Origin of the sequence: Lysobacter sp. CA196 (assembly GCF_052078695.1) — a bacterium.
Classification (GTDB): Bacteria; Pseudomonadota; Gammaproteobacteria; order Xanthomonadales; family Xanthomonadaceae; genus Lysobacter.
Window position 1 is genome coordinate 1 of sequence record NZ_JBQJIN010000024.1, and the last position, 57,671, is coordinate 57,671.

Genomic DNA, 57,671 nt, shown 5'->3' on the forward strand with positions numbered 1-57,671 from the left:
TCGTATACCGGTACCTTGGGCCACCAACGACATGATCGCGCCGCGTTCTTCAGCGCTCAGCTGACTGTAGTTTCTTCCCATTCACGACGTCTCACCTCAGGTGTTGCACTTGAGCTTAGAGACCGCCCCTTCGCTAATGCGAGGCTGCGCACAGCAATAGCAACAGCTGGTTGTCGCGTTTTTCAGTGCATCAGCCGCCGCCGTGCGCGACGGAACCGCAGCCGAACGGGCCAGACGTGTGGTCGGCGTTGAGCGCTACGCCGCCGGGCCCATGCGTTCGAGCACCAGCTCGACGAAACGGCTGAGCTTCGGCAAGGGCTGGCGGTCGCGCGGGTACAACAGGTGCACCGGCCGCGGGGGCGGCAGTTGCTCGGCGAACAGCGGCAGCAGTCGGCCGGCGGCGAGGTCGTCGGCCAGCAGCACCTCGGGTTGCAGGACGATGCCGCAGCCGGCCACCGCCGCGCGTCGCAACGCCTCGCCGTTATTGGAGGCGAAGCGCCCGCGCAGGCGCAGCGGTTCGGTGGCGATATGCTCGAAACGCCAGCCGGCGTCGTGATTCCACAGCAAATGATTGAGGCAGCTGTGGCCGACCAGTTCGCGCGGGTCGCTCGGCGTGCCGTGCCTGCTTAGATATTCGGGCGAGGCGCAGACGATCATCCGGTACGGCCGCAGCGGCCGTGCGACCAAGTGGTCCGAGTCCGGTAACGGCCCGATCCGGATCGCGACGTCGAAGGCCTCGGCGATCAGGTCGGACATGTGGTCGCTCAACACCAGTTCGACCGAGACCTCGGGGTGGAGTTGCAGAAACTCCGTTACCACCGTCGCGACTGCATTGCCGCCCAGCGTGACTGGCGCGGTGACCCGCAGTCGCCCGCTCGGCTGGCCGTCGTGACGCAGGCGTTCGGCGACGGACTCGGCGTGGCGGACCTGATCGAGGATGCGCCGGCAGTCTTCGAGAAAGCTTGCGCCGACCTCGGTCAGGCGCTGCTTACGGGTATCGCGCTGCAGCAGGCGCGCGCCGAGGTGCGTCTCCAGCTGGCGGATGTGCTTGCCGACCATCACCGCCGACAGGTTCTGGGCCTGGGCCGCGGCGGCGAAACTGCCGGTGTCGGCGACCGCGACGAACACGGCCATGCTGCGCAGCTTGTCCAAGGGGCTAACCCAGGGTTAGGGGAGCCCGAAATCCTAGCGCATTCACCGTCGATGCCGCAGCGAGCAGACTGGCCGCCTGTCTCTCCATACGGATTCCCCATGAAGATCCTCATCGTCGGCGCCAGTGGCACCCTGGGCCGCGCCGTGTCCGAACGCCTCGCCCCGCAGCACGACATCCTCGCCGCCGGCCGCAGCAGCGCCGACTATCCGGTCGACATCACCGACGACGCCAGCGTCGAAGCCCTGTTCCGCCGCACCGGCAAACTCGACGCCATCGTTTCCACCGCTGGCGTGCTGCACTTCGGCCCGCTCGAATCGATGCGCCCGGCCGACTTCGCCCTGGGCCTCAACGACAAACTGCTCGGCCAGGTGCGCCTGGCCCTGCTGGGCCAGCATCACCTCAACGACGGCGGCTCGATCACCTTGACCACCGGCATTGTCGCCGAAGAACCGATCCGCGCCGGTGCGAACGCCAGCGCCGTCAACAACGCCATCGAAGGCTTCGTGCGCGGCGCGGCCTTCGAGTTGCAGCGCGGCCTGCGCATCAATGCGGTCAGCCCGAACGTACTGAGCGAATCCTGGGAAGCCTACGGCGCGTTCTTCCCCGGCTTCGAACCGGTTACCGCCGCCCGCGCGGCGCTGGCGTATCAGCGCAGTGTGGAGGGGATACAGAGTGGGCGGGTGTTCAAGGTGTGGTGAGGGATGGTTTGGATGGCGATCATATGAGTTGCAAGGTCGATGAGGCATCTTGCGGTTGCTAGTCGCCACAGCCAGGGACACTGCCGTTGCCGTAAAGATTCTTCTGTTGCTGTTGCTGTTGCTGTGCGTAGCCGAGCACTAGCGAAGGCAATCGAAGACCCAGAGGGCGGCCCGCATGGATGCGGGCCGTTTTTCATCGGGACAAGGATGTCCCGTATGTAGATCCCCGCGTCGGCATCGCTCGCGCGGGCCTTTGACTCAAAGAAAAGCATTTTTCTTTGGTTACCTTTCTTTTGTTGCTTTAGACAAAAGAAAGTAACCCGCCGCTTTAGTGGCGGAAGCTCTTATCGTTTGATCTGGATCTGGATCTGGATCTGGATCTTGATCTTGATCTTGATCTTGCTGGTTAGATGCGCCGCAAGACCGCCGCAGCGCGGTCGCGGCTTGCGCCGCTCCTACCCTGGCTCCAGCCGGGAGCGGCACGAGATTGAGGCATCGTGGTCGCCGCTTCTAGGGTAGGAGCGACGCAAGTCGCGACCACGCCCTGTCGGCCTCCGGCGTTTCGATCAATCAGGTGCAAAGCTTCCGCCCGCTAACGCGGCCGGGTTACTTTCTTTTGCTAAGCCCAAAAGAAAGGTAACCAAAGAAAAGGGCTCTCCTTGCAAGGGCACAAGCCCGCACGATCGATGCCGACGCAGGGATGCTCCAGACAGGCCATCCATGGCCTGCTTGCGCACGGCCCGCATCCCTGCGGGCCGCCCTACGGGTCTTCAATTGACCGGCAAAGCAACAAAGCAAAGCAGATCAAAATCTCGGCAACGGCAACGGCAACGGCAACGGCAACGGCAACGGCAACGGCAACGGCCGCGCACCCATCACAAATGCCGCGGCACCCGCGCCTGCAACAGCGCCACCAATTCCGGCGCCATGTACTCGTACTCGTCCGGAATATCCAGGCAGACCACGCGCTTGCCGCGTAGCTGCGCCCGGAACTTGTGCTGCAGCTTGCTGCGTTGCGCCTTCTCCATCACGAAGATCAGCTCGGCCCATTCGACCAACTCGGCACCGAGCGGTTGCTCGGCGTCGTGGTTGAGGCCGGCCGAGGCGACCTCGAGATCGTCGCGCGCGGCGAAGACTTGTTCGGCAGTCGGGCTGCGTAGTTTGTTCTGGCTGCAGACGAACAGGATGCGCCGCACGCTGCGCTCAGGCCGCTTCCGCGAAGCCGTCGCGGGTCAGGTTGATCGGCGCGGCCTCGGTGCAGACCATGTCGTCTTCGATGCGGATGCCGCCGAAGGGACGGAATTGTTCGATCCGGTGCCAGTCGACGCTGCCGGCGTGTTCGCCCTGCTTGAGGCCTTCGAGCAGCAGGTCGACGAAGTACAGGCCGGGTTCGATCGTCACCGCCATGCCGGGTTCGAGTACGCGGGTCATGCGCAGGTAGGGATGGCCGGCGGGCTTGTCGATGCGGCCGCCGCGGTCGGAGGCGGCGAAGCCGGCCACTTCATGCACCTGCAGGCCGATGCCGTGGCCGATGCCGTGCGGGAAGAACACGCCGCTGACACCGGTCTCGACCGCGGCCTCCGGTGAGATCTTGAGTACACCGACGTCCTTGAGAATGCCGGCCAGGGCCAGGTGGGCGTCGAGGTGGATGCGCTTGTAGTCGGTGCCGGCGCGGACCTGGTCGCACATTTTCCGCTGCGCGGTATCGACGGCGTCGATCAGGGCCTGGAACTCGCCGCCGCCGTCGGCAGCGTAGGTGCGGGTGATGTCGCAGGCGTAGCCGTGGTGGCTGGCGCCGGCATCGATCAGGAAGCTGCGCGATTGCGCCGGCGCTTCGCGGTCGAGTTCCATGTAGTGCAGCACCGCGCCGTTCTGGTTGAGGGCGACGATGTTGCCGTAAGGCAGTTCGTTGGCGTCCTGGCGCGCGGCGCCGCAGTAAGCCAGGTGGATGTCGAATTCGCTCTTGCCGGCACGGAACGCGGCTTCGGCGGCGCGGTGCGCGCGTACGCCCTTGCGGGTGGCTTCGCGCATCATCGCCACTTCGTACGGGGTCTTGTAGGCGCGGTGGTACTCGAGATAGTCGACGACCGCCGCCGGGTTGTTCGGCACGAAGGCGCGGTCGCCGCCGACGCCGAGCGCGCTCTGCGCTTCGCCGAGGATGGCGCAACGCGCCGGGTCCTTGGGCAGGTGCGCGAGCGCTTCCTCGGGCTGGCGGATCACGACGACGTCGAAGTGTTCGACCCACCAACCGCTCGGCGCCTGCGGCACGACATGCCAATAATCGAACGGCTGCAGATAGATCAGCTTGGGCTTGTGGCCGGGCGTCGCCACCAGCCAACTGCCGGGGTTGCGGGTCAGCGGTACCCAGGCCTTGAACTGCGGGTTCACTGCATAGGGGTAATCGCGGTCGTCGAAGACTTGGTAGTGCAGGTTGCCGCTCGGTACCACCAGGTGATCGAACCCGCCGCGTTCCAGCGCCTGCTCGCAGCGGCGCTGCAGTTCGGCGAAGTGCTGCCGGTACAGGGCATGGGTGTCGAGCGAGGACGGATCGGCGGTGCGGGCGGAAGCGTTCATTGCGGGCCTGGCCTGGTGGAAACCGGTCCATTTTGCCGCAATTCGGCAGGGGCGGCTGTGCGCCAGCGGGGTTCGGGGCTGGGCTGGGGCGCTTGGCTAGGGAGCTTGGCTAGATGGTTGGCTTCGGGGTTTACCGCGGCGCCCAGGCGGCCTTCGGAAGGCCCCTGAACCGGAGGCGCGACCCAGTCCTCGCGTTTACTCGTAGCTGCCGCCCGGCAGGTCCAGCCACTGACGCAGGTGCTGCATGCCGTCTTCGGGCATGGCGATGAACCGGAAGCCGGTCCAGGTCTGGCCGGGCACGCTGGCGCGGTCCTGCCACAGCAGGTGCGCGCCGACTTCGATCGGCGAGGTGTGTTGCGGCGCGTCGCGCAGGTTGAAGCGCAGTTGGTACAGCGCATCGTCGACCAGCGGCGTGTTGGCGATCAGCATCATCCCAGTCTCGGACAGGTTGCCGAGGTGGCCGATCACGGTCTCGGTCATGGTGTCGACGACCTGCACCGTTTCGGCGATGCGGCGGCGTCGGGTGCGGCGGAATTCTTCGTTCATGCGTCCGATCTCATGCGCCGGCCGGATCGGCCGGGCGTTTGCCGCCGAAACCGCGCAGCACGTCGAGCGTGGCGTGCCAGGCGCGATCGACCAGGCGGCTGCGTTCCTCGACCACCACCCGCGCCTGGCCGCGCGCCATCATCCGGGCGAGGCTGTCGAGCGATTGTTCGCCGACGCGCTGGCCGCGTTGATTGACGAACAAGGCGTTGTCGGTGATCGGACTGAACCAGGACAAGCGCCGGCGCACCGCGTCGCCTTGTTGGTTCTGCACGAACTCGAACCAGGTGCCGAACGGCAGGTTGCGGATTTGTTCCCAGCAATGTTGCTCGTCGTCGTTGCGCGCGGGCAGGGTCGAACGGGCCGGGCCGGCGTCTTCGCCGAGGCGGCTGCGCGAACGCAGTTTCATCGCCAGTTCGGTGCGCGAGGCGGCGTCGTCTTCGAGCGCGGGGCCGACCGTGAGCTGGCGCGAAATCGCCCGGGCGTCGTCGCTGTGGTAGCCGACCTGGGTCAGCGCGTGTTCGATGTCGGCGTCCAGCCCGCACGGCATCGGCGCATCGGCGCCGGCGCGGTTGGCCGAGACGATCTGTCGCGTCGTTTCCAACTGCCGCTGCCAGGCTTCGGACTCTTCGCCGTGACGCAGCAGGGTCAGGGTGAGCACGTCGGCCCAGGCCTGGTTGAGCAGGGCCTGGACGAAACGCGGCAGGCGCTGTTCGGTGGTGTGCTGCTCGATCGCTTCGCTGGCCAGGCGTTTGGCCATTTCGAGCTTTTCCTTGCCGCGCGCGGCCTCGACGTGGCGCCGTTCGGAGACTTCGGCCTTGCGCGCGAGGTTCTGCAGTTGCTCCTGCAGGCGCAGGTTGGCGGTGTCGAACACCTCGGCGCCGGCGTCGTAGTGTTCGACCACGTGATCCACTGCCTGGCGCAGCGGCTCGTGCAGTTGCGGGTCGACGTCTTCGCTCGGGGTCCAGCGCGCGCCGGCTTCGGCGACGGTGTTGAGCAACTGCAGCGCCGGATGCTCGGTTTGCTCGAGCAGGCTGCGGTCCTGCAGCGCGGCGTGCAGCAGCGGCGCCTGCAGGCGGTTGAGCAGGGTCGAGATCGTCGCGTCGCCGCGCAGGCGTTGCTCGATCTCGTCGTACAACATGTCGAGCAGATCGAACACGTCGCCGTCGTCGCGCGACAGCGTGGCGACCGTGCCCGGCGGGGGCTCGCTGCGTTCCAGCAGCGACTGGCGCAGCTCGGCGATCTTGCGCAGCGGTTGCGGGCCGCGCGGCAGTTCGTCCTTGAGCCGGTTCAGCACCGACAACACCTCGGCGGTGTCCATGGCCGCGCCCGGCACGGCCATGCCGCCGCGCGGACGCAGTTTGTCGACCAACTCGCGGCGCTCGCCGAGCCATTGCTGCAGGGTCGCGAAATCGGTCGCGTCCGGCGCCCGTGCCACCGCTTGCTGGCCCGGCCAGGCGGTGTGCGGACGCTCGTCGCTGGCGCGCGCCGATGGCGAGGCACCCGCTTGCGGGCCGCGGTTCTTTTCCTGCACCGGTTCGCGACGCGCGGCGTCGGCGGCCGCGGCTTCGGACTGCGGTGTGGCGTTGGGACGCGCGCGCAACGGCACGAACGACAGGCTCGGCAGCACGTTCTCGCGCGCGAGCAGGGCGTTCATGGCCTCGACCATCTGCGCATAGCCCAGCATCACCTGCTGGTCGAACACGCGGAACAGGTCCAGACGCGAATCCTGGCCGATCTGCAACGGCAGGCAGACGTCGGCGAAGATCCGGATCAGGCGATGCGGCCCGACCGGCAGGCGTTCGGCATCGAAGGCCGGGGCGCCGGCGAGCACGCCGAAGCGTTGGCCGAGCAGCAACAGGCCGAGGCCGGCGCGCGACTCGTGGCGGCTGGCGATGCTGCGCAGCACGGTGTTCTCGTCGATCTCGCTGTCGTCGACCAGGCGCAGGTCGCTGAAATTCGGTTGGATCGAAGCCTGCGAGCGCGGCGTGGCCGGCTCGCGCAGACGGGTCAACGCGGTTTCCAGCGCGACGAGATAGCGTGGGATCAGGTCGGCGCGACGCAACCGCACCAGGCGCAGGGTTTCCAGGTAACCCGATTGCAGGCTCGGATTGCGCGCCTGGTCGGCCTGGCGGAACAGCTGCTGCTCGAACTCGGCGAGCATCCGTTCCAGTTGCGGCGCGGTTTCGTCGGAGATCAGGGCGTACAGCTGCTCCAGCAAGCGGCGCACGCGACGGGGCAGCGCGGCCGTGGCCAGGGTGGCCCGCGGCGGCGAGGCGTCCAGAGGATCAAACGTGGCGGACATGTGGATTCGGTACTGACGACCTCAAGATATAACCACGCCTCCCCGGCGCTCGCCAACTCGAAACGGTCCGACAGCGACCGCGCGTGAGCGTGCAGCCGACAGGAGGCGGCCTATGGCAGTAACGCAGACGGCCCGTGCGGGCGGCCAAACGCGAGTCTCCACCGGGACCGGTCGCGGGCTTGTGAGGCTCGGCGCCGGTCGGCCGCTGCCCTTGGCCACGGGATCGTTCAAGCGCAGCCGCTCGGCCGGCTATCGAACGGCTTTCAATCGGGCAGGAACAGCGCCACCACGTCGTTGGTGAAGCGACGTCCCAGCTCGGTCGGGCGGACCCGGTCGCCGCTTTGTTCCAGCCAGCCGGCGTCGAAGCCGGCCTGCAACTGCGCGGCGATGCCGGCGCGGGCGAGGCCGGTCCGGGCCTCGTAGTCGGCCAGCGAGAAGCCTTCGACCAGGCGCAGCACGTTGAGCATGTACTCGAACGGCCGCCGCTCCGGCGCGATCCGGTCGTCGCCGCCGATACCGGCTTCGCTGCCGGCCTTGGCCAGGTACTCGGTCGGGTGCTTGTGCTTCCAGCGCCGCAGGATGGTCTGCTCGGCGCCGAGGGTGATCTTGCCGTGGGCGCCGGCGCCGATGCCCAGGTAATCGCCGTAGCGCCAGTAGTTGAGGTTGTGCGCACAGCGCCGTTGCGGCCGCGCATAGGCGCTGACTTCGTAGTGCTCATAGCCGCGCGCGGCGATCAGGGCCTGGCAGTGCTCCTGGATGTCCCAGGCGCTGTCCTCGTCGGGGATGCCCTGCGGCGGCCGCGCGGCGAACACGGTATTGGGTTCCAGAGTCAGCTGGTAATGCGAGAGGTGGGCCGGGTCGAGCGCGAACGCCCGCTCCAGGTCGCGCTCGGCCATCGCCAGGGTCTGGCCGGGCAGGGCATACATCAGGTCGAGGTTGAGGTTGTCGAAGCCGGCGTCCTGGGCCAGTTTGACCGCGGCTTCGGCCTCGCGGCTGTCGTGGATGCGGCCCAGGCGCTGCAGGCAGCCGTCGTCGAAGCTCTGGATGCCGAAGCTGAGCCGGTTCACGCCGGCGCCGCGGTAGAGCTCGAAACGGCCGTGCTCGGCGGTACCGGGGTTGGTTTCCAGGGTGATTTCGCAGCCCGGCGCGAAGCGCAGGCGGGCGCTGGCGCCCTGCAGGAAGCGGTCGATGAACTCGGGCGGGAACAGGCTCGGGGTGCCGCCGCCGAAGAACACGCTGTGCACCGGCCGGCCCCAGACCAGCGGCAGGTCGTGCTCCAGGTCGGCCAGCAGGGCGTCGACGTAGGCGTCGTAGGGCAGGGCGCTGCCCTTGCCGCCCTTGTATTCGTGCGAGTTGAAATCGCAGTACGGGCATTTGCGCACGCACCAGGGCAGGTGGACGTACAGCGACAGCGGCGGGGTGGTCAGGGTATCGCTCAAACAGCGCTCGACCGGACCCGAGGGCCCGGAAACAGTCGGAAGGGGCCGACAGCTTACCGGTCGCGCGTCGCGCCGTAGCGGGTGACGGCGAGCAGGGCGCGCAGATTGGCGTCGATGGCCACCTCCGGGCGGGCCTGGACGACCAGCCGCATGATCGTGGCCAGGGGCTCGGCGCTGCCGTCGCCGGAGGTTTCGCCGTCGAAGATGGTGGCGGTGTTCCAGCGCCGGTGCGGGGCCGGGGACAGGCGCAGCTCCAGGGTGGAGGTCAGGCGCAGGCGCCCGTCCTTGGCCCGGTGCAGGGACATGCCCACCACCTCGCCCGGGGCGAACCGGCGGGTGCGATGGGCGGTGGTGATATTGGCGTAGCCGATGGTGTGGCCGGGGCTGGCTTGCAGACTGACCCGCTGGATCGCGGCCAGGGCGACCAGGCCGACCAGGGTCGCCAGCAGCCACAACGCCAGCTCGATCTCCGAGCTGAAGCTGTTGCTTTGGTGGGTGCCGGCGCCGAGGCCGTCCTGGCGGATCCAGATCGCGATCGGCATCGCCAGCAGGTACAGCACGGCCACCGACAGCACGGTGTGGCCGCCGGTGCGGAAGGCGCGTCGGGGCGGAACGGCGGCGCGCAGCATCCGGTTCACCTGGCGACCTCCGGTAGGCGCTCGCGCAGCGCCGCCAGGGCGCGGGCGCGGTGGCTGACGCGGTTCTTGAGGGCGTCGTCGATTTCGCCGGCGGAGACGTTGTACTCGGTGTCGTAGAACACCGGCTGGTAGCCGAAGCCGCGTTCGCCCTGGCGCTGGTGCAGGATGCGGCCGTGCCAGATGCCCTCGGCGATGACCGGGCGCGGGTCGCCGGCATGGCGCAGCAGCACGATCACCGCATAGAAATGCGCGCCGCGTTGAGCGTCCGGCACGTCCTTGAGGGCGGCAAGCAGTTTGTCGATATTGGCCTGGGCGTCGCCGTGCTGGCCGGCGTAGCGGGCCGAGTACAGGCCGGGGGCGCCGCCGAGCGCGTCGACGCAGATACCGGAATCGTCGGCCAGGGCGGGCAGCCCGGTGACCGCGGCCGCATGACGGGCCTTGAGCAGCGCATTCTCGACGAACGTGCCGCCGGTTTCCTCGATGTCCTCGACCCCCAGATCCGTTTGCGCCACCAGTTCGATGCCGGTGTCGCCGAGCAGGTCGCGCAGTTCCGCCAGCTTCCCGGCGTTGCTGCTGGCCAGCACTAATCTCATGCTTTCAGTTCCAGCAAATCCCAGCGATTACCGTACAGGTCTTCGAACACGGCGACCGTGCCGTAGGTCTCGACGCGCGGAGTTTCCATGAAGCGCACGCCGCGTCCGAGCATCGCCGCGTGGTCGCGCCGGAAGTCGTCGGTATGCAGGAAAAAGCCGACCCGGCCGCCGGTCTGGTTGCCGATGCGCGAGGCTTGTTCATCGCCGACTGCCTGAGCCAGCAGCAAGGCGGTCTGGGCGCCGTCGGCGGGCGCGACCCGGACCCAGCGTTTGCCGCCGCCCTGGTCGATGTCTTCGAGCAGGACGAAGCCCAGGGCCTGGGTGTAATACGCGATGGCCTCGTCGTAGTCGGCGACGACGAGGGCGATGCTGCCGATGCTGCGATTCATGGCGGAGCCTGGTGAGGGGCCGTCGCCATCGCCTTCGACAGGAGGGCAACGGGCCGGCCGATGGATGGAAAGGCTGCGACTGCCCGGCAGAAAGCACACTTCACCGGTGTCGTGAAGGTATGCGTGTAGTGCAGGCGGTCGTTCCCAGTGCGATGGCAGGTTCGCACGCCGCTGCCGATATCCGAAGTCTCGCTTCGTGTATCTGTGCAACGTTTCGTGATTCGCGCATGGCGAGGTGCGCGGCGATGGGATGCGCATCAAGCGTATGCGCTGCGTCTGTTCCACCGCTGCGCTTGTGTTGCGCGTTGACGCGTCGCGCAGCGATCAGGCGCTGGGCAGTTGATGTGTCGTGGGCAGCGCAGAACGCTCAGCGCGTTTGCAGCGGCAGGGTCATGCGAAAAGCCAGGAAAAACCCAGGGAAAACGCAGAGGATCTCGGCTTTGCGCCGAAGTGGCGGAGCGAATACTGCAAGGCACGGCCGATGCGGCGAATGGTGCAGGCAGGACTCGCAATGCGGCAGATGACGCCGCAACGAGCGGCGCGCCGTAACGAGTCGGACGATCGAACGGACCAGCGCGACGAATCCGCAGCGGCTTCGAGCCCTTATCCGGACTCGAAGCTGTTCGCGGCGATCAGACCGCCAGCGCCTCGCGCTGCTTGAGGATCAGCTCGGCGATGCCGGCTTCGGCCAGGGCCAGCAGGCCGTCGAGTTCTTCGCGGCGGAAGGCGTGGCCTTCGGCGGTGCCCTGCAGCTCGATGAAACCGCCGCCGTCGTTCATGACCACGTTCATGTCGGTGTCGCAATCGCTGTCTTCGGCGTAGTCCAGATCGAGCACCGGCACGCCGCGGTAGACGCCGACCGAGACCGCGGCGACCGCGCCGAAGATCGGGTCGCGGGCGATTTCGCGGCGCGACTGCAGCCAGCGCACCGCGTCGACCAGGGCCACGTAGGCGCCGGTGATGGCCGCGGTGCGGGTGCCGCCGTCGGCCTGCAGGACGTCGCAATCCAGGGTGATGGTGCGCTCGCCGAGCGCCTTGCGGTCGATGCAGGCGCGCAGGGCGCGGCCGATCAGGCGCTGGATTTCCAGGGTGCGGCCGCCTTGCTTGCCGCGCGCGGCCTCGCGGTCGCTGCGGGTGTGGGTCGCGCGCGGCAACATGCCGTACTCGGCGGTAACCCAGCCTTCGCCCTTGCCGCGCAGGAACGAGGGCACCTTGTTTTCGACGCTGGCGGTGCACAGCACCCGGGTCTCGCCGAAGCTGACCAGCACCGAACCCTCGGCGTGGCGGGTGAAGCTGCGTTCGATGCGGACTTCGCGCATCTGGCCCGCGGTACGGCCGCTGGGACGGACGAGGGGGCCGGTCGGGGCCTCGGTGGGGGCGGCGTTGGGACCGGTCATGGGCGCGAAGTTACCGTTTTGATGGCCGGCGAGTTTACCATTCGCTCCCTGTAGGCTTGGGATTCGCGAATGATTCGCAGCATGACTGCCTTCGCCAGCGGCGAACGCGTGACACCCTGGGGCACGCTCGGCTGCGAGTTGCGCTCGGTCAACCATCGTTTCCTCGAACTCGGGGTACGCCTGGCCGACGAGCTGCGCGTGCTCGAGCCGGCCCTGCGCGAGCGCATTTCCGGACGCATCAGCCGCGGCAAGCTCGACCTGACCCTGCGCCTGCGCGCGCCCGAAGGCGGCGACGCGCTGCAGCTCAACCCGACCCGGCTGCGCGAACTCAGCGACCTGGCGATCGACTTGTCGGCGCGGTTCCCGGCGCTACGCACCGATTTCACCGATTTGCTGCAGTTCCCCGGCGTGCTGCAGGCGCCGAGCACCGATCCGGCCGAATTGCAGGCCGCGGCGCTGGCCCTGCTGGACAGCGTGCTCGACGAATTCGTCGCTGCGCGCGAACGCGAAGGCGGCAAGCTCGCGACCGTCATCAGCGAACGCGTCGACGGCATCGCCGCGATCGCCGCCGAGGTGCGCACGCTGATGCCGGCGATCCGTGCCGGCCAGCGCACCAAGCTCGAAACGCGGCTCGCCGACCTGGCCCAGCCGGCCGACAACGGCCGCGTCGAGCAAGAATTGGTGCTGTGGTTGCAGAAGCTCGACGTCGACGAAGAGCTCGACCGCCTCGACTCGCACGTGGTCGAAGCGCGGCGCGTGCTCAAGCTGCGCGAAGCGGTCGGCCGCCGTCTCGACTTCCTGCTGCAGGAATTCAATCGCGAAGCCAACACCCTGGGTTCCAAGTCGGTCGACGCGCGCAGCTCGGCGGCCGCGGTCGAACTCAAGGTGCTGATCGACCAGGTCCGCGAGCAGATCCAGAACATCGAGTAACGAGCGGGGAGGAACGAGGAACGAGTAACGAGTGCCTCTACTCGTTTCTGTTTCCTCGCTGCTCGTTACTGTATCCCCGTTTTTATCGTTTCAAGCCGGACCTTACCGACACATGCGCGGAACCCTTTACATCGTCGCCGCCCCGTCCGGGGCCGGAAAATCCAGCATCGTCAACGCCGTGCTGGCGCGCGATCCGAACATCCGCCTGTCGATCTCGTTCACTTCGCGCCAGCCGCGTCCGGGCGAGCGCCATGCCGAGCACTACCACTTCGTCAGCGCGCAGGAATTCGAGGCGATGGTCGAGGCCGGCGATTTCTTCGAATACGCCCGCGTCCACGGCGACTGGAAAGGCTCGGCGCGGCAGTCGGTCGAACCCTTCCTGGCGGCCGGCAAGGACGTATTGCTGGAAATCGACTGGCAGGGCGCGCGCCAGGTCCGGTCCAAGGTGCCGGATGCGGTCAGCGTGTTCATCCTGCCGCCGTCGCGGCAGGCGCTGGAGTCGCGCATGCGCACCCGCGGCCAGGACAGCGAGGCGACGATCCGCCAGCGCCTGGACGCCGCGCGCGAAGAAATGTCGCATTACGGCGAGTTCGACTACGTCATCGTCAACGAAGTGTTCGACACCGCGGTCGAGGAAATGTGCGCGATCTTCCTGGCCAGCCGCCTGCGCCGCGAACCGCAAGTCGCCCGCCACGCCCGCCTGATCACCGCGCTGCTGGCCGACGGGGGCTAGGCTCTTCGGGACTACTCGGGACTCGGGACTCGGGACTCGGGATTCGGGATTCGGGAGTTCCGAGCCCGCCGCCTCTGCCTTTCCCCCTTTTGAGAAAGTGGGGTAGGGGGGGATTTGCTCCTCGCCGCCCTGAGCGGCGCCAAGCTGCCGCCACGCTAGCCTGCCGCCCGCATCCAATTGATTCACAAGGCATTTAGCCCGAAAACTTGCTCCGGCGAGGGACTCGGTCTAAACTCCCCGGTCCCCAACCGCTTGTAAAGACGGCCTTCCGGCCGCCAGGAGCCCCATGGCCCGCATTACCGTCGAAGATTGCCTGGAAGTGGTCGACAACCGCTTCGAACTCGTCATGTTGGCCGCCAAGCGTGCGCGTCAGCTGGCCAACGGCGTCGAGCCGCAGCTGGACAACAGCGAAGCCAACGACAAGCCGACCGTGCTGGCACTGCGCGAAATCGCCGCGCGCCAGATCAACCCCGAATACATCGATGCGGTCGAGAAGGCCGAGCGCGAGCGTAAAGAGCGCGAAGCCCTGGAATGGGCCGCCGCCGAAGTGGTCGCCGACGACGATCTGTCGAAGAGCGACGACTGAGTCTCCGGCCCCGCGCCCCGGCGCGGGAGTCGATCGCGGCCCCGCCTTGGCGGGGCCGTTTTGTTTACAGCCCCCCGCCTTGGGGGGCCGCTACGTTTGCGCGTCCGCCCGGCCAGCGCGTCGAGGTCGCCCGGCAGGAAACAAGGGCGCGGCGCGCAGGGCGCTAAATCATCGAGTCTGACGCCGGGATTTCGGCGCATTCCTGAACGGATGTCTCGTCCCCGGGCCTTGATCGCGGCGCGCCGCTTGCCTGCGCTGCTTGCGTGCCGCACCCAATATCAATGGATGCGTTGCACCTTGAGCCATCGCCCGCGTAAATTTCCGTTATGACCCCTGCCGAGCCCGCGCTGAGCACCTATCCCGCCGTTCTGGACGACACGGAGCTGCCGGACTATGTGCGCGAGCTCGAATTGGCCGCGCACTACCTGCCCGAAGCGCAGCGCCTGCAACTGCGTCGCGCCTGGTCGGTCGGCGCTGCGGCGCACGTGGGCCAGACCCGCAAGTCGGGCGAGCCCTACATCACCCATCCGGTCGCGGTCGCCAAGGTGCTGGCCGAGCAGGGGTTGGACGTCGAGACCCTGGTCGCGGCGATCCTGCACGACACCATCGAAGACACCCCGCTGACCCGCGAATGCCTGGCGACCGAATTCGGCCCGACCGTGGCCGAACTGGTCGACGGCGTCACCAAGCTCGACAAGCTGCAGTTCCGCGATCGCCAGGAAGCGGCGGCCGAGAGCTTCCGCAAGATGCTGCTGGCGATGGCGCGCGACCTGCGCGTGATCCTGATCAAGCTCGCCGACCGCTTGCACAACATGCGTACCCTCGGCGCGCAGAGCGCCGAGGCGCGCGAGCGCATCGCCCGCGAGACGCTGGAGATCTACGCCCCCATCGCCCAGCGCCTGGGCATGAACCTGATCAAGGCCGAACTGCAGGACCTGGGCTTCCGCGCCCTGCACCCGTGGCGCCACGCGGTCATCGAAAAACGCATCCGCACCCAGCCGGTGGTGCGGCGCGAGTCGCTGGTGCAGATCGAAGCGCACCTGGCCCAGCGCCTGGCGAAGGAGAAGCTTCAACACCGCTTGATCAGCCGGGTGAAATCGCCGTGGAGCATCTACATGAAGATGCATCACGAGCATAAGAGCTTCAACCAGGTCATGGATGTGTTCGGCTTCCGCGTCGTCGTGCGCAGCGTGCCGGACTGTTACCACGCCCTCGGCGTGGTGCATTCGGCCTACAAACCGCTGGATGCGCGCTTCCGCGATTTCATCGCCATCCCCAAGGCCAACGGTTACCAGTCGCTGCACACGGTGTTGTTCGGCCCCTACGGCTCGCCCGTGGAAGTGCAGATCCGCACCGAGGACATGGACCTGATCGCCGAACGCGGCATCGCCGCGCACTGGTCGTACAAACACGGCGGCGAAGGCCCGAACAGCGCGCAGTCGCGCGCGCACAGCTGGATCGCCAGCCTGGTCGAGTCGCAGCGTTCGACCGGCTCGTCGCTGGAGTTCCTCGAAAACGTCAAGGTCGACCTGTTCCCGGACGAGGTCTACCTGTTCACGCCGAAGGGCGACATCATGTCGCTGCCGCGCAATTCGACCGCGCTGGATTTCGCCTATGCGGTGCACACCGACGTCGGCAACCGCGCGGTCGCCGCGCGCGTCGACGGCAAGCTGGTGCCGCTGCGCACCAAGCTGGCGAGCGGCCAGCGCGTGGAAATCATCACCGCCAAGTCGTCGACGCCGAAGCCGCAGTGGCTGGAGTTCGTCGTCTCCGGCAAGGCGCGCACCTCGATCCGCCAGCAGCTCAAGCAGCTCGAACACGAGGACGCGGTGCAACTCGGCCACCGCATGCTCGACCGCGCGCTGGAAGTGCTGGAAACCTCGCTGGACCGCACCCCGGCGCTGCGCCTGGAAAGCTATCTCGCCGAGTACCGCTATCCGCGCCTGGAGGCCTTGCTGGCCGACATCGCGCTGGGCAACCGCATGCCGAACCAGGTCGCCCTGGCGCTGGCGCGCGAAGTGCCGGGCAAGACCCGCGGCCGCGCCATCGACCGCCCGCGCCTGCCCGAGGACAAGATCCTGATCACCGGCGCCGAGCGCGGCGTGATCAGTTTCGCCAACTGTTGCCTGCCGTTGCCGGGCGACGAAATCATGGGCTACCACACCGCCGGCAAGGGCATCGTGGTGCATCGCCTGGACTGCCCGAACGTCGCCGACTACCGCAAGTCGCCCGACCGCTGGGTGGCGATCGGTTGGGACCGGCAGGTCTCCGGCGACTTCGCCGCCGCCTTGCGCATCGAAGTCGACAACCGCCCCGGTTCGCTGGCCCAGGTCGCCGCGGCGATCGCCGAAGCCGAATCCAACATCGACCGCGTCGAATATCTGGAACGCGACGCCAACATCGCGATCATGCGTTTCGCCATCGAAGTCAGCGACCGCCGCCACCTCGCCGACGTCATGCGCCGCGTGCGCCGGCTGGCGGTGGTGTTGGGCGTGCAGCGGATGTAGGTGCGGCGGCTTTGCCGCCGCTGGGACTCGGGACTTGGGACTCGGGACTCGGGACTCGGGACTCGCATTCGGGAGGACTCGGCATTCGGGATGGGCGAAGCGGGGTCCTCCCCGTGGCCGGCGTTTGCTCTTAGGATGAGCGCTCTCTAATCCCCACTCCTCAATCCCGGCACCCAACATGTCTCGCGAAATCATCCACACCGACCAAGCTCCGGCCGCCATCGGCCCGTACTCGCAGGCCGTGCGCGTCGGCGATACGGTCTATCTCTCGGGCCAGATCCCGCTCGACCCGGCCAGCGGGCTGGTCATCGAGGGTGACATCGAAGCCCAGGCGCATCGCGCGTTCCGCAATCTGCAGGCGGTCTGCGAAGCCGCCGGCGGCTCGCTCGCCGACATCGCCCGGCTCGGCCTGTTCCTCACCGATCTCGGCGCCTTCGGCAAGGTCAACGCGGTGATGGGCGAGTACTTCAACCCGCCGTATCCGGCGCGCTCGACCGTCGAAGTGTCGGCGTTGCCGCGCGGCGTGGCGTTCGAAGTCGACGCGGTGATGGTGCTGCGCTAAACCGCGAAACCCGGTGTTTCCAGCAACGGCCGCCCCGTCACGAGGCGGCCGTTTGCGTTTGCGTCGGCATCGTCAGAGTGGGAGCTGCGCAAGCTGCGACCGCGAATCCGCAATAACGATGAGCCCCTGACCGGGCGACCCAGGCCGCAGATCATCGAGTCCCGAGTCCCGAGTCCCAAGTCCCAAGTCCCAAGTCCCGAACCCTCTACCTGCGCTCCCGCGCGATCTCGGCCAACAAACGTTCGCGCAGCGCGCGCGGGGTTTCGCCGGTCAGGCGCTTGAAGGCGCGGCGAAAATCGCGCGGGTCCTTGTAGCCGATGGCGGCGCCGACGCTGGCGATGGTCAGATGGCGTTCGCGCAGCAACGCATAGGCGTGGTCGATGCGCAGGCGGTCGTGGATTTCGTGGAAGCTGGTGCCTTCGCCGGTCAGTTGCCGGCGCAGGGTGCGCTCGCTGACGTGCAATTGCGCGGCGATGCCGGCGAGCTTGGGGTCCTGCGGCAGTTGCGCGCGCAGCAGGCGTTCGACCGCGGCGGTGACCTCGCCGGGCACCGCGCCTTCCGGCATCTGCGCCTCGCACAGGGCCAGCACCTGGCGCGAGGCGATCGGGTTATGGGTCGGCAGCGGCGCGGCCAGCCATTGCGCGTCGAGCACCAGCCGGTTCTGCGGTTGTTCGAACGCGACCGGGCAGTCGAACACGTCGCGATAGTGCGAGGCGTAGTCCGGCGCCGGGTAACTGAATTCGATGCGCAGAGGCCGCAGGCTCTCGCCGACCAGGCCGCGGGCGAGGGCGAGGCAACTGCTGAAGAATTCCTCGCAGACGAAGCGGTGGATCGAGGGATAGGTCAAGGTCATCTGCCCGGCCAGGGCGACCGTGCCGGATTCGGAGGCGCTTTCGACGAAACGCATCAGGCTGCCGACCACCGGGGTGAAGCGCAGGCCGATCTGCAAGGCTTCGCCGAAGGTCGCCGCAGTCGTCATCGCCAGGCCAAGCAAACCGAAATTGCCGACATGCTGGTTGCGGCCGATGTCCAGGCCGATGGTCTCCGGCAGCACCCGCAGGGCGCGGTCGATCACGATCGCGGTGGGCCGGTTGGGCAGGCGCACGCCCGGGTCGGCGACCTGGGCGCGGCTCAGGCCGGTGCCGGCGAACCAGTCGTCGCTGGGCGCGCCGATCCGGTCCGCGGTCTCGAGCAAGCCCCACAGCAGGTTCGGCGACATCAAGGCGATGTCGGATTTGGCGCTGTCCTGGTCGGATGGCTGACGCATCGCCCCTCACGATCGTGGCCGCACGGTTGACCGCTAATGCCCCCTTAGTGTGCCGCATTCGCCCTCACGCGCGCTCACATCGGCGGCGGAGACTCGTCGCATAGCCACGAGGGACGCCGGGCGCGAGCATTCGCACCGCCGCCCCGGTCGCCAATCACGGGGAGATTCATGAGCAAGCAGATTCCGGCGTTCGCCCTTGCCGCCGCCGCGGCCCTGACCGCCGGTTGCGGTCCCGAGCAGCCCCGGCACACCGCGACCGCGCAGGTCGCTGCCGGCGACGCCGCCTTCGCCGACAGCTTCCGCACCCGCTTGCTCGATGCCAAGCCGGGCGAGGTGATCGAGGTGCCTGCCGGGCGCTACACCTTCGACCGCAGCCTGACCCTGCGGGTGGACGGTGTGACCATCCGCGGCGCCGGGCCGGACAAGTCGGTGCTGAGCTTCAAGGGCCAGAAGGCCGGTGCCGAGGGGCTGCTGGTCAACGCCAGCCAGTTCACCATCGAGAATCTGGCGATCGAGGACAGCAAGGGCGACGGCCTCAAGATCAACGAGGCGCAGGACATCACCATCCGCAACGTGCGGGTCGAGTGGACCGGCGGGCCGAGCACCAAGAACGGCGCCTACGGTCTGTACCCGGTCAAGACCCGCAACGTGCTGATCGAGAACTCGGTGGCGATCGGCGCCTCCGACGCTGGCATCTACGTCGGCCAGTCGCGCGACGTGATCGTGCGCAACAGCCGCGCCGAGTTCAACGTCGCCGGCATCGAGATCGAAAACACGATCAACGCCGACGTCTACGACAACGTCGCCACCAACAACACCGGCGGCATCCTGGTGTTCAACATGCCGGCGCTGTCGCAGCAGGGCGGAGCGATCCGGGTGTTCAAGAACAAGGTGTTCAAGAACAACACCGCCAACTTCGGCGCCAAGGGCACGCCGGTGGCCAGCGTGCCGGCCGGCAGCGGCATGGTGGTGAACTCCAACGACGACGTCGAGATCTTCGACAACGACATCAGCGACAACGCCACCACCAACATCATCGTCTCCAGCGTGTACTCGACCGGTTATAAGGACGACAAGGCGGCGAAAGACTTCGACCCCTATCCGGAGCGGATCTCGATCTACGGCAACCGCCTCTCCGGCGGCGGCGAGTCTCCCGACGGTTTCGACCTCAAGGCTCTGAAGACGGCGATCTACGGCCTCAACGGCCGCTTCCCCGACGTGCTCTGGGACGGCTACGCCAACAAGGCGCTCAAGGACGGCCCGCAGATCTGCATCCGCGACGTGTCCGGCGTGATCAACGCCGACGGCCCCGGCGGCTACAAGAATCCGAGTCAGGACCTGACGTCCCACGCCTGCACCCTGCCGAAGTTGCCGGCGATCGACCTCAAGCGCGGTTGATCGATGCGCAAGACGATGCTGCGTTCCGTCGTTGCCGTATTGCTGTCGATGCTGCTGGTCGGATGCGCGCGCGAATCCGCGCCGGCGCCGGTGCGTTTCTTCGCCGAGGGCCAGCCGCCGACCCTGGCCGAATGGAACCTGCTACGCGTCGCCGACGGCCGCCTGAAACTCAACGCCGGGGTCGTGCCCTACGACTTGAACACCCCGCTGTTCTCCGACTACGCGCACAAGCTGCGCACGGTGTGGATGCCGAAGGGCCAGGCCGCGCGGTACCGCGCCGACGAGGCCTTCGATTTCCCGGTCGGCACCATTTTCAGCAAGACCTTCTACTACCCGCGCAGTCAGGCCGGCGGCGATGCGGTGCTGCGCAGCGCCGACGAAGGCCCGGACCTGCGCGGCGGCGGCTTGGAACTGGCCAAGGTCCGGCTGGTCGAGACGCGCTTGTTGCTGCGGCGCCAGGACGGTTGGATCGCGCTGCCCTATGTATGGAACGCCGAACAGACCGAGGCGCGCCTGATGCGCGGCGGCGCCTTGATTTCGCTGAGCCTGGTCGCGGCCGACGGCCAGCGTGAGCCGGCCGAATACCAAGTGCCGGATCAGAACCAATGCGCCGGCTGCCACGGCGTCGACATGAAGAGCAAGGCGCTGCAGCCGATCGGGCCGAAGGCGCGGCATCTCAACCGCGACTTCGCTTACGACGATGGGTTGAGCAATCAGATCGAGCGCTGGACCCGGATCGGCTTTCTGCACGGCGCGCCCGCCGCGACCGCCGCGCCGCGCGTTGCGAACTGGCGCGACCCGAAAGCGGGCCTGGATGCACGTGCGCGCGCCTATCTCGACATCAACTGCGGTCATTGCCACAGCCCGAAAGGGCCGGGCAACACCTCGGGCTTGTGGCTGGACGCGGCGACCCGGGAACCCATGCGCCTGGGCCGCTGCAAGATGCCGATCGCCGCCGGCAAGGGCACCGGCGATTTCCGCCACGACATCGTGCCGGGCAAGCCCGAGCAATCGATCCTGCTCTATCGCATGCGCAGCGACGACCCTTCGGTGATGATGCCGGAACTGGGTCGCAGCGTCGTGCACACCGAAGGGGTAAGACTGATCCGCGACTGGATCGCCGCGCAACAGGGGCAGTGCGGCTGATACCTGCGGGTCGGGGAAGGCAGGGAGGGGAACGCGCCGCCGTGCGCGTTCGTGTCTACGACGAACGAGAGGGGAGCTGTCCGATGCCGTTGCGCAAACACCGTTTGGTCACCGCGACCACCACCGCGCTCGCCGCGCTCTGCGGCGGCGTCTTCGCCCTGGCCGCGCCGATCGCCTACGCCCAGGACGCGGCGCCGAAGGAGTTGGAGAAGATCACCGTCACCGCGCAGAGCCGCGAGCAGGAACTGCAGGACGTGCCGATCGCCCTACAGGTGGTGACCGACGAGCTCATCGACGACATCGCCGCGCAGGACATGGGCGATCTCGACAGTTTCGTCCCCGGCCTGGTGGTCGACAGCCAGCAACCGACCCAGCCGGGCTTCCAGTTGCGCGGCATCAGCACCGACGACTTCGGCATCGGCACCGACCCGGCGGTCGGCGTCTACGTCGACGGCGTGTATGCGGGGCGTGGCGGCGGCGTGCTGTTGCCGTTTACCGACGTCGAGCGCATCGAAGTGTTGAAGGGTCCGCAAGGCACCTTATTCGGCCGCAACACTGCCGCCGGCGCGGTCTCGATCATCACCCGCAAGCCCGATTTCAGCGCCACGCAGGTCAAGGCGCGGCTGCGCCTGGGCAACGACGGCAAGCAATACGTCGACGGCATGTTGAACCTGCCGACCGGCGAGCACTCGGCGTTCCGCTTCAATGCCCTGATCAATCACGCCGATGGTTGGATCAAGGACGCGGCGACCGGTGAAGACCTCGGCCCGGAGAACAACTGGGCCACGCGCGCGGCCTTCAAGGCCCGCTTCGGCGAGCGCACCAGCGCCTTGCTGAGTTGGGACCACGAAAGCCTGGACCAGAACGGCCAGGTCACTACCGGCATCGTCGCCTTGCCACCGGCGCCAGGCCTGCCGACCTTGCCGGTCGACGAGCCGGCCTACCTCGACCCGCGCAAGATCCCGACCGCGGTCGACATCGAAGGCAATGAGGAATCGCGGCGTTTCGACGGTGTGACCCTGATCGTCGACCACGGCTTCGACTGGGGCGGCTTCACCTCGACCACCTCGTGGCGCGACTACGACTCGGTCAACCGGGTCGAGGAAGACGGCACCAATCGCAAGTATCTGTACGTCGACTCGACCAACACCGAGAGCAACCGCAGCTTCTACCAGGAGTTCAAATTCAGCGGCAGCACCGACACGCTGGACTGGATCGCAGGCGCCAGCTATTTCGACGAGAAGGCGCGGCAGACCAGCGAGGTCAACGCACTGACCGATTCGGTCGACACCATCGTGCGCAACCTCGGCCTGGCGCCGACCCCGGACGGACGTTTGTTCGGCTTCTTCGACGACCTGCTGCAGGCCAACGGCATTCCGCTGACCCTGCTCGGCCATCGCTGGAACGAAACCTTCCACAACACCCTCGACACCAAGGCCTATGCGGTGTTCGGCGACGTGATCTGGCACGCGACCGACAAGCTCAACCTGACCGTCGGCCTGCGCTACACCCGCGACGAGAAGAAGTTCTCGTGGTTGAACACGCCGCGTACCGCGCCGAGCCTCGATGCGACCTTGAACCAATTGCAGGCCTTCGGCTTCTTCGACATGGTCGGCCTGCCGCGCGAGGCCTTCGTGTTCGACGTCGCCTTCATCGACCCGCCGGCGATGCTCAACAAGGGCGTGCTCAACCGCACCTCCAACAGCTGGAGCGATTTCAGCCCGCGCTTCGTCGCCGACTATCACTTCAGCGACGACACCATGGTGTTCGCCTCGCTGGCCAAGGGCTACAAGGCCGGCGGCTTCAACTCGCTGCAGATCGGCAGCAGCTTCGAGAACGAGGACGTGTGGAACTTCGAGGCCGGCATCAAGCAGGTCTTCCCGGCGCAGCGCGTGCAACTCAATGCCTCGGCGTATTACTACGTCTACGACAATCGTCAGGCGGTGCGGCTGGACAGCAGCACCGACATTCCGCGCTTCGTCGTCGACACCTCGGACCTGGAAGCCTACGGCCTCGACCTCGACCTGCGCTGGCAGGCCACGGACAACTTCGGCCTCGACTTCAACGCCGGTTTCATCGATTCGACCTACAAGAACTACGTGACCTCCGACGGCATCGACGCCAGCGGCGACCCCACGGGTCTGCCGTACTGGTCGATGGCCGGCGGCGCGCATTACGTGTGGAACCTCGGCGAGCACGGCGACCTGCGTTTCTCCCTGCGTCATGCTTATCGCGGTAAGGTCCGTTGCAGCGAGGAGTCGCAGGCGCAGAACCGCTGCGGCGTCAGCCCCGCCTTGAACCTCGGCGAGGCGCAGAACCGCACCGACCTGCGGCTGGGCTGGACTTCGCCGCAGGGGCGTTGGGGCCTGGCCGCCTACGGCAATAATCTGTTCGACCACCAGTACATCAATGCGCTTGGCACCTACGGCAAGAACGTGCTCGGCACCGTCGGCGCGCGGGTCAGCGAACCGCGCAGCTACGGGGTGGAGTTCAGTGCGAGGTTCTGAGGCGACGGCCGATCGGTTGTGACCGGTCCGTCGCTCTCGCCGCGGCGCATCGCCCCGGTGTGTAGGGATTCACGCTTAGACCCGGCACAGGGACGCGCCGGGGTTTAGCTTTGCCGCCGTTCCCGGCATCCTTATGCGATGCCGAGCCGTCAGGACGGGCCCTCCGTCGATCTCCACACACAGCCGTTGCCGCGGATGCCCGGGGTGGGGCCGCGCGTGGCCGAGAAGCTCGCCGCACGCGGCCTGACCACGCTGCAGGATTTCTGGCTGCAACTGCCGCGGCAATACGAAGACCGCACCCAGATCACCCCGATCCGCTTGCTTCAGCCCGGCGTCGCCGCCCAGGTCGAAGGCCGGGTCGAGTCGGTCGAGCGCGGCTTCCGTTATCGGCCGATGTTGCGCGTGGCCATCGGCGACGATTCGCGCTCGGTATTGGTGCTGCGCTTCTTCCATTTTCGCGCCGCCCAGGTCGCGCAGTTCCGCATCGGCGCGCGCGTGCGCCTGTACGGCACGCCCAAGCCGGGCCAGCACGGGCTCGAAATCGTCCATCCGAGCTATCGCGTGCTCGACGACGACGGCGAAGTCGCGCTCGGCGACCAGCTCGATCCGGTCTATCCGGCGATCGAGGGCATCGGCCCGGCGACCTTGCGCCGCCTGATCGGCTACGCCCTGGACCGCCTGCCCGACGATGCTTCGCTGGAGTTGCTGCCGCGCGAGCTGCGCGAACGCCTGCAACTGCCGACCTTGCGCGAAGCGCTGCTGACCGTGCACCGGCCGGCGGTCGACGCCGATGTGGCCGCCTTGATCGCCGGCCGCCACCCCGCGCAGCGCCGGCTCGCACTCGAAGAACTGCTCGCCCATCACCTCAGCCTGCGCCGCCAACGCATCAGCCAGCAGGCGCATAAATCGCGCCCGCTAAAACAGATGCCGTTGGCCGAGAAGCTGCGCAAAGCGTTGCCGTTCAAGCTGACCGGCGCACAAAAGCGCGTCTTCGACGAGATCCGCGCCGACCTGGCCAAGCCCTCGCCGATGCTGCGCCTGGTCCAGGGCGACGTCGGCAGCGGCAAGACCGTGGTCGCCGCGCTCGCCGCGATGCTGGCCGTGCAGCACGGTCGCCAGGCCGCGCTGATGGCGCCGACCGAGTTGTTGGCCGAGCAGCACCTCAATAATCTGCGCCGCTGGCTCGAACCCCTGGGCGTGCGGGTGGCCTGGCTTGCCGGCAAGGTCACCGGCCGCGCACGCAAGACGGTGCTGGAGCAGGTCGCCAACGGCGAGGCGCAGGTCGTGGTCGGCACCCATGCGCTGATGCAGGAAGGCGTGGCGTTTCGCGACCTGGCCTTGGCCATCGTCGACGAACAGCACCGTTTCGGCGTCCACCAGCGCCTGGCCTTGAGAGACAAAGGCGCCGGTGGCGCGGTCGGCGAGGACGCGATCGTGCCGCACCAGTTGGTGATGACCGCGACGCCGATCCCGCGCACCTTGGCGATGACCGCCTACGCCGACCTCGACGTTTCGGCGATCGACGAACTGCCGCCCGGGCGCACGCCGGTGCAGACGGTCGCGCTCGGCGAAGAGCGCCGTCCGGAACTGGTGCAGCGCATTCGCACCGCCTGCGCGGAGGGCCGCCAGGCGTATTGGGTCTGCACCCTGATCGACGATTCCGACGAGGTGATCGCCCAGGCCGCGCAGACCACGTTCGAGGAACTGTCGCAGCAGCTCGCGCCGTTGCGCGTGGGCCTGGTGCACGGGCGCATGAAGGCCAAGGAGAAGCAGGAAACGATGCGCGCGTTCAAGGACGGCGAGCTCGACCTGTTGGTCGCGACGACGGTGATCGAAGTCGGCGTCGACGTGCCGAACGCCTCGCTGATGATCATCGAGAACGCCGAGCGCCTCGGCCTGGCCCAGTTGCACCAGTTGCGCGGCCGCGTCGGCCGCGGCAGCGCGGCGTCGAGCTGCGTGCTGCTGTATCGCTCGCCGCTGTCGGGCCTGGCGCGCCAGCGCCTGGACACCATGCGCAAGACCCACGACGGTTTCGTGATCGCCGAGAAGGACCTGGAATTGCGCGGCCCCGGCGAATTGCTCGGCACCCGCCAGACCGGCCTGGCCGGCTTCCGCGTCGCCGATCTGGCCCGCGACGCCGATCTGCTGCCGTTGGTGCAGGAACTGGGCGAGCGCCTGCTCAAGACTTCGCCGGAACTGGCCGAACGCATCGTCTCGCGCTGGGTCGGCGGCGCGGCGAGGTACGCCTCGGCCTGATCGTGGCGAGCGGCCCTGCTTTGCATCCCGCAACCGCGGACGGGGGCTCGGGACGGAGGTCGGACGGCGATCCGAAGGCCGCAAACCGGGCACAAATCGAACCGCCCTTGCGGCGCCCAACAATGGCATAGTGTCCCGCCAGCTGGAGCGCCCCACCCGGATGCCGGGAGCCCTTCAAAACGCGGCCACGCAATGGTTCGGCCCGGCTTTCGAGCGGCTGCACCCCTTGCTGCAGGCGCTGCACCGCAGCGGCGGGACCCTGGGCGGGCAGATCGTCCTCTCCACCGGCACCGGCCCGGCCGGCTATATCGGGCGCCGTCTCGCCCGTCGTCTCGGCATTCCGATCGATCGCGCACATCGCGGTTTCCGCGTCGACATCGTCCACGACGCGCAGGCCATGCAGTGGCGCCGCCGTTTCGACGACGGCAGCGAACTGGTCTCGGTGTTCCGTCCGGTCGGTCGTTATCCCGACGGCCATTGGCTGGAAAGCACCGGCCCGGCGCGCATGAAGCTCGGCGTCGATCTCGATGGCGGCGGTTGGCGCTGGCGTCTGCGCGGCGTCGACATCGGCGGCGTGCCGTTGCCGTTGTTCCTGTTTCCGCGCACCGATGCCTATAAGCGCATCGAAGACGGCGGGCGTTATCGCTTCGCCGTGGCCTTTTCTCTGTTTCCCTTCGGCGAGCTGTTGCGCTACGAAGGCGCGCTGCACGCTGTCCCGGCCGACACGGCCGTCAACGACGAACGAGTGGCTTCATGACTGATCGCATTCCCCTGCTTATCGATACCGACCCCGGCGTGGACGACGCGCTGGCGCTGCTGATGGCGTTCAACGATCCGCGCCACGAACTGGTCGGCCTGACCATCGCCGCCGGCAACGTCGGCCTCAAGCACACCGTCGCCAACGCCTTGAAGCTGTGCGAAGTCTCCGGCGTCGACGTGCCGGTATTCGCCGGCGCCGATGCGCCCCTGCTGCATCCTTCGCCGGATGCGGGCTATGTGCACGGCCAGGACGGTTTCGGCGACGTCGGCTACGAAGCCGCCAAGCGCCAGGTCGAAGCCGAGCACGCCGCGCTCGCGATCATCCGCCTGTCGCACGAACACGCCGGCAAGTTGTTGCTGGTGGCCTTGGGGCCGCTGACCAACGTCGCGCTCGCGCTCAAGCTCGATCCGACCTTGCCGCAGCGCATCGCGCGCATGATGGTGATGGGCGGCGCGGTGACCTGCCAGGGCAACATCACCCCAGCGGCCGAGTTCAATATCTACTTCGACCCGGAAGCCGCGCACATCGTGTTCGAAGCCTTCGAACACATCGACCTGGCCGACTGGGAAGCGGTGATCGCCCATGGCCTGCATCACGAACGCGTGCTGACCTGGTTCCAGACCGATTCGCCGCGCGGCAAGTTCTACGAGCGCATTTCCGAGAAGACGCGGATGTGGTCGATCGACCGTCGCGGCGATCACTGGCATGCCGCCGACGCCCTGGCGATGGCGTTCGCGCTCGAGCCCGACGGCGCGCTCGACGTGCAAGAGCGTCCGCTGTCGATCGAACTCGAAGGCACCCACAGCCGCGGCGCGACCGTGGTCGACTGGCGTCGCCAGGAAGGCCGCCCGGACAAGGTCGCGATCCTCATGAAATATGATCACCAGCGGTTCGAAACCCTGATTCAGAAGGCACTGGCCGCTCACCCAGGCAGAGGAGAGTAGGCGTACGGCGAAACGGGCAGAAGCAACCGCGCCGCGAACTCCCGATTCAGAAGGCACTGGCCGCACACCCAGGCAGAGGAGAGTAGGCGTACGGCGAAAACTGCAGGAGCGCGGAAGGTCATCTCCACCGCCCCCAGCCCGGCGCGAGCCGGGAAGCAGGGAGTCATCAGCGGACCATGCCCCTAGGCCTCGCCGGCCAATCAGGCAGGAAGCGGGGTGGACGCAGCTCCCCCCGCCTCATTCAGCCTCTCCGCCGCCGATTCGTTTTCCCGGCCCAAATGGACTTGCACGCCCCCCAATCCGGTCGCTATACTGCCCGACTTTCCCGCATACCTAAGGTTGAGTGCCATGAAGGCAGGCATCCATCCCGAATACCGTAACGTCGTGTTCCAGGACGTCACCACCGACTTCCAGATCCTGACCCGTTCGACCCTGTCGAGCAAGGAAACGATCAAGTTCGACGGCACCGAGTATCCGCTGATCAAGGTCGACATCTCGTCGGCGTCGCACCCGTTCTATACGGGCAAGCACAAGATCATGGACACCAGCGGTCGCGTCGACAAGTTCCGCAAGCGTTACGCGCAGAAGTAATCGCGTCGCATCGCTGTGCGCACAACGGCTGCCCGAAAGGGCGGCCGTTTGCGTTTGCGCCGATATCGCTGTTCGTCCGCGATGGTGCAGCGATGCGGATTCGTGCTGGGCGCAGTAGCCGTTCAAGCGCGCCATCGAGGCCCGCCGGTGACAGGGCGGTGTCGGGCAATGCGCCCATGCCTGCTGTCGCCGCCGCTGCCGCATGGACGGTCCCACGCGTCGGCGTATCCGGGCGGCGTCCTCGCCCGACCCGATGCCTTGCGCTCCCGCCAGGGCCGATGACCGCCTCGCGACAGGCTTTCCGCCAAGCCGCGACAAGCCCGCCCACGCTGGTCGGCGCTGAGCCTTTCGGGGCCTGTCTCGGGATCGAAAACCGGTCCCGGCGATGAAACGCTGCGTGGCCGCCATGCGTCCCTCCCCGACCAAAGTCCGAGCTTGGGCTCAAGAAGCGTTGTGCGATAATTCAGCATCGCAGTTCAAATGCGACCCCCGTCCCCCTCTTGCCGCGGCCTCCCCTGCGGCAGGCAGATTGAGGAGTGTTTCGTGTCCGATGATTCCAAAAAAGCTGGCCTCGATCAGGTCACCCTGACCGCCGGCGACAAGAGCGTGATCTTGCCGGTGCAGCACCCGGTGTTGGGCGCATCCTGCGTCGACATCGCCAAGCTGCCGAAAGAAACCGGGATGTTCACCTACGACCCCGGCTTCACCGCGACCGCCAGCTGCAAGTCGGCGATCACCTACATCGACGGCGATGAGGGCGTGCTGCTGTACCGCGGCTACCCGATCGAACAGCTCGCCGAGAAGTCGAACTTCCTCGAAGTCGCCTATCTGCTGATGAACGGCGAACTGCCGACCGCCGGCGAGTTCAGCAAGTTCGAGCACGAAGTCACGCATCACACGATGATGCACGAAGCGTTTCGTACCTTCCTGTACGGCTTCCGCCACGACGCCCACCCGATGGCGATGCTGGTCGGCATGCTCGGCTCGATGGCGAGCTTCTATCACAACGAACTCGACCTGGAAGATCCGGAACAGCGCCGCCTGGCCGCGATCCGTCTGATCGCCAAGGTGCCGACGATCGCCGCCGCCTGCCATCGTTATTCGATCGGCTGGCCGATCCGCTATCCGAAGAACAGCCTCGACTACACCACGCGCTTCCTGCACATGCTGTTCGAAGTGCCGAGCGAGCCGCTGGAACTCAACCCGGTTGCCGCCAAGGCGATGGACTTGTTGTTCATCCTGCACGCCGACCACGAGCAGAACGCCTCGACCTCGACCGTGCGTCTGGTCGGTTCGACCGGTGCCAACCCCTACGTCAGCGTCGCCTCCGGCGTCGCCGCGTTGTGGGGACCGGCGCACGGCGGCGCCAACGAGGCCGTGCTCAAGATGCTCAACGAGATCGGCCGCCCCGAGAACGTCAAGGGCGCGATCGACAAGGCCAAGGACAAGGAATCGGGTTTCCGCCTGATGGGCTTCGGCCACCGCGTCTACAAGAACTACGATCCGCGCGCTGCGCTGGTCCGCAAGATGACCCACGACGTGCTCGGCGAGCTCGGCGTCAACGATCCGCTGCTGGAAGTGGCGATGAAGCTCGAAGAGGCAGCGCTCAAGGACGAGTACTTCGTCCAGCGCAAGCTCTACCCGAACGTCGATTTCTACTCGGGCATCATCTACAAGGCGCTCGGCATTCCGGTCGAGATGTTCACGGTCATGTTCGCGATCGCGCGCACCGCCGGTTGGGTCTCGCATTGGCTGGAACAGCAGAACGACCCCGAGAACAAGATCGGCCGTCCGCGCCAGATCTACACCGGTCACGCGACGCGCGACTACGTCGGCGCCGACCAGCGCTGATCCGCGTCCGCATCCCGGATGCGAAAACGCCCCGCTTCGGCGGGGCGTTTTCGTTTGCGCCTGCGCAACGGCATCGCCGGGACGATGCCGCGCGAGTCGCGCCTTGCTCGATCGTCTTTACTCGACCACGCAGTCGGTCAGGTTCAGGTATTCGGTACCGGAGCTGAAGCCGACCGTGCAGGTGGCGGTGAAGGCCGTGCCGGGCGGCAGCGCGGCCAGCTTGCCGTCCTCGCTGCTGAGGCGCGCGTATTCGACCTCGCCGTCGGCATCGGTGGCCGAGGTGAGCGCGGTGTCGGCCATCGAGGTGCTTTGTTCCAGCACCACCGCGGTGAAGCGCACGGCCTGGTCGTACTCCGGCATCGACAGCGCGCTGTGGCCGGCGTCTTCGTAGCCTTGGTAGAGCTCGGACAGGGGGGGCGCCGCGGGCTTGCCGGCGGCGACGGCAGCCGACGAAAGCGTCGCCAGGCACAGCAGTACGGTTCCATGAAATCGCATGATGCTTCCTTGAGTGGGTGCGTAAAGGTTCGTCATTGTGCCGTCGGTCGGTGGCGGCGTCTCGTTTGTCATCGGGCAGGTTTCACGGAAACCCCGACCGGCCGGGCGCGGGGCTGCCGCGGAGCCTGGATGAGGTTGCCCGGCGCGCGTTTATTTGAGGTCGGGAAAGCGTTCCAGCGCGCACTGCGTCAGTCGCTCGGACAGCTGCGGATCGTGTTCCTTGAAATAGTCGGCCATATCGCGTTGCGCGCCCGGGTCGCCGGCTTGCGCGGCGCGCCAACGCAGCGCCGTGGCCAGATCCCGCTCCGCAGAAGAGGCATGTCCGTTTTCGTAACTGGCGATGGTGCCGTGCAGCTCGGCGAGTTTGTTGTAGCCGGCCGGCGCGCCGCGTTGCAGCAGCCAGGCGACCAATGGCCGGGCGGATTCCCAGTCTTCGCCATACATCGCCACGTTGAACAAAGTCGTGACCGCGCGCCAGTTGCCTAGCTCGGCGGCTTCGATCAGCACGGGCTCGCCCTCGGCGTCGTACGCACCGATGCTACGGGCCCGGGCGTATTTTTCCCGCGCGGCGGCGGTGATTTTCGGAAGCCCCGCATTGCCGGCATCGCAGGCGAAGTTGTCGGCGACCAGGCGTGCGGCGGGCGTACCCATCCACGCCTGTTGATCGCGCATTGCCTTGGAGAGGATCGAGACGACGCGCTTCGGGCTCATCGCCGGGCGCATCCAGGCCGTGCGCGCGGCCAGCCGGCGCTTGCGTTCGAGTTCCTTGCGCTCTTCTTCGGCGCTCTGCTCTTTCTGCGCCCGAGTGTCTTCGCGAGGCCCGATGTCGGGGCAGGCCTCGAACTGTGCCGGCGGCTGCAGCCAACATTCCGCGGCGACCTTGACCGGGAACCGACCCCAGAGCATTTCCAGGACGTAGTGCTCCTGGCCGGGCCGCGGCATCACCGTGACCCGCGCGGAGTCGTCCGCCAAGCCTTGGATCAGGACGGTTCCGTCGGCCAGGTCCCAGCGATAAGGGCTCGCCTTGCAGGCGCGCTTCGAGTTGCAGTTGGCGCGCGCCGGCAGCGGGAGGCTGTTGCGCGAATGCGGGCGATACGAAGCTCAGCGAACACAGCGCGATGGCCATGGCAGACAAGCACGGACGGCCAGGGCGACGGGTCATGGTGGGGCGTTTCCTGCTAAGGATCGATGGGAATCCAACCATGGTTGCGTCAGCGGCGGCGTAGGGCGGCGGTCGTCACTATGGAGTCTTTGCGGTCGCCTGCAGGTCGCGGATGAAATGCGCGTATGCGCCGCGGTCGTCGGCGGCGCCGGATGCGATGCGTTCGCGTTGCGCTTGTGCCTGGTGCATGGCCTGGTCGGCACCGAGGCTGCCGTCGAGCACGCCGTCGCGCAATTGCCGCATGCGCTGCAGGCTCAGGCCGGAAGCGCGGGCGTATTTGTCGTTCTGGCCCAGAAAGAAGCCGATCAGCGCTGGCGGCAAGCGCGCGTCGTCGGCGATGTCGCGACGGCCGTACTCGTAGACCTTCGTCTGCTTCCACGGGTCGAAGCCGCGGGTGCCGAAGCTGTCGGACTGGCTCAGGAAAATCTGCGTGGTCGGGACCACGATGCGGGTTTCGCCTGGCGTCGTGGCAATGCGCCAGACCGCGACGGTGTGGTTCGCCGTCGGCCAGAACAGGCCGACATTGCGTACGCCGCCGCGGCGGGCGAGGAAGGCGTACAGCGCGGACAACTCGTCGCATTCGGCGGTGGCGGTGGCGGTGATGCCGGTCGGGGTCGCGCTGCGCCGGGCGCGCCATTGGGTCCAGATCGCGTCCGAATTGGGTTCGCGATCGGTGATCGCCCAATGCAGGTTCCAGTAGCCGCCGTCGCGGGTGGCCTCGAACAGCAGGCGCAGATAGGCGTAGTCGGCGTAGGGCAGTTGCGCGGCACTCAAGTTCTGGGCGGCGCGCAAGGCGTCGTAGTCGGCGCGCACGGCGGGGCTGGATTGCGACGCCGCGGCCTGTGTACGCAGGCGGGCGACCAGATCGGCGACGGTGTTCGGTTCGGCCGGTATGTTCGTGTTCGATGCGGTGCGTTGCGCAGGCGGTGTCGCCACTGCGACGAACGACAGGGCCGACAGCATCAATGCGCCGAAGAGCAGGCGAATAGCGGGCCTGGGGTTCTGCATCGTGGAGGTGCCGCGCCGGGGGTGTTTTCGCATGGGTTCGATCCTTCGAACGGTTTTGTCGGGCGGATGCGGTTTCGTACTTGTTTGATAGGCACGCGGCCACATGGCACTTGGCTCATCTCGCGCCGTCATCCCCGCGAAGGCGGGGATGACGCTTGGAAGTGTCGCCAGGGTGTTCAGGCGCGTGGGGGCGACGGGGCCGCCTGGTCAGGCGTTCTGTGAGCCGAGGCGAGCCGGAGGGTTTCGTTCATACCGACACCCGCACCACCGCCCGCTATCCTCGCTCGAAGTCGGAAATTTCCTCGTCGGCCAGCAACTGCCGCAACTGCGCCGTTGAGGCGCGTTTCATCGGTTTCTCGTCGACGTTCGACAGCGGTGCCTGGCGCAGCACGTCCAGCGGCAGCACGGTCAGGTCGAAGGTCAGCTCCTCGGCGCTGAACACCCACACCGGGAAGTCTTCGCTGCGTTCGCGGTCCAGGCGCAGGCGGCGTTCGCGCGCCTCGGCCGGGATCAGGTGGTGATCGAGGAACATCGACACGGCCTCGGGATCGTCGCTGTACAGGTGCAAGGCGACCGGGCTGTGCGCGTCGGCGGTGCCGTCGAGCACCGGGCCGACCAGGCGCGGCTCGAATTCGGCGAAGAACTCCAGCGCGCGCAGCGCGGCTTCGCGGCGTTGGCGCAGGCCGTTGAGGTTGTCGCGCTGGAACAGGCGCTGGTACTCGCGCAGGGCGTCCTCGATCTCGCGGTTACGCGGCAGCGAGGCGTCGTCGAAGATGCCCAGGCGCTCGGCGGCCTTGAGCTTGGCCTGGTGGTAATCGCGGATGCCGCTTTCGGCGATCAGGCGCGCGGCTTCGTGGGCGAGGCGATGGCGACGCTCGCGGATGCGGGTCTGCGCATGCTGATGTGCGTGCTGTCGGGCCTGGTGCATCTCGACCTCCGGGCTGGCACGTCACGGCGAGGGCGCTCGCCGCGGCCGGGTAGGGCTGGCATGGCCAAACCTAGCACGTTCGTCGGTCAGGGCAATGTCCATGCGGCCTGCCGGCGCCGTGGCAGGCCACGAGGTGCCCGATTTAGCAAGATGCGACCTGGCAAACGCGACCAGGCGAGACGCCAGGCCAGGCGCGGACGATCCGAGTCGCACGATGGCGCAAAGAAAAGGCCGCACGCGTTGCGTGCGGCCTTGGCCGGGGCGTGCCTGGGGCAGGCGATCAGAAGATGTCGTAGGACTCTTCCGACGGCGCCGATTCTTCGTTGCCGTAGTCGGTATAGGTCTGCATGCGTTCCAGGTCTTCGGCCTTGACCCACTCGATCACGCCGCCGGCGCCGTCGGGAATCAGCGCGCCGTTGCCGGCGACCGACACCTTGACCATGCCCTGGGGCGGCTCGTTGACGGCGAGCGGCTGGTCCTTCAACGCCACCCGCATGTAGTCGATCCAGATCGGCAAGGCGGCCTTGCCGCCGTATTCGCGATAGCCCAGCGACTTGTAGTTGTCGCGGCCGACCCAGACCGTGGTGACGTAGGGCCCGCCGAAACCGGAGAACCAGGCGTCGCGGTGGTCGTTGGTCGAACCGGTCTTGCCGCCGACGTCTTCGCGGCCGAGCACCTTGGCCGCGGTGCCGGTGCCGCGCTTGACCACGTCGCGCAGCATCGAAACGATCTGGTAGGCGATGCGGTCGTCGATCGCGCGCGGCGCCAGGTTCATGCTCGCCTTCTCGGCTGCAGTCAGTTCCTTCTTCGGCGCGGCCGGCTTGTCCTCGGCCTTCTTGGCCTTGGGATCGGGCTTCTTCGGGTCGGGCTTGGCAGTGTCGGCGCTGCCGCCGGCCGGGCCCAGGTCGAAACCGTCGACGACGGTGCTGACCGGCACCGCGACCGAGGTGCCGCCGCGGCCGCCGCATTCGGGGCAGGCGGTGGCCGGCTTTTCCTTGAACACCACCGCGCCGGCGCGGTCCTTGACCTCGTCGATGAACCACGGGGTGATGCGGAAACCGCCATTGGCGAACACCGAGTAGCCGCGTGCGACCGACAACGGCGTGAGCGAGGCGGTGCCGAGCGACATCGACAGGTTCGGCGGCAGTTGCTCCGGGTCGAAACCGAAGTGGCTGATGTACTTGCGGGCGAAGTCGACGCCCATCGCATCGAGCAGGCGCACCGAGACCAGGTTGCGCGACTGCACCATCGCCTCGCGCACGCGCATCGGGCCGGCGAAGTTGCCGCCGTCGTTCTGCGGACGCCACAGGTGGCCGCGCCGGTCCTTGAACACCACCGGGGCGTCGAGGACGATCGAGGCCGGGTTGTAGCCGCGTTCGAACGCCGCCGCGTACACGAACGGCTTGAAGCTCGAACCGGGCTGGCGGCGCGCCTGGGTAGCGCGGTTGAACTTGGCGCCGGCGAAGCTGTAGCCGCCGGACAGCGCGCGCAGGGCGCCGTTGCCCGGCTCCAGCGACACCAGTGCGGCCTGCGCCTGCGGCAGCTGGTCGAGGCGGTAACTCACCACCGGGGGCTTGGCCGGCGCGGCGGGCACGACCGGTGCGGCCGCCGCGGTGCCGGCTTGAGCCGTCGGGGCGACGACGGGTTCGGTCACGGTCTCGGTGCGTTGGATGCGCACCACGTCGCCGCGCTTGACTAGGCTGCCGGGGCTGCGGCCGCCGAAGCCCTGCTTCTCGGTGAGGGTCAGTTCGGTGCCGTCGCCTAGCACGACGTTGGCCTGGCCGCCGTTGCTGCCGAGCACGACCGCCGGCAACAGATTGGCCTGGGCCGGGATGCCGCGCAGGCGTTGGCGCGCGGTCGCGGCATCCTCGCCGGCGGCGAGATCGAAGTGCTGCTCGACCCCATGCCAGCCGTGGCGGCGGTCGTAGACCGAAAGCCCGTCGCGCACCGCCTTGTCGGCGGCGACCTGCAGGGTCGGGTCGATGGTGGTGGTGACGTGATAGCCCTTGGTCAGCGCCTCGGCGCCGTAGCGGGCGATCATCTCCTGGCGCACCATCTCGGCCACGTAGGGCGCGTAGACCTCGACCGGACGCTCGTGCGGGCTGGCGTGCATCGGCACGGCCTTGGCCTGCGCGGCCTCCTCGGCGCTGATGAAGCGCTGATCGACCATGCGGTCGAGAATGTAGTCGCGGCGCAGCTTGGCCCGGTCGGGATTGCTGAGCGGGTTGCCGCTGGACGGGAACTTCGGGATGCCGGCCAGCGAGGCCATCTCGTCGAGCGATAGCTCGCTCATCTTCTTGCCGTAGTAGAACTCGGCCGCGGCGCCGACGCCGTAGGCGCGGTTGCCGAAGAAGCTCTTGTTCAAGTACAGCTCGAAGATCTCGTCCTTGCTGAGCTCGCGCTCCATGCGCATCGCCAGCAGCATCTCGCCGAGCTTGCGCTTGTAGCTGTATTCCGAGCTCAGGAAGAACTGGCGCGCGACCTGCTGGGTGATGGTCGAGCCGCCCGGGACGCGCTTGTCGTCGGTGGTCGCCAGCAGCCAGACCGCCCGGCCGATGCCTTTGTAGTCGATGCCGTGGTGCTTGTAGAAGCGGGCGTCCTCGATCGCGATGAAGGCCTGCTTGAGCCGGTCGGGCACGTCCTCGATGGCGATCGGGTAGCGCCGGGTCTCGCCGAACAGCGCCATCAGGCGTCCGTCGCGGGCATAGACATACATCGGTTCCTGCAGCTCGACCGTGCGCAGGGTCTCGACGTCGGGAAGCTTGGGGACGATCAGGTAGTACAGGGTGCCGAGCGCGATGGCGCCCAGCAGGACTGCGCCGATGAACGCGTAGAGCGGCCAACGCAGCCAACGGCGAATACGGGACATCGAATCGGATTCCGGAGTCGGTGGTCGTGACGGGCAAGTATAGAGGAGCGCGGATCGCGGCCCCGGTTCGGGCGCCAACCGACCGACGGTGGGAGACGCAGGCCGGCCGGGCGAGTAGGGTGGGGGCGCGACCAGGCGCCGTCGGACGACCGCGATGGGGGCGATTGGGGGCAATCGGCACGGAACGGGATGACGGGTAGTCGGGCTGGGGAGGGCCCGTGGTGTTGCGCCGTCTTACACGCAGTCGACAGACTGACGGTGGGGGTCACGTGACGTTGCGGGTCAAAAAAGCACGACTGGGTTGGCAATCGTGAAAGAAGTGGTTGCCAGCCTGTGAAAAGTCCGTTATCTAAGCCGGGGCCACACGAAGTGCGCGTAAGCGCTTGTGGCATGGGGAGATAACTGTGGGACTCATCACGAAAAGCCAGCCGGCATTGGTCGGCGTGGACATCAGTTCGACGGCGGTGAAGCTGTTGCAACTCTCACGAGTCGGCAACCGCTACCGCGTTGAGCATTATGCTGTCGAACCGCTGCCGCCTAACGCGGTGGTGGAGAAGAACATCGTCGAGGTCGAGGCGGTGGGCGAGGCGATCAAACGTGCGGTCGCGAGGTCGGGGACCCGCGTCAAGCATGCCGCTGCGGCCGTCGCCGGTTCCTCGGTGATCACCCGCGTGATCGGCATGCCGAACGACCTGGAAGGGGACGAGTTGGAGTCGCAGATCGAGCTGGAGGCGGCCAATTACGTGCCGTACCCGATCGATGAGGTGAACCACGACTTCGAGGTGCTCGGCCCGATGCCCGGCAGCCCGGACATGGTCCAGGTACTGCTGGCGGCGTCACGTTCGGAGAATGTCGAGGTTCGCGCTTCGGCGCTGGAGCTCGGCGGACTGACGCCCCGCGTCATGGACGTGGAAGCGTTCGCGATCGAGAACGCCTTCGCGCTGCTGGCCGACACTCTGAGCAGCCCGCGCGACGGTCTGGTCGCCCTGGTCGACTCCGGCGCGACCATGACCACGCTCAACGTCCTGCGCAACGGCCGCAGCCTGTACCACCGCGAGCAGGTCTTCGGCGGCAAGCAGCTGACCGACGAGGTCATGCGCCGCTACGGTCTGAGCTACGAGGAAGCCGGTCTGGCCAAGCGCCAGGGCGGACTGCCCGAGAGCTACCAGGCCGAGGTGCTGGAGCCGTTCAAGGAAGCGATGGTCCAGCAGGTCAGCCGCCTGCTGCAGTTCTTCTACGCCGGCAGCGAATTCAACCGCGTCGACCAGATCGTACTGGCCGGCGGCGGCGCTTCGATTCCGCGCATCGCCGAGATGGTCGAGGAGCAGCTCGGCGTCCCGACCACGGTGGCCAACCCGCTTGCGCACATGACCCTCGGACCGCGCGTCCAGGCGCATGCGCTCGCGCAGGACGCCCCCGCGCTGATGATCGCCTGCGGCCTGGCCCTGAGGAGCTTCGACTGATGGCACGCATCAACCTGCTCCCGTGGCGCGCCGAACGGCGCAAGGCACGTCAGAAGGAATTCGGCGCCATCCTCGGCCTGTCGGCCCTGGTCGCCGTCGCCCTTTCGGTGCTGATCGTTTTCTACTACAGCGGCGAAATCAGCGGTCAACGCAAGCGCAATGCCTTCCTCGACGCGCAGATCGTCGAAGTCGACAAGAAGATCACCGAGATCGAGGAGCTCGACAAGAAAAAGTCGAAGCTGCTTGCCCGCAAGGAAGTGATCGAAAAGCTGCAGTCCAACCGCTCGCAGATGGTCCACCTGTTCGATTCGCTGGTACGCACCATCCCCGATGGCGCGGTGCTGACCGCGATCAAGCAGGACGCGGAAATACTGACGCTCGAAGGCCGGGCCCAGTCCAACGCCCGCGTCAGTACCTATATGCGTACGCTGGAAACCTCGGGCTGGATGACCAAGCCCGATCTGACCATCATCGAGGCCAAGGGCAACGAGAAGGGCCTGCCGTACGAGTTCAAGCTCCAGGTCACGCTCGCCAATCCGAACGCGCCCAAGGACGAGGACGGCGACGGTATTCCGGATGCGCCGGTCGCTACGGCCGGGGCCACGGATGCCGCTGCAGCAGGAGCCGCGCCTGCGGCCGCCGCAACGACGGCGCCTGCTGCAACGCCGCCGGCCGCCGCACCTGCCGGAGCCGCGCAACCGGCTGCCGCGCCGGCCAAGCCGGCCGCTGAAGCCGCCAAGCCTGCTGCCGCGCCGGCCAAGCCCGCGTCGGCGCCCACCAAGACAGGAGCCGCGTCGTGAGCAGAAAGGCTTCTATGAAAAATCTCGACATCAACAACATCGGCGGTTGGCCGCGAAAGGCCCAGATCATTTTCTGCGCCCTGGTCGGCGTGGTGATCATCGGCCTGGCCTGGTGGTTGTTCGTCAGCGACAAGCGCGAAGAACTCGAAGGTCTGGAACGCAAAGAGAGCGATCTGCGCACCACCTTCGAAACCAAGCAGGGCCGGGCCGCCAATCTGGAACCGCTCAAGCAGCAGCTCGTGCAGATGGAACAGCAGCTCCAGCAGATGCTGCGCCAGTTGCCGAGCAAGACCGAAATGCCCGACCTGATCGTCGACATCTCGCAAACGGCCCTGGCCACCGGCATCTCCAACGAGCTGTTCCAGCCCGGCGCCGAAGTTCCCAAGGAGTTCTACGCCGAGAAGCCGATCGCCTTGCGCATGGTGGGCACCTACCACCAGTTCGGTGCCTTCGTCAGCGGCGTGGCGTCGCTGCCGCGCGTGGTCATCATGACCATGCACGACATCTCGCTGAAGCCCAAGGGCAAGAACAACAAGGACGCGGTCGGCGGCATCACGCCGAACAGCCCGCTGGAACTGGCCGGTACGGTCAAGACCTATCGTTATCTGGACGAAGAAGAAATGGCTGCGCAGAATCCGCCGGCCGACGGCGCGGCCGCAGCAGGCGGCAAGGACGGCAAGGCCAATGACAAGAAGGAGGAGGGCTGAGATGCGTACGCACTTCGTTCTCAACCGTTCCTTCGTCGGCGGACTGTTCGCCGTCGCCATGGCGCTGGTCGTCAGCGGTTGCTTCCGCAGCATCTCGAGCACGCCGGGCGAGGCGCCCAACCTCGAGAAGTGGGTGGCCGAGGTCAAGGCCAAGCCGGCGCCGCCGCTGGACCCGCTTCCGGTCATGCAACAATTCGAGACCTTCGAATACGCCGCGCAGGATCTGCGCGATCCGTTCAGCACCGCCTTCACCGACGAAGACGACGGCTCCGGCCTGCGTCCGGACAAGGTGCGGCGCAAGCAGTTGCTCGAACAGTTTCCGCTCGACGCTCTGGACATGGTCGGCACGCTCGGCCGCGGCAGCGGTACCGTGGCGCTGGTCATGGCGCCCGACAAAGTGACTTATCGTGTTCGACCCGGTGCGTACATGGGGCAGAACGACGGTCGTGTGACCGCCGTGACTGAGGAGCGCATCGACTTGGTGGAACTGGTGCCGGACGGCGCAGGCGGCTGGCTGGAACGTCCAGCTTCCGTGGCGCTCGAAGATCAATGATTAGGGGATAGCATGATGATCGTACTCAACGCCAAATCCATGCCGTCGGCTCGACGCCCCATGGCTTCCGGTCCGCGCATGGCCGGACTCGTCGTCGGCCTGCTGGCTGGCATCAGCGCCGTCCACGCGGCGCCGCCTGCGGCTGCGACGACGGCACCCGCTGTCCAAGCACCCACGGCGCAGATCGCGCCGACGCCGAGCAACGACCCGGGCAAGCAATTGCCGGGCACGATCTCGGTCGCCAACATCGACTTCAAGCGGGGCGACGGCGGCTCCGGCAAGCTGATCGTGCGTTTCAGCGGCGACGGCGCGTTGCCGGACATGCGCAGCCAGGGCGCCGAAGTCCTGGTCAACGTCGGTAATGCACAGCTTCCGGCCTCGTTGCAGCGTCCGCTCAACGTCAGCGACTTCGCCACGCCGGTGCAGCGCGTCGACGCGCGCACCAGCGGCACCGGAACCCAGCTGGTGCTCAACACCAGCGGCGCCTTCGACACCATGGCCTACCAGACCGGTCGCGAATACATCGTCGAGGTCGTGCCGCGCACGGCGGCGGCGGGCAATCGCGCAGTCGGTGCGGCGGGCGCCAAGCCGGCCGCGAACGCGGCCGGCAGCACTTCCGGCTCGACCCAGGCCGGTGTGGTCCGTTCCTACTCCGGCCGCCCGGTGACCTTCAACTTCCAGGACGTGCCGGTGCGCACCGTGCTGCAGTTGGTCGCCGAAGAGTCCAACCTCAACATCGTCGCGGCCGACACCGTGCAGGGCAACGTCACCCTGCGCCTGGTCAATGTGCCGTGGGATCAGGCGCTCGACATCGTCCTGCAGGCCAAGGGCCTGGACAAGCGTCGCAGCGGCAACGTGGTCTGGGTCGCGCCGCAGGCCGAAGTGGCCAAGTACGAGCAGGACCGCGAAGACGCGCGCATCGCCCTCGACAACCGCGTCGACCTGACCACCGAATACATCCAGATCAATTATCACAATGCCGCGCAGATCTATAAGGCGCTGACCGAGGCCAAGGGCATCGGCGGCAGCGGTGGCGGTAACGGAGAAGGCGGCGGCACCAGCAACGAGAACGGTTTCCTCTCGCCGCGAGGCCGTCTGGTCGCCGACGAGCGCACCAACACCTTGATGATCAGCGACATTCCCAAGAAAGTCGTGCAGATGAAGGAACTGATCCGGGTCATCGACCGTCCGGTCGACCAGGTCCTGATCGAGGCCCGCATCGTCATCGCCACCGAAAGCTTCGCCCGCGATCTCGGCGCCCGTTTCGGCGTCTCCGGGCAGAAGGGCGACGTGATCACCAGCGGCACGCTGGAGAGCATCAACAACTACCGCAACACCGCTGCTCAGAACAGCCTGATCGAAGGCAAGGCCGCGGCGCTGACCCGGGACGGCAACGATGCCCAGGCTCGCGGCGATGCCGCCGGGGCCACCGCGCTCTTCAATCAAGCTCGCTCGTTGCTGCAGACCCTGACCAACCCGGCCTTCCTGTTCCCGGCCAGCCTCAACAGCAATGTCGGTCTCGTCAATCCGGCCGGCGCGCTCGCCTTCACCATCCTCGGCAAGTACGTCAACCTGGACATGGAGTTCAGCGCGATGCAGACCGAAGGTCGCGGCGAAGTGGTTTCCAACCCGCGCGTGGTCACCAGCAACCAGCGTGAAGCGGTGATCAGCCAGGGCCAGGAAGTCGGCTACGTGACGATCTCGCCGCAGCAGGGCGGCAACAGCATCCCGATCCCGAACGTCCAGTTCAAGGACGTGCTGATGGAGATGAAGGTCAACCCGACCATCACCAACGACGGCCGCGTCTTCCTCAACATGAACGTGAAGAAGGACGAGATCGAAGGTTTTATCGATACTTCGATCGGCCAGGTGCCGCAGATCAACAAGCGCAACATCAATACCGCGGTGCTGGTGGAGGACGGTCAGACCGTCGTGATCGGCGGCGTCTATGAGTTCCGCGATCGCACCGACCTGTCCAAGGTGCCGTTCCTGGCCGACATCCCCTTCCTCGGCAATCTCTTCAAGAAGAAGAGCCGCAGCAAGGAAAAGGCCGAGCTGCTGATCTTCGTCACCCCGAAGGTGATGAAGGTGACCCAGCGCTGATCCACGGCGTCGAGCGTCCGACCCGAGGACGGGCGGACAGATCAGTCGCATCGCAAAGAGGGCCTTCGGGCCCTCTTTGCATTTGAGTCGGCGGTTGAAAGGCCTGAGCGACGACCAAGATCGGGGTTCGCCCGAAATCGCCCTGAAACCCCTCCCACGGTCGCCATCGCGACCTTAACGGGCGCGAATCAAGCGCTTGCGTCGCGCGCCGAGCGGAGCCGGGGCCGGGGCCGCCAAGCCTCGTTCGCGACGGCCGCGGTTTCGACCCTTTTATCGCGCTTTTTGAACCCCGATGGCGAACTTCGGTCAAAATCGGCCTGATCTCGCCTTCGATCGTCATTGGATACCGGATGGACAGCAGCCTCGATCGCACCCGTGACACCGCTCCCGCCCAGGCCGGCGCCGAGACCGCGCGCTTGCACGACGCCTTCCGCGCGCTGCGCGACGCGCTCGCGCAGGAGATCGTCGGCCAGGCCGAACTGATCGAGCGGCTGTTGATCGCCTTGCTCGCCGACGGGCATTTGCTGGTCGAGGGCGCGCCTGGCCTGGCCAAGACCAGCGCGGTGCGCGCCCTGGCCTCGCGCCTGGAAGCCGATTTCGCCCGCGTCCAGTTCACCCCCGACCTGCTGCCGGCCGACCTGACCGGCACCGAAGTCTGGCGCCAGCAGGAGAGCCGCTTCGAGTTCCAGGCCGGGCCGATCTTCCATCCGATCCTGCTCGCCGACGAAATCAACCGCGCCCCGGCCAAGGTCCAGTCGGCGCTGCTCGAGGCCATGGGCGAACGCCAGGTCACGGTCGGCCGTGCGACCTATGCCTTGCCGCCGTTGTTCCTGGTCATGGCGACGCAGAACCCGATCGAGCAGGAAGGCACCTTCCCCTTGCCCGAAGCGCAGCTCGACCGCTTCCTGATGCACGTGCGCATCGGCTATCCGGAAGCCGCCGCGGAAACCGAGATCCTGCGCCTGGCCCGCGAACGTGCGCGCCAGACCCTGCAGACCGTGACCACGCCGGTCCAGAAAATGCCGCAGGCCGATGTATTCGCCGCGCGCGCCTCGGTGCTCGACCTGCACGTGGCGCCGGCGGTCGAGCGTTACCTGGTCGAAATCGTGCTGGCTTCGCGCGATGCCGCGCGTTACGACGCCGCGCTCGCCCGGCGCATCGCCTGGGGCGCGAGCCCGCGCGGGTCGATCGCGCTGGAGCGTTGCGCGCGCGCGCATGCCTGGCTCGCCGGCCGCGACTTCGTCACTCCCGACGACGTCCGCGCGATCGCGCCGGAAGTGCTGCGTCACCGCATCCTGCCGAGCTACGAAGCCACCGCCGAAGGCTGGGACGGCGACCGCCTGCTCGGCGAATTGCTCAAGAAGGTGCCGTTGCCTTGAGCGCCGCGATTCGCGATCCGGGATTCGGGATGGGTAACGACGACATCCGCGCGAGCGGGACGGGCCGATGAGCGAGGGCATCGTTCCCGGCCTGGCGGAACTGGTCGCGTTGCGCGCGGCGGTCAGTGGGCGCCGCAACGCGCGCCTGGGCCGCCACGGAGTCAGCGGCCAGGCCCTGTCGCCGCTGCGCGGGCGCGGCATGGAATACGCGGAGTCGCGCGAGTATTCGCACGGCGACGATGCGCGCCATATCGATTGGCGCCTGACCGCACGCACCGGCCGTGCCCATACCAAGTTGTTCCAGGCCGAGCGCGAGCGGCTGACCTTGATCGTCGCCGACATCGCGCCTTCGCTGTATTTCGGTACCCGGGTGCGCTTCAAGTCGGTGCAGGCCGCGCGCGCCGGTGCAGTCGCGGCCTGGGCCGCGGCGCGCGACGGCGACCGCATCGCCGCGCTGCGCGGCAGCCTGCGCGAGCCGCCGGTAACGCCGGCTTCGGGGCCGCGCGGCGCTCTGCGCGTGCTCGACGCGATGGTGCGCTGGTATACCCAGCCGGCGGCCGACGATGCCGGCCTCGAGGTCGCGCTCGATCATGCCGCGCGTCTGCTGCGGCCCGGCTCGCGCCTGATCGTGCTCGCCGATCCGGCCAGCATCGTGGCCTTGCCGCAGCGGCGCTGGGCGGTGCTCGCCCAGCATCATGAAGTGATCGTGTTGTTGCTGACCGATCCGATCGAAACCCGGCCGCCGCAGACGGCCTTGCCGTTCAGTCGCGATGGCGAGCGGGTCGAACTCGATCTCGGCATCGAGGCGCAGCGCAAGCGTTGGCACGACAGCTTCGTCGCGCCGGTCCAGGTCGCTCTGGAGAAATTGCCGGCACGCGGCGTACGCGTGCAGGCCTTGTCGACCGACGCGCCCAGCGAATCGTGGTTGCCGCTGCTGGGCCGTTCGCGGCCGTTGGTGGCGTGATGGACGCGACCCTGCCGCTGCGCGACGTTCACCAACCGGATGGGCCGTCGCTGTGGCCGTTGGCGCCGGGCTGGTGGATGCTGATCGTCGCGGTCGTGATCGTCGCGCTGCTGGTGTATGTCTGGCAGCGTCGCCGGCAACGGTGGCGGCGCGACATCGCGCGAGTCTTCGACCAGGCGCTCGAAGCCGCCGCCACGCCCACGGCCGAAGTCGCGGCGATGTCGGAGTTGTTGCGCCGCGCCGCGCGCCGGCACGATCGCGACGCCGATCGCCTGCAGGGCGAGCAGTGGCTGGAGTTCCTCGACCGCGGCTGCAAGCGCGCCGACTTCGTCGACGGACCCGGGCGTTTGCTGCTCGACGGCGGCTATCGGCGCGAAGCCGATGCGGCCCAGGTCGCGGCCTTGCGCGTGCTGGTGCGGCAACGCTTCCTGCGCTGGATGGGAGCGCGTTGATGTCCTTGCTCAGCGACTGGCGCGAGCTGTTCGCCTGGCCTTGGTGGCTGTTGGCCTTGCCGTTGCCGGTGCTTGCGCGGTGGCTGTTGCCGGCCGCGCGCGATTCATCGGCCGCACTCAAAGTGCCGTTCGGCGAACGCCTGGATGCGATCGCCGCCGTCGGCGGACGCAGCTTGCGCGGTGGCGGCGCGGGTTGGTTGCTGTGGTTGGCCTGGGTCTTGTTGTGCATCGCCGCGGCGCGCCCGCAGCAACTCGGCGAAGCGGTGCAGCCGCCGCAGGTCGGCCGCGACATGATGCTCGCGCTCGACCTGTCGGGCAGCATGAGCGAACCGGACATGGCCCTGAACGATGCGCCGGTCGATCGCCTCACCGCCGCCAAGGCGGTGCTCGCCGACTTCCTCGATCGCCGCGTCGGCGATCGCATCGGCCTGATCGTGTTCGGGCGTCGCGCCTACGTGCTCGCGCCCTTGACCCTGGACCGCGACACCGTGCGCGACCAGCTCAAGGACAGCGTGGTCGGCTTGGCCGGGCAGGAAACCGCGATCGGCGATGCGGTCGGCCTGGCGGTCAAGCGTCTGCGCGAACAGCCTTCGGGCCAGCGCGTACTGATCCTGCTGACCGACGGCGTCAACACCGCCGGCGCGCTCGATCCGAACAAGGCCGCCGAGCTGGCGCGCGATAGTCGGGTGCGCATCCACACCATCGCCTTTGGCGGCGACGGTTCCTTGTCCTTGTTCGGTTTCAAGATCGCGGTGCCGGGCGGCGACCCGCTCGACGAAACTTCGTTGCGCGCCATCGCCCAGACCACCGGCGGACGTTTCTTCCGCGCACGCGACACCGCCGAGCTCGCCGGCATCTATGCCGAGATCGATCGGATCGAACCGGTGCAGCGCCCCGGCAAGGCGGTGCGGCCGCGCATCGAGCGCTATGTCTGGCCGTTGGCGGCCGCGTTCGCCCTGGGCCTGTTGGCCTTCGTGTGGCCGCGACGGAGGCTGGCATGAATCCGTCGCTGTGGCTGCAGAATCTGGTGCCCTTGCAGTTTCTACGCCCGCACTGGCTGTGGGCCTTGCTGGCGCTGCCGCTGTTGGCCTGGCTGTGGCGTCGTCGCCGCAATCGCAGCAGCGTGTGGCGCAGTGCGGTCGATCCGCATCTGCTGACGCACTTGCTCGATGGTCGCGACGGCCGCCGTTCGCGCTTCGCTGCGGCGACCGCGGTGTTCGCCTATACCCTGGCGGTGTCGGCTCTGAGCGGGCCGAGTTGGCGCCAGAGCGAGCAGCCGTTGTGGCAGGGCAGCACGCCCTTGGTGATCGCACTGGACCTGTCGAGCCGGACCTTGGCCGGCGACCTGCCGCCGACCCGGTTGGCGCAGGCGCGGGCCAAGCTGGCGACCTTGCTGAAGCTGCGCGATGGCGGCCAGGTCGGCTTGGTCGTGTATGCCGACGATGCCTATACGGTGGCGCCGTTGACCGACGATGCGCGCAATGTCGCAGTGTTCCTCGATGCGCTGTCGCCCGACGTGATGCCCGGCGATGGCCAGCGCGGCGACCGCGCCATCGAATGGTCGGCGCGTCTGCTCGCCCAGGCCGGTTTCGAGCGCGGCGAGATCGTGTTGATGACCGATCGCGCCGACGCGGCCGCGCGCCGCGCCGCGGCGCAGGCCGCCGATCGCGGTTATCGCGTTTCGGCGTTGGGACTGGGCGGCGAGGCGCCTACGCCGTTCCAGCGTCCCGACGGCAGCATCGTCAACGTGAAGTTGGATGCCGATTCGTTGCGTGCGCTCGCCGCCGACGGCGACGGCCGTTACGCGAGCATCGGCCGCGGCGATGAAGACCTGCAGGCACTGCGTTTGCTGGCACCCGAGGTGTCCGACGCCGGCAGCGCGCGCGGCGAGAAGAGCCTGGCCCGCGAGGACAACGGCTATTGGTTGCTGCCGCTGTTGATGTTGCTGGCCTTGTTCGCATTCCGCCGTCGCAGCGGCATGGCCGCGGTCGTGCTGCTCTGCCTGTGCTGGCCGGCGCTGCAGCCGGCGCAGGCGCAGGGGCTTTGGCAGCGCCCGGATCAGGCCGCGCATGAGCGCATGCAGCAAGGCACCCAGGCCTATCGCAAGGGCGAGTTCGAGCGTGCCGGCGAGCTCTATCAGCGCGCTCAAGGCGCCGATGCGCAGTACAACCTCGGCAACGCGCTGGCGCGCCAGGGACGTTATCCGGATGCCATCGCGGCCTACGATCGCGCGCTCAAGCTGCAGCCCGGCATGGCCGATGCCCTGGCCAACAAACGCGCGGTCGAAGCGGCGATGAAGCGCCCGCCGCCGCCGAAGGGCGGCGACGGCAAGAATTCGAAATCGCAGGATGGCAAGAACGGCCAGAACGACGGCCAGGGCCAAGAGCCGCAGCAGGGCGGGCAGAAAAAGGACGGACAACAGCAGAAATCGCCGTCGCCCGCGCCGCCGAAGCCGTCGCCGCCCAAGTCGCCGCAGGACCGGGACGACCCCGCCCAGCCGAAGCCCGGCGGCGACTCGAAGCCGTCCGACGGCGAAGCTCAGCGCAAGGCCGATGCGGCCCAGCGCGAACGCATGCAGCGCGAACTCGCGCGCCAGGGCAAGGATCCTGCGCAACAGCCTGCCGCAGGGCGCAAGCCCGGGCAGGAAACACCGGTCGAGCGCGAACGCCGGCTCGCCAACGAAGCCTGGCTCAAGCGCGTCCCCGACGATCCGGGCGGCCTGCTGCGCGAGAAGTTCAAGATCGAATACGAGCGGCGCCAGATGGAAGCGCTGCGAGGGGATTGAAACCGATGTCGCGATGGATGGGCCAACTTGGGTTGTGGTTGTTGCTGGCGACGCTCAGCACGGGCGCGTTCGCGCAAACGCGCGCCTGGCTCGACCGCGAGCGCATCAACGCCGGCGAAACGGTGACCTTGAACGTCGAGACCACCGGCTCGCTCGGCAACAGCCCCGATTTCGCCCCGCTACGCGGCGATTTCGTGCTGAGCGCCAGCAGCAGCAACGCCGAGATGGTGCCGGGCAAGAACGGCCTGGCCGTGCGCAGCCAGTTCTCGGTGCTGCTGCAGCCGCGCCGCAGCGGCCGCATCGAGATTCCGGCGCTGCGGGTCGGCAGCGAGCGCACTCAGCCCTTGGCGTTGGAGGTGTCGGGCGAGCCGGCCGACGCGCCGCAGGGGGCGGGCGGCGATGTCTTCATCGAGAGCGAAGCCGACGACCTCAGCCCCTATGTGCAACAGGCGGTGGGCTGGGTGGTACGGCTGTATTCGGCGGTGCCCTTGCTGGCCGGCAAGATCGATCAGCCGGTGCCGGAAGGCGCGTCGCTGATGCGGGTCGGCGACGACGCGCAGTACAGCCGTGATGTCGCCGGGCGCCGTTACACCGTGGTCGAGCGGCGTTTCCTGTTGGTGCCCGAACGCAGCGGCGCTCTGAACGTGCCGGCGGCGTTGTTCGAAGGGCGCAGCGCGCCGGGTTTCATCGACCAGATCATGGGCGGCAGCGGCGACGAGCTGCGTGCGCGCACTCGGCCGCGAAGCCTGAACGTGCAAGCGTTGCCCGCCGATGCGCCGCAGCCATGGCTGCCCTTGCACGACCTGAGCCTGCGCTATCGCTCCACGCCGCAGGAACTGCGGGTCGGCAGCGCAGCGACCCTGGTGGTCGAGGCGACGGTCGATGGCGCCAACGCGGCGCAACTGCCCGAGCTGGTACTGCCGCCGATCGACGGCGTGCAGGTGTTTCCCGAGCCGGTCCAGACCGACGACGGCTTCGCCGATGGCCGCCCGCGAGTGAAGTTGACGCGCAAGTTCTCGCTGGTGCCCGCGCGCGCCGGCCCGACCCGGCTCGACGGCCTGCGCATGGAATGGTGGGACGTCGCCGCCGGCAAGCCGCGCAGCAGTGCCTTGCCGCCGCTGTCGTGGACGATCGCCGCGGCCGCTGGTGCGACTGCAGCCGCTCCCACGGCTGCGTCCGGTGCGGCCACGACGCTCGCCGACGCTTCGCCGGCCGGCGCGGCGGGGGCGGCCGCAGGCGCGGCGCCCACGGACGGCATCTCCAACGGTTGGGCCTTGGCGGCGGTACTGTTCGCTGCGCTATGGCTGGCGACCCTGGTCTGGGCCTTGCACCTGCGCAGCCATCCGGCCGCGTTGTTGCCGAAACCGGCTGCCTTGCCGGCCTCGGCCGAGGACGCCGGCGCCGCGACCAAGCGCACGCCGGTCAACCTGCCGGCTTTGCGGCAGATGATCGATCTGGCCGATTTCGACCACATCGCGGCGGTGCTGCGTTCGCTCGCGCATCCGCCGGCGACCGACGACGACGAACTGGTCGAGCGCCTGGCCGATCCGGCCCAGCGCGAGGCGGTGCAGGCGTTGCGGCGCGCGCGCTGGGGCGGAGGCGACGGCGTCGCCGCGCGTGCGCAACTGCGCCAGGCCTTCGCCCAGGGCCCGTCGTGGCATCAGGCAGAGCAGGCCGCGGCGTCGCCGTTGCCGCCGCTGTATCCGCCGCGAAGCTGAGCCTCGGCGCCTCTGAGCGGGCGTCGTTCGCGCCACCCGCTGCGGCGAATCCGGGGTGGCGCTGCAGGCCTCGACGGCCGAGGCCGCGACCTGGCAAGGCCGTCGTCGGCCCCTGGTGTATCCTGCCCGCTGTTTGGGCCAGGCCGGATTCATGAGCGAAAACCTTAACGCGCGCAAGCCGCTGCCGTTGCATTGGAAGATGGCCATCGGCTTCCTCGCGGGCCTCGTCCTCGGCCTGATCGTCTACGCCGCCGGCATCGGCAGTGTCACCTACGCGCAACTGGCCGGCCAGGTCTGTCCGGCCGCCAGCGCCGGCGCCGACGTCGCCTGGCAGTGCCGCCCGCTGCTCAAGCTGCTCACCGAAATCGTCACCGGCCCGGCCGGCGAAATCTTCCTGCGCCTGATCTTCATGCTGGTGATCCCGCTGCTGTTCTCGGCGCTGGTCATGGGCGTGAGCGAGATGGGCGACATCCGTTCGTTCGGCCGGGTCGGCTGGCGCACGCTCGGCCTGACCGTGCTGATGTCGGCGCTGGCGGTGATCCTCGGCCTGGTCATGGTCAACCTGTTCCAGCCCGGCGCCGGCGTCGACCCGGCCCAGGCGCAGTTGTTGATGAGCGAGAACGCCGAGCGCGCGCAGAGCATCGTCCAGGGCAGCGCCAACGCGCCCAAGGGCATCCAGATGCTGGTCTCGATCGTGCCCAGCAACGTCATCCAGGCCGCCGCCGACGACGCCATCCTCGCGGTGATGTTCTTCGCCCTGATGATCGGCGTGGGCATGGTGCTGACCCGCTCCAAGGCCGTGGACACCCTGCGCGAAAGCATCCAGGGCCTGTTCGACATCTCCATGACCCTGATCGGCCTGGTCATCAAGCTGGCGCCGTACGCGGTGTTCTGCTTCATGTTCAACCTGGCCTCGGCGTTCGGCTGGGACCTGCTGTTCAAGCTGGCCAAGTACGTCGCGGTGGTCGTCGCCGCGCTCGCCATCCATCTGTTCGTGGTCTATTCGCTGGCGCTGAAGTTCATCGGCGGGCGTTCGCCGATGGAATTCTTCAAGGGCGTGCAGGAAGCGATGGTGCTGGCGTTCTCGACCGCGTCGAGCAACGCCACCCTGCCGACCGCCTTGCGCGTGGCCGAGGACGAGCTGCACTTGCCACGGCGCGTGTCGCGCTTCGTCCTGACCGTCGGCGCGACCGCCAACCAGAACGGCACCGCCTTGTTCGAAGGCGTCACGGTGATCTTCCTGGCCCAGTTCTTCGGCGTCGACCTGAGCCTCGGCCAGCAGGTGATGGTGATGCTGGTTTGCATCCTCGGCGGCATCGGCACCGCCGGCGTGCCCTCGGGCTCGCTGCCGGTGGTGGCGATGATCTGCGCCATGGTCGGCGTGCCGGCCGAGGGCATCGGCCTGATCCTCGGCGTCAATCACTTCCTCGACATGTGCCGGACCACGCTCAACGTCACCGGCGACATCGCCATCGCGGCGATGGTGTCGCGCGGCGTCACCGATCCGCCGGCCGAAAGCCTGTCGGACTGAGGCCGCTGCGCCGAGTGCACGAAAACCCGCCTGAACGGCGGGTTTTTCGTTTGCGCTAGGGCTTGCGCGACAGTCGGCACGCTCGGCCCGGCGGGCTTCGTGGCCGAGCGCACCGATCGCTTGTGGCGAGCGTGCCGATCCTGCCCGCGGAGCAGGCCCTGCGCGGTTTTCCGCGCCTTTGCAAGCCTGGCGTGCGGGTTTCGGCCAGTGTTGCGGGGCGACACGGCGGCGCCGGGATGGGACAATGGCGGCTCTTCGCCGGTCCCGTCGGGAGCGGCTTCCAAGCCCCCAAGCATGCAGACTCCCATGACGACGCACAGCCGCCGCGACCTTGCCAACGCCATTCGTTTCCTCGCCATCGATGCGGTGCAGGCCGCCAACTCCGGTCATCCGGGCATGCCGATGGGCATGGCCGACATCGCCGAGGTGCTCTGGAACGACTACCTGACCCACAACCCGAACAATCCGAAGTGGTTCAACCGCGACCGCTTCATTTTGTCCAACGGCCACGGCTCGATGCTGCAGTACGCGCTGCTGCATCTGTCCGGTTACGACTTGTCGATCGAAGACCTCAAGCGCTTCCGCCAGCTCGAATCCAAGACCCCGGGCCACCCGGAAAACTTCATGACCCCGGGCGTGGAGACCACCACCGGCCCGCTCGGCCAGGGCCTGGCCAACGCGGTCGGCATGGCGCTCGGCGAGAAGCTGCTCGCACAGCGCTTCAACCGCCCCGAGCTGACCATCGTCGATCACCGCACTTGGGTGTTCATGGGCGACGGCTGCTTGATGGAAGGCATCTCGCATGAAGCCGCTTCGCTCGCCGGCACCTGGGGCCTGGGCAAGCTGGTCGCATTCTGGGACGACAACAAGATCTCCATCGACGGCAACACCGACGGCTGGTTCACCGACGACACCCCGGCGCGTTTCGAGGCTTACGGCTGGCGGGTGATCCGCAACGTCAACGGCCACGACGCGGTCGAGATCAAGACCGCCATCGACACCGCGCTCAAGCACGACGACAAGCCGACCCTGATCTGCTGCCGCACCACCATCGGCTTCGGTTCGCCGGCCAAGGCCGGCAAGGAGTCCTCGCACGGCGCGCCGCTCGGCAAGGACGAGATCGCCGCGACCCGCGCCGCGCTGGAATGGCCGTACGGCGACTTCGAGATTCCGGAAAGCATCTACGACGGCTGGCGTTCGCGCAGCACCGGCCTGGTGCGCGAGGACCAGTGGAACCGTCTGTTCGACGCCTATGCCGCGCGTTACCCGGACGAAGCCGCCGAGCTGACCCGCCGTTCGCACGGCGAGCTGCCCGAGGACTTCCTGGCCCAGGCCAACGCCTACATCGCCAAGCTGCAGGCCGACGGCCCGACCATCGCCTCGCGCAAGGCCTCGCAGATGGCGATCGAGACCTTCGCGCCGCTGCTGCCTGAACTGATCGGCGGTTCGGCCGACCTGGCCCATTCCAACCTGACCCTGTGGAAGGGCAGCAAGTCGGTCGCGACCGACGACCCCAACGCCAACTACATCTACTACGGCGTGCGCGAGTTCGCGATGACCGCGATCAGCAACGGTCTGCAGGTGCACGGCGGCTTCATTCCCTACGACGCCACCTTCCTGGTGTTCAGCGACTACGCCCGCAATGCGGTGCGCATGAGCGCGCTGATGGGTGCGCATGCGATCCATGTCTACACCCACGACTCGATCGGTCTCGGCGAAGACGGCCCGACCCACCAGCCGGTCGAGCACCTGGCGTCGCTGCGCTACATCCCGGACAACGACGTCTGGCGTCCCTGCGACGCGGTCGAGTCGGCCGTTTCGTGGCGTGCGGCGATCCAGCGCAACGACGGCCCGAGCTGCCTGATTTTCTCGCGCCAGAACCTGATGCATCAGCCGCGCAGCGACGAGCAGGTCAAGCAGATCGCGCTCGGCGGTTACGTGCTGCGAGACAGCGAAGGCACCCCGGACGCGATCCTGATCGCGACCGGTTCGGAAGTCGGCCTCGCCACCCAGGCCGCCGACGTGCTCAGCGCCGAAGGCCTCAAGGTGCGTGTGGTGTCGATGCCGTCGAGCGACGTGTTCGACCGCCAGTCGTTCGAGTACCGCGAGTCGGTGCTGCCCAACGCGGTGCGCAAGCGCGTCGCGATCGAGGCCGGCGTCACCGGGTTCTGGCGCAAGTACGTCGGCCTGGACGGCGACGTGATCGGCATCGACGGCTTCGGCGCCTCGGCCCCGGCCGAGGCCCTGTTCCCGCACTTCGGCTTTACCGTGGAGCGCGTGGTGTCGGCGGTCAAGAACCTGGCCTGATCGGCCTGCAGGCCGCGCCGCCGCTGGCGGCGTGGGCCTTTACGCCGTATGCGACGACCTGCGGCCGGTCGCAAGGGCGTGCTGCAGTCGCGGCTGCGACTTCTCAGACCCGCGCCGATGTCGCCTGCAATTCCGGGGTAAGAGCGGCGTCCTGCTGGATTTCCTTCGGTCATAAGCCGCGGCCGTGGGACGCGTAGCGGCAGCAAGGCCGATGTCACTCATCGAAGCGGCGTGCTTTCGCCGGGGTAGGAGCGACGCAAGTCGCGACCACGGGACGCGCAGAGGTAGCGAGGCCGTCGCCATCCGTCGAAGCGGCGTGTTTTCGCCAGGGTAGGAGCGGCGCAAGCCGCGACCTCGCCGCATCACTCGCGCCGATGCCGGCCGCAGCCCGTCCAGGGTAGGAGCGACGCAAGTCGCGACCGCGCTGTTTCGCTCTCGCGGCGCTTCCCTCAATCGGGATCTAGATCAAGATCAAACGCCAAAAGCTTCCGCCACTAAAGCGGCGGGTTACTTTCTTTTGTCTAAAGCAACAAAAGAAAGGTAACCAAAGAAAAATGCTTTTCTTTGAGTCAAGGGCCCGCACGAGCGATGCATGCGCGGGGATTTTTCACACGGGACATCCCTGTCCCGATGAAAAACGACGCGCATCCCTGCGCGTCGCCCTCCGGGTCTTCTTCAGCCGTCGCTAGTGCCTAGCGACGCACAGCCACGGCAACAGCAGAATCTTTACGGCAACGGCAACGGCAACGGCAACGGCAACGGGTTATGGCTGGCCGCGGCTCGGAGCGTATCGATTGGTTGGCGCTGGGCACTGCGCCAGCGAAGTGGACTCAGCTGCGTTTTTCCTGTGCCAGCGCCCACGACAACAGCCGCGCCTGCAGTTTGTCGCCGAGGCCGGCCGGCCGTTCGAGGTCCATTCGTTGCAGGGCCTCGTTGTCGCGGCTAGAAGCGGAGGACAGGGCGCGCAGCACGGTACGAACAGTGCCCGCACGCGTGGTCGTGCTGGCCTTGAGCAAGCCGAGTGCCTTGACCAGGCGTTGCTCGACTTCGGTGAAATCGCTGCCGAGCGGATAGTCGGGCAGGGTGCCGTCGGCACGGAACGGGGCGAGCAGGTCGCGCAAGCGTTCCGGCGTGTTGACGCGGCGTCGCTCGATCGCCGGCGGCGGCATGGCGCTCGGCGCGAGTTTGCCGGCGGCGCGCGCGGCTTCGCGCAGGGCGCCGGTGAAGCGGCTGTCGGCGATCGCGCACATCGCCTCGATGCAGTCCTCGTCGGTCTTGCCGCGCAGGTGGGCGATGCCATACTCGGTGATGTAGACGTCGCGCAGATGCCGCGGGATGGTGGTCTGGGCGTAGTTCCAGACCACGTTGGAGCGCACCGTGCCGGCGCTTTCGCGGGTCGAGCGCAGCATCAGCACCGAGCATGCATCGGGCAAGGCATGCGCCATCGCGACGAAGTTGTATTGGCCGCCGACGCCGGACACCACGCGGCCGTCGTCGAGCGTGTCCGAGACTGCCGCGCCGAGCGCGGTCGCCATCATGCAACTGTTGAAGAAGCGCGCGTCGCGGCGTTGCAGACGTTCGAGGGTCTCGTTGCCGCCGTAGAGCTCGTTGACTTCGCTGATCCGGCGCATGCCGATGCCGCGCCGTTGTTGGTCGGATAACGTGCGCAGCCACTGGTAGAAATCCGGCGAGCCCAGGTAGAAGCCGCCCTGCAGGAACTCGCCCTCGACCTCGAGCCGTGCGTGGTCTTCGGCGCTCGCGCTGCCGTCGCCGAGCCGGCGCATGAGGTCTAGATCGTCGACGACCTTGCGCTTGATCACGCCGACTTCGACGAGACGCCGAAAGCCTTCGTTGATCATCTCGCTACAGCCAAAAAGCCCGACGCTAAATGGACCGAGCGGCGCAACCGGCGCCTTCGCGTTACGGTCTCCGACCAGGTCATTGTCACTAGAAGCCGTGTGCTCAAGCGGCGCAACCGGCGCCTTCGCGTTACGGTCTTCGGCGAGGTCACCCTGCAACGGAGTGGTGTGCCCAAGCGGCGCTCCAACATCGACTCCCAATGCGGCCAACACCCGCAAATACGCTGCATTGTCGGTATGCCGCAGCGCCAGCGCATGGCACAGCGCATCGGCCAGGGTGCCGATACCGATCTGCAGGGTGCCGCCGTCGCGCACCAGGGTGCTGGCGTAGAAGCCGATCGCGTAGTCGGCATCGGCAACCGGTTGCCGCGGCAGCCCGAACAGTTTCGGATGCGGACCGGGCGGGGCCACCACCGCGTCGAAGTAGCCGGGATCGACCGCGGCGCTGCCGCCGAGCCAGGGCAGTTGCGGATCGACTTCGGCGATCAGCAGCGGCCGCGGCAGGCCGCGGGCGACGATCGCATCGACCGCATCGAAGGTCAGGTCGGTATTGCACGACAGGGACAAGCGGCTGCCGCCGGGTTCGGCCGCGACCTTCTGCACGATGGCGTTGAGGCCCCGGTCGGCGAGGGCACGGGCGACGTGGGTGTAGTTGAGACTGGCGTAGCGGCGTTGCGCGGCGGCGGCGTTGAGCAAGGCGCCCGATTGCAGATAGAACTCCTCGATTTCGATATGCGCCGGCAGCGTATTGCGTTTGAGTGCCTGCACATAACGCAGGCGCGGGAAGTCGTCGCCGAAATGGCGCTGCGCGAACGGGCCGACGAAGCGCCCCTCCAGGCCCTTGCCGGCCCCGGGCGGATCCAGCGACAGCGCCGTGTACAGATGCAGACGGCGCGAAGCGTCGCGTTCGGCCCGTGCGTACAGCGCATTGAGCAGCCGGTGCGGCTTGCCGAGCCCGAGCGGGGCGCCGACGTGCAGGGGGCCGGAGAGCCGTTCGTAAAGAAAAGCGACGGCGTCGTCGAGCGAATCGAAGCGGGCAGGGGCGGTCATGCGGGCAGTATCGCATTCCCAAAGCAGCGGGCTTGACAAGATCGTTTACAAGCGTAATCTCAGTAAAAATTACAGGTGTAAACGATGCAGATCAGCGAAGCCGAATCCCTCGTCATGGACGTGCTGTGGCGCCGCCACCCGCAATCGGCCGAAGAGGTCATCGCCGCGCTCGCCGACAGCCAGCAATGGCAGGAAGCGACGATCAAGACCTTGCTCAACCGGCTGTTGAACAAGGGGGCGGTACGCGCCGACAAGGACGGTCGCCGCTATTTGTATGCGCCGGTGCTCAAGCGCGAAGACTGGGTTATGGGCGAGAGCCGCAGCCTGCTGGACCGCTTGTTCGGCGGCCGCGTCGCGCCCTTGGTTGCGCACTTCAGCGAACAACGCAAGCTCAGCCGCAAGGACATTGCCGACCTGCGCAAATTGCTCGATGAGCTCGACGATGAGCCGGGCTGAGCCCATCCGCGCGTTGCCGCCGGTCGCCATCGCGCACTGCGCTGCAAGCACGAAGACCATCCCCTGCGATTCGGAGAGCGCGGCATGATCGTGAGTATGGAAGAGGCAATGTGGCTGCTCGAAACCAGCGCGGCGATGAGCCTGGCTTTGCTGCTGGTGTTGGCCCTGCGCTTGCCGCTGCGACGCGTCTTCGGTGCCGCGGTCGGCTACGCCGGCTGGGCGCTGGTGCCGCTGCTGATGATCGCGGTGTTGCTGCCCACCACACCGCGGATGCTGTCCGTGCCGGTCGCAGGCGCGAGCGCCGTACCGGCGCCGCCGTCGTTCCTGCAAGCGACCGCGTCGGCGGGCTTCGATCCGATGCCATGGCTGCTCGTACTTTGGGCGACCGGCGTCATCGCAATGGCCGCAACGACCTTGCGCCAGCAACGGCGTTTCCAGCGTGCGCTCGGCCGCGTCGCGCGCCGCGAGGACGGCTTGTATCAAGCTGAGGCGATCCTCGGGTTGCCGGCGGCGTTCGGTCTGTTGCGGCCGCGCATCGTGGTGCAGCGCGATTTCGACACGCGTTATTCGGTCGAACAACAGGCCTTGATCCGCACCCACGAGCGCAGCCACATCCGCAGCGGGGACCTGCACGTCAACGCTTTCGTCGCCCTGCTGCGTTGCGTGTACTGGTTCAACCCCTTGCTGCATTACGCCGCTCGCCGTTTCCGTCACGACCAGGAACTGGCCTGCGATCTGCGCGTGCTCGCCCGGCATCCCCGCGCGCGGCGCAGCTACGGCGAAGCGATGTTGAAAACCTTGTTGGCGGCGCATCCCTCGCCGTTGGCATGCCACTGGGCGCAGGCCCATCCCTTGAAGGAGAGAATTCTCATGCTCAAGCAACCCTTGCCCGCGTCGAAGCGGGTCGCAATCGGCGCGGCCGTGCTCGCCCTGGTCGGCTCAGCCACCGGCTTCGGCGTATGGGCCGGCCAACCCGCCGATGCGTCTAAGATCGAAGTGATCCGCCTCCACCCCGAGCCGGGCGAACCGTTGGTCTCCCTGGATGCGACCGACGAAATGCCGCGCGAAGTCGCCCGCCGCATCGCCACTCAGGCGGGCCTGATCCTGACCAATCCGCAGACGCTCGACGACAGCGGCAAGGGCGTCCGTCTGCAGTTCGTTCGCATACCGGCACGCAATGCCCTGGAGATCGTCGCCCGCAGTTCGGGCATGAAGCCCGTGCTCCAGGGCAGCTCGGTCACCTTCGTCCCGGTCGAGGTCAAGCGCTGAGGGCATCGCCCTCGATTCGAAGCCTCTCCCCGAGCGCCGCGCGCGA

At 67.5% G+C, this 57,671-nt stretch carries 46 protein-coding genes; 29 read left to right on the forward strand and 17 right to left on the reverse strand.

Features of this window, described 5'->3' with window-relative positions; all coding sequences use genetic code 11:
- Nucleotides 1–255: 255 nt before the first annotated feature.
- On the reverse strand, nt 256–1,152 hold the full coding sequence (locus ACTOWK_RS18035) for a LysR family transcriptional regulator (protein ID WP_441331478.1): 897 nt from the start codon (nt 1,150–1,152) through the stop codon (nt 256–258).
- Between the two features lie 99 nt (nt 1,153–1,251).
- On the opposite strand from ACTOWK_RS18035, the gene ACTOWK_RS18040 reads away from it, so the two are divergent.
- A complete protein-coding gene (locus tag ACTOWK_RS18040; protein WP_441331479.1) occupies nt 1,252–1,851 on the forward strand; it encodes a short chain dehydrogenase in 600 nt (199 codons plus the stop codon).
- An 875-nt stretch (nt 1,852–2,726) separates the two neighbouring features.
- On the opposite strand, the gene ACTOWK_RS18045 is transcribed toward ACTOWK_RS18040, so the two are convergent.
- From ACTOWK_RS18045 to rph, 9 genes are all read right to left on the reverse strand, one after another.
- Nucleotides 2,727–3,047 carry a low molecular weight protein tyrosine phosphatase family protein gene (locus tag ACTOWK_RS18045; RefSeq protein ID WP_441331480.1) on the reverse strand — a complete coding sequence of 107 codons (321 nt, stop codon included), beginning with the start codon at nt 3,045–3,047 and terminating at the stop codon, nt 2,727–2,729.
- Between the two features lie 7 nt (nt 3,048–3,054).
- Nucleotides 3,055–4,425, reverse strand: coding sequence for a Xaa-Pro dipeptidase (gene pepQ, locus ACTOWK_RS18050; RefSeq protein ID WP_441331481.1), 1,371 nt, complete (start codon nt 4,423–4,425; stop codon nt 3,055–3,057).
- A gap of 195 nt (nt 4,426–4,620) precedes the next feature.
- On the reverse strand, nt 4,621–4,971 hold the full coding sequence (locus ACTOWK_RS18055) for a PilZ domain-containing protein (protein WP_441331482.1): 351 nt from the start codon (nt 4,969–4,971) through the stop codon (nt 4,621–4,623).
- 10 nt (nt 4,972–4,981) lie between these two features.
- A complete protein-coding gene (locus ACTOWK_RS18060) occupies nt 4,982–7,273 on the reverse strand; it encodes a DUF1631 family protein (protein WP_441331483.1) in 2,292 nt (763 codons plus the stop codon).
- 263 nt (nt 7,274–7,536) lie between these two features.
- Complete coding sequence (gene hemW / locus ACTOWK_RS18065) at nt 7,537–8,712, reverse strand: radical SAM family heme chaperone HemW (protein ID WP_441331484.1); 1,176 nt, start codon at nt 8,710–8,712, stop codon at nt 7,537–7,539.
- Nucleotides 8,713–8,765: 53 nt separating this feature from the next.
- The gene (locus ACTOWK_RS18070) at nt 8,766–9,350 is read right to left on the reverse strand and encodes a hypothetical protein (protein ID WP_441331485.1); all 585 of its coding nucleotides are present in this window, start codon (nt 9,348–9,350) and stop codon (nt 8,766–8,768) included.
- Nucleotides 9,347–9,943 (reverse strand): RdgB/HAM1 family non-canonical purine NTP pyrophosphatase, encoded by a 597-nt coding sequence (gene rdgB / locus ACTOWK_RS18075; protein ID WP_441331486.1) that lies wholly within the window; start codon nt 9,941–9,943, stop codon nt 9,347–9,349. The genes ACTOWK_RS18070 and rdgB overlap by 4 nt, the downstream gene beginning before the upstream one ends.
- A complete protein-coding gene (locus tag ACTOWK_RS18080) occupies nt 9,940–10,332 on the reverse strand; it encodes a VOC family protein (protein WP_441331487.1) in 393 nt (130 codons plus the stop codon). Before ACTOWK_RS18080 ends, rdgB begins: the two co-directional genes overlap by 4 nt.
- 632 nt (nt 10,333–10,964) lie before the next feature.
- Nucleotides 10,965–11,729 (reverse strand): ribonuclease PH, encoded by a 765-nt coding sequence (gene rph / locus ACTOWK_RS18085; protein WP_441331488.1) that lies wholly within the window; start codon nt 11,727–11,729, stop codon nt 10,965–10,967.
- Between the two features lie 69 nt (nt 11,730–11,798).
- Here rph and ACTOWK_RS18090 point away from each other — a divergent pair, with 69 nt between their 5' ends.
- From ACTOWK_RS18090 to ACTOWK_RS18110, 5 genes are all read left to right on the forward strand, one after another.
- Nucleotides 11,799–12,659 (forward strand): YicC/YloC family endoribonuclease, encoded by an 861-nt coding sequence (locus tag ACTOWK_RS18090; protein WP_441331489.1) that lies wholly within the window; start codon nt 11,799–11,801, stop codon nt 12,657–12,659.
- Nucleotides 12,660–12,771: 112 nt separating this feature from the next.
- The gene (gene gmk / locus ACTOWK_RS18095; RefSeq protein WP_441331490.1) at nt 12,772–13,392 is read left to right on the forward strand and encodes a guanylate kinase; all 621 of its coding nucleotides are present in this window, start codon (nt 12,772–12,774) and stop codon (nt 13,390–13,392) included.
- A gap of 286 nt (nt 13,393–13,678) precedes the next feature.
- Nucleotides 13,679–13,978, forward strand: coding sequence for a DNA-directed RNA polymerase subunit omega (rpoZ, locus tag ACTOWK_RS18100; protein WP_031372646.1), 300 nt, complete (start codon nt 13,679–13,681; stop codon nt 13,976–13,978).
- A 326-nt stretch (nt 13,979–14,304) separates the two neighbouring features.
- On the forward strand, nt 14,305–16,485 hold the full coding sequence (locus ACTOWK_RS18105; RefSeq protein WP_031372645.1) for a RelA/SpoT family protein: 2,181 nt from the start codon (nt 14,305–14,307) through the stop codon (nt 16,483–16,485).
- Between the two features lie 178 nt (nt 16,486–16,663).
- Nucleotides 16,664–17,047, forward strand: a complete 384-nt coding sequence (locus ACTOWK_RS18110) for a RidA family protein (protein WP_031372644.1) — start codon at nt 16,664–16,666, stop codon at nt 17,045–17,047.
- 205 nt (nt 17,048–17,252) lie between these two features.
- On the opposite strand, the gene ACTOWK_RS18115 is transcribed toward ACTOWK_RS18110, so the two are convergent.
- Nucleotides 17,253–18,314: an AraC family transcriptional regulator gene (locus ACTOWK_RS18115; RefSeq protein ID WP_441331491.1), complete on the reverse strand. Its 1,062-nt coding sequence runs from the start codon at nt 18,312–18,314 to the stop codon at nt 17,253–17,255.
- 168 nt (nt 18,315–18,482) lie between these two features.
- Between ACTOWK_RS18115 and ACTOWK_RS18120 the strand changes: the two genes are divergently transcribed.
- The 8 genes from ACTOWK_RS18120 (at nt 18,483) to ACTOWK_RS18155 (ending at nt 29,767) form a co-directional block, all read left to right on the forward strand.
- On the forward strand, nt 18,483–19,712 hold the full coding sequence (locus ACTOWK_RS18120) for a parallel beta-helix domain-containing protein (RefSeq protein ID WP_441331492.1): 1,230 nt from the start codon (nt 18,483–18,485) through the stop codon (nt 19,710–19,712).
- A 15-nt stretch (nt 19,713–19,727) separates the two neighbouring features.
- Nucleotides 19,728–20,858, forward strand: coding sequence for an SO2930 family diheme c-type cytochrome (locus ACTOWK_RS18125; protein WP_441331493.1), 1,131 nt, complete (start codon nt 19,728–19,730; stop codon nt 20,856–20,858).
- Nucleotides 20,859–20,941: 83 nt separating this feature from the next.
- A complete protein-coding gene (locus ACTOWK_RS18130; protein ID WP_441331494.1) occupies nt 20,942–23,365 on the forward strand; it encodes a TonB-dependent receptor in 2,424 nt (807 codons plus the stop codon).
- A 138-nt stretch (nt 23,366–23,503) separates the two neighbouring features.
- Nucleotides 23,504–25,621, forward strand: a complete 2,118-nt coding sequence (gene recG, locus ACTOWK_RS18135) for an ATP-dependent DNA helicase RecG (RefSeq protein WP_441331495.1) — start codon at nt 23,504–23,506, stop codon at nt 25,619–25,621.
- Nucleotides 25,622–25,751: 130 nt separating this feature from the next.
- Nucleotides 25,752–26,378, forward strand: a complete 627-nt coding sequence (locus ACTOWK_RS18140) for a DUF4166 domain-containing protein (RefSeq protein ID WP_441331496.1) — start codon at nt 25,752–25,754, stop codon at nt 26,376–26,378.
- Nucleotides 26,375–27,325 carry a nucleoside hydrolase gene (locus ACTOWK_RS18145; RefSeq protein ID WP_441331497.1) on the forward strand — a complete coding sequence of 317 codons (951 nt, stop codon included), beginning with the start codon at nt 26,375–26,377 and terminating at the stop codon, nt 27,323–27,325. Before ACTOWK_RS18140 ends, ACTOWK_RS18145 begins: the two co-directional genes overlap by 4 nt.
- Before the next feature lie 348 nt (nt 27,326–27,673).
- On the forward strand, nt 27,674–27,916 hold the full coding sequence (locus tag ACTOWK_RS18150; protein WP_441331498.1) for a type B 50S ribosomal protein L31: 243 nt from the start codon (nt 27,674–27,676) through the stop codon (nt 27,914–27,916).
- A 543-nt stretch (nt 27,917–28,459) separates the two neighbouring features.
- Complete coding sequence (locus ACTOWK_RS18155; RefSeq protein WP_031372635.1) at nt 28,460–29,767, forward strand: citrate synthase; 1,308 nt, start codon at nt 28,460–28,462, stop codon at nt 29,765–29,767.
- A gap of 117 nt (nt 29,768–29,884) precedes the next feature.
- Here ACTOWK_RS18155 and ACTOWK_RS18160 read toward each other — a convergent pair whose 3' ends face one another.
- From ACTOWK_RS18160 to ACTOWK_RS18180, 5 genes are all read right to left on the reverse strand, one after another.
- On the reverse strand, nt 29,885–30,262 hold the full coding sequence (locus tag ACTOWK_RS18160) for a hypothetical protein (protein WP_441331499.1): 378 nt from the start codon (nt 30,260–30,262) through the stop codon (nt 29,885–29,887).
- Between the two features lie 150 nt (nt 30,263–30,412).
- Nucleotides 30,413–30,973, reverse strand: coding sequence for a hypothetical protein (locus tag ACTOWK_RS18165; protein ID WP_441331500.1), 561 nt, complete (start codon nt 30,971–30,973; stop codon nt 30,413–30,415).
- Between the two features lie 529 nt (nt 30,974–31,502).
- Nucleotides 31,503–32,465 carry a hypothetical protein gene (locus tag ACTOWK_RS18170; protein ID WP_441331501.1) on the reverse strand — a complete coding sequence of 321 codons (963 nt, stop codon included), beginning with the start codon at nt 32,463–32,465 and terminating at the stop codon, nt 31,503–31,505.
- 241 nt (nt 32,466–32,706) lie between these two features.
- Nucleotides 32,707–33,360 (reverse strand): hypothetical protein, encoded by a 654-nt coding sequence (locus ACTOWK_RS18175; protein WP_441331502.1) that lies wholly within the window; start codon nt 33,358–33,360, stop codon nt 32,707–32,709.
- 280 nt (nt 33,361–33,640) lie between these two features.
- Entirely contained in the window at nt 33,641–36,229 is a 2,589-nt protein-coding gene (locus ACTOWK_RS18180) for a penicillin-binding protein 1A (RefSeq protein WP_441331503.1), read from the reverse strand.
- A 404-nt stretch (nt 36,230–36,633) separates the two neighbouring features.
- On the opposite strand from ACTOWK_RS18180, the gene ACTOWK_RS18185 reads away from it, so the two are divergent.
- The 13 genes from ACTOWK_RS18185 (at nt 36,634) to tkt (ending at nt 52,991) form a co-directional block, all read left to right on the forward strand.
- Nucleotides 36,634–37,692 carry a pilus assembly protein PilM gene (locus ACTOWK_RS18185; protein WP_057919051.1) on the forward strand — a complete coding sequence of 353 codons (1,059 nt, stop codon included), beginning with the start codon at nt 36,634–36,636 and terminating at the stop codon, nt 37,690–37,692.
- On the forward strand, nt 37,692–38,492 hold the full coding sequence (locus ACTOWK_RS18190) for a PilN domain-containing protein (RefSeq protein WP_441331504.1): 801 nt from the start codon (nt 37,692–37,694) through the stop codon (nt 38,490–38,492). Before ACTOWK_RS18185 ends, ACTOWK_RS18190 begins: the two co-directional genes overlap by 1 nt.
- Before the next feature lie 14 nt (nt 38,493–38,506).
- Nucleotides 38,507–39,199, forward strand: coding sequence for a type 4a pilus biogenesis protein PilO (locus ACTOWK_RS18195; RefSeq protein ID WP_441331505.1), 693 nt, complete (start codon nt 38,507–38,509; stop codon nt 39,197–39,199).
- A gap of 1 nt (nt 39,200) precedes the next feature.
- A complete protein-coding gene (locus ACTOWK_RS18200) occupies nt 39,201–39,752 on the forward strand; it encodes a pilus assembly protein PilP (protein ID WP_441331506.1) in 552 nt (183 codons plus the stop codon).
- A 15-nt stretch (nt 39,753–39,767) separates the two neighbouring features.
- Nucleotides 39,768–41,855, forward strand: coding sequence for a type IV pilus secretin PilQ (locus ACTOWK_RS18205; RefSeq protein ID WP_441331507.1), 2,088 nt, complete (start codon nt 39,768–39,770; stop codon nt 41,853–41,855).
- 350 nt (nt 41,856–42,205) lie between these two features.
- On the forward strand, nt 42,206–43,234 hold the full coding sequence (locus ACTOWK_RS18210) for an AAA family ATPase (protein ID WP_441331508.1): 1,029 nt from the start codon (nt 42,206–42,208) through the stop codon (nt 43,232–43,234).
- A 67-nt stretch (nt 43,235–43,301) separates the two neighbouring features.
- Nucleotides 43,302–44,198: a DUF58 domain-containing protein gene (locus tag ACTOWK_RS18215; RefSeq protein ID WP_441331509.1), complete on the forward strand. Its 897-nt coding sequence runs from the start codon at nt 43,302–43,304 to the stop codon at nt 44,196–44,198.
- The gene (locus ACTOWK_RS18220; RefSeq protein ID WP_441331510.1) at nt 44,195–44,650 is read left to right on the forward strand and encodes a DUF4381 domain-containing protein; all 456 of its coding nucleotides are present in this window, start codon (nt 44,195–44,197) and stop codon (nt 44,648–44,650) included. Before ACTOWK_RS18215 ends, ACTOWK_RS18220 begins: the two co-directional genes overlap by 4 nt.
- Nucleotides 44,650–45,651, forward strand: coding sequence for a vWA domain-containing protein (locus ACTOWK_RS18225; RefSeq protein ID WP_441331511.1), 1,002 nt, complete (start codon nt 44,650–44,652; stop codon nt 45,649–45,651). Before ACTOWK_RS18220 ends, ACTOWK_RS18225 begins: the two co-directional genes overlap by 1 nt.
- A complete protein-coding gene (locus ACTOWK_RS18230) occupies nt 45,648–47,435 on the forward strand; it encodes a VWA domain-containing protein (protein ID WP_441331512.1) in 1,788 nt (595 codons plus the stop codon). The genes ACTOWK_RS18225 and ACTOWK_RS18230 overlap by 4 nt, the downstream gene beginning before the upstream one ends.
- A 5-nt stretch (nt 47,436–47,440) precedes the next feature.
- Entirely contained in the window at nt 47,441–49,153 is a 1,713-nt protein-coding gene (locus ACTOWK_RS18235) for a BatD family protein (RefSeq protein WP_441331513.1), read from the forward strand.
- Nucleotides 49,154–49,304: 151 nt separating this feature from the next.
- Nucleotides 49,305–50,684, forward strand: a complete 1,380-nt coding sequence (locus ACTOWK_RS18240) for a dicarboxylate/amino acid:cation symporter (protein ID WP_441331514.1) — start codon at nt 49,305–49,307, stop codon at nt 50,682–50,684.
- A gap of 306 nt (nt 50,685–50,990) precedes the next feature.
- Complete coding sequence (gene tkt, locus ACTOWK_RS18245; RefSeq protein ID WP_441331515.1) at nt 50,991–52,991, forward strand: transketolase; 2,001 nt, start codon at nt 50,991–50,993, stop codon at nt 52,989–52,991.
- Nucleotides 52,992–53,821: 830 nt separating this feature from the next.
- Here the strand turns inward: tkt and ACTOWK_RS18250 are convergent.
- The gene (locus ACTOWK_RS18250; RefSeq protein WP_441331516.1) at nt 53,822–55,900 is read right to left on the reverse strand and encodes an acetyl-CoA hydrolase/transferase C-terminal domain-containing protein; all 2,079 of its coding nucleotides are present in this window, start codon (nt 55,898–55,900) and stop codon (nt 53,822–53,824) included.
- An 84-nt stretch (nt 55,901–55,984) separates the two neighbouring features.
- Here ACTOWK_RS18250 and ACTOWK_RS18255 point away from each other — a divergent pair, with 84 nt between their 5' ends.
- Together ACTOWK_RS18255 and ACTOWK_RS18260 are read left to right on the forward strand one after the other, a co-directional pair.
- Nucleotides 55,985–56,356, forward strand: a complete 372-nt coding sequence (locus ACTOWK_RS18255) for a BlaI/MecI/CopY family transcriptional regulator (protein WP_441331517.1) — start codon at nt 55,985–55,987, stop codon at nt 56,354–56,356.
- Between the two features lie 84 nt (nt 56,357–56,440).
- Nucleotides 56,441–57,625, forward strand: a complete 1,185-nt coding sequence (locus tag ACTOWK_RS18260; RefSeq protein ID WP_441331518.1) for a M56 family metallopeptidase — start codon at nt 56,441–56,443, stop codon at nt 57,623–57,625.
- Nucleotides 57,626–57,671 lie beyond the last annotated feature (46 nt).

What these genes read in the sequence shown, in the direction of transcription:
- ACTOWK_RS18060 (WP_441331483.1), bottom strand. Translation starts at nt 7,273, where the DNA reads ATGTCCGCCACGTTTGATCCTCTGGACGCCTCGCCGCCGCGGGCCACC.
- ACTOWK_RS18260 (WP_441331518.1), top strand. Translation starts at nt 56,441, where the DNA reads ATGATCGTGAGTATGGAAGAGGCAATGTGGCTGCTCGAAACCAGCGCG.
- ACTOWK_RS18040 (WP_441331479.1), top strand. Translation starts at nt 1,252, where the DNA reads ATGAAGATCCTCATCGTCGGCGCCAGTGGCACCCTGGGCCGCGCCGTG.
- rdgB (WP_441331486.1), bottom strand. Translation starts at nt 9,943, where the DNA reads ATGAGATTAGTGCTGGCCAGCAGCAACGCCGGGAAGCTGGCGGAACTG.
- ACTOWK_RS18190 (WP_441331504.1), top strand. Translation starts at nt 37,692, where the DNA reads ATGGCACGCATCAACCTGCTCCCGTGGCGCGCCGAACGGCGCAAGGCA.
- ACTOWK_RS18200 (WP_441331506.1), top strand. Translation starts at nt 39,201, where the DNA reads ATGCGTACGCACTTCGTTCTCAACCGTTCCTTCGTCGGCGGACTGTTC.
- ACTOWK_RS18195 (WP_441331505.1), top strand. Translation starts at nt 38,507, where the DNA reads ATGAAAAATCTCGACATCAACAACATCGGCGGTTGGCCGCGAAAGGCC.
- ACTOWK_RS18215 (WP_441331509.1), top strand. Translation starts at nt 43,302, where the DNA reads ATGAGCGAGGGCATCGTTCCCGGCCTGGCGGAACTGGTCGCGTTGCGC.
- ACTOWK_RS18240 (WP_441331514.1), top strand. Translation starts at nt 49,305, where the DNA reads ATGAGCGAAAACCTTAACGCGCGCAAGCCGCTGCCGTTGCATTGGAAG.
- ACTOWK_RS18125 (WP_441331493.1), top strand. Translation starts at nt 19,728, where the DNA reads ATGCTGCGTTCCGTCGTTGCCGTATTGCTGTCGATGCTGCTGGTCGGA.
- gmk (WP_441331490.1), top strand. Translation starts at nt 12,772, where the DNA reads ATGCGCGGAACCCTTTACATCGTCGCCGCCCCGTCCGGGGCCGGAAAA.
- ACTOWK_RS18170 (WP_441331501.1), bottom strand. Translation starts at nt 32,465, where the DNA reads ATGCGAAAACACCCCCGGCGCGGCACCTCCACGATGCAGAACCCCAGG.
- ACTOWK_RS18175 (WP_441331502.1), bottom strand. Translation starts at nt 33,360, where the DNA reads ATGCACCAGGCCCGACAGCACGCACATCAGCATGCGCAGACCCGCATC.
- ACTOWK_RS18160 (WP_441331499.1), bottom strand. Translation starts at nt 30,262, where the DNA reads ATGCGATTTCATGGAACCGTACTGCTGTGCCTGGCGACGCTTTCGTCG.
- ACTOWK_RS18115 (WP_441331491.1), bottom strand. Translation starts at nt 18,314, where the DNA reads ATGCGTCAGCCATCCGACCAGGACAGCGCCAAATCCGACATCGCCTTG.
- ACTOWK_RS18165 (WP_441331500.1), bottom strand. Translation starts at nt 30,973, where the DNA reads ATGAGCCCGAAGCGCGTCGTCTCGATCCTCTCCAAGGCAATGCGCGAT.
- pepQ (WP_441331481.1), bottom strand. Translation starts at nt 4,425, where the DNA reads ATGAACGCTTCCGCCCGCACCGCCGATCCGTCCTCGCTCGACACCCAT.
- ACTOWK_RS18145 (WP_441331497.1), top strand. Translation starts at nt 26,375, where the DNA reads ATGACTGATCGCATTCCCCTGCTTATCGATACCGACCCCGGCGTGGAC.
- ACTOWK_RS18105 (WP_031372645.1), top strand. Translation starts at nt 14,305, where the DNA reads ATGACCCCTGCCGAGCCCGCGCTGAGCACCTATCCCGCCGTTCTGGAC.
- ACTOWK_RS18250 (WP_441331516.1), bottom strand. Translation starts at nt 55,900, where the DNA reads ATGACCGCCCCTGCCCGCTTCGATTCGCTCGACGACGCCGTCGCTTTT.
- tkt (WP_441331515.1), top strand. Translation starts at nt 50,991, where the DNA reads ATGACGACGCACAGCCGCCGCGACCTTGCCAACGCCATTCGTTTCCTC.
- ACTOWK_RS18130 (WP_441331494.1), top strand. Translation starts at nt 20,942, where the DNA reads ATGCCGTTGCGCAAACACCGTTTGGTCACCGCGACCACCACCGCGCTC.
- ACTOWK_RS18230 (WP_441331512.1), top strand. Translation starts at nt 45,648, where the DNA reads ATGAATCCGTCGCTGTGGCTGCAGAATCTGGTGCCCTTGCAGTTTCTA.
- recG (WP_441331495.1), top strand. Translation starts at nt 23,504, where the DNA reads ATGCCGAGCCGTCAGGACGGGCCCTCCGTCGATCTCCACACACAGCCG.
- ACTOWK_RS18235 (WP_441331513.1), top strand. Translation starts at nt 47,441, where the DNA reads ATGTCGCGATGGATGGGCCAACTTGGGTTGTGGTTGTTGCTGGCGACG.
- ACTOWK_RS18120 (WP_441331492.1), top strand. Translation starts at nt 18,483, where the DNA reads ATGAGCAAGCAGATTCCGGCGTTCGCCCTTGCCGCCGCCGCGGCCCTG.
- ACTOWK_RS18255 (WP_441331517.1), top strand. Translation starts at nt 55,985, where the DNA reads ATGCAGATCAGCGAAGCCGAATCCCTCGTCATGGACGTGCTGTGGCGC.
- ACTOWK_RS18150 (WP_441331498.1), top strand. Translation starts at nt 27,674, where the DNA reads ATGAAGGCAGGCATCCATCCCGAATACCGTAACGTCGTGTTCCAGGAC.
- rpoZ (WP_031372646.1), top strand. Translation starts at nt 13,679, where the DNA reads ATGGCCCGCATTACCGTCGAAGATTGCCTGGAAGTGGTCGACAACCGC.
- ACTOWK_RS18180 (WP_441331503.1), bottom strand. Translation starts at nt 36,229, where the DNA reads ATGTCCCGTATTCGCCGTTGGCTGCGTTGGCCGCTCTACGCGTTCATC.
- ACTOWK_RS18055 (WP_441331482.1), bottom strand. Translation starts at nt 4,971, where the DNA reads ATGAACGAAGAATTCCGCCGCACCCGACGCCGCCGCATCGCCGAAACG.
- ACTOWK_RS18110 (WP_031372644.1), top strand. Translation starts at nt 16,664, where the DNA reads ATGTCTCGCGAAATCATCCACACCGACCAAGCTCCGGCCGCCATCGGC.
- rph (WP_441331488.1), bottom strand. Translation starts at nt 11,729, where the DNA reads ATGACCGGTCCCAACGCCGCCCCCACCGAGGCCCCGACCGGCCCCCTC.
- ACTOWK_RS18080 (WP_441331487.1), bottom strand. Translation starts at nt 10,332, where the DNA reads ATGAATCGCAGCATCGGCAGCATCGCCCTCGTCGTCGCCGACTACGAC.
- ACTOWK_RS18210 (WP_441331508.1), top strand. Translation starts at nt 42,206, where the DNA reads ATGGACAGCAGCCTCGATCGCACCCGTGACACCGCTCCCGCCCAGGCC.
- ACTOWK_RS18090 (WP_441331489.1), top strand. Translation starts at nt 11,799, where the DNA reads ATGATTCGCAGCATGACTGCCTTCGCCAGCGGCGAACGCGTGACACCC.
- ACTOWK_RS18205 (WP_441331507.1), top strand. Translation starts at nt 39,768, where the DNA reads ATGATCGTACTCAACGCCAAATCCATGCCGTCGGCTCGACGCCCCATG.
- ACTOWK_RS18225 (WP_441331511.1), top strand. Translation starts at nt 44,650, where the DNA reads ATGTCCTTGCTCAGCGACTGGCGCGAGCTGTTCGCCTGGCCTTGGTGG.